This window comes from Paenibacillus sp. FW507-14B1B (assembly GCF_058781425.1).
The window spans coordinates 1-57,671 of sequence record NZ_JBYSWS010000009.1 but is presented as its reverse complement, the minus strand read 5'-3'; the positions used below and the strand labels follow the sequence as shown (position 1 = coordinate 57,671).

The window sequence follows — 57,671 nt, the reverse complement described above, 5'->3', positions numbered from 1 at the left end:
ATTGATCCTGAAGAGGGACTTTCTCGTATTATGGCGAATGGAGATCGCGAAATTAACCGCCTGGACATGGAAAGTTTAGCGTTTCACCGTATGGTGAGAGATGGGTATAAACACTTAGCAGATCAATATCCCAATAGAATTAAGGTAGTTGATGCATCAAAATCACCATCACAAGTCGAACGCGAGATGATTCGTGTGCTGGAAAGCGCGGTTTTAAAGGATTTTTGAGGATGTATGTCAAATAAATATATACTAGGCATTTCGTTATGCCATACTATGAAAACGGAGGGATTGCACCATGAAATTGATCGTTGCGATTGTACAGGATAAGGACAGCAACCGTCTTTCGGCAGGGCTCGTTAAAGCAAATTTCCGGGCAACGAAACTGGCAAGTACCGGAGGGTTTCTGAAAGCCGGCAACACCACGTTTATGATCGGGGTAGATGATGGTCAGGTGGAAAGTGTCATGAATGTTATCCGCACAAGTTGTAAAGTACGTGAACAGCTTGTTACTCCGGTTACACCAATGAGTGGTACAACGGACTCCTATTTGCCACTACCCGTTGAAGTGCAGGTGGGTGGAGCTACTGTATTTGTACTTCCTGTTGAACGGTTTGAACATTTTTAATGCATTGAAGTGCGTTAATTTGTATTAAGATGAGCCTGTTATAGATTATTTTGTTAATCTGGATGTTTTTCTTGCGGTATTTGAAGGCTTGTCGCCAAAAGAAGATCAAGTTCTGATATCATAATAAAGACATCTACCCGTTCTATATGAAAATGATTGTTTATGAAGGTAGAGCAATTTTGAAATACCGTTTATTGGGGACCGATTGCAAATGTTATTTCATAGCATGATTGTCCCCGATATTTAATTATGGAGTCAGTAAAGGCGGTAGATTTCGGTGAAGATCAATCCGGGCTTCAGGCCCATAAAAAGTGAATTGTCGGTCCCGGATAGTAACACTAAACCGATCCAGCAAAAGGCATTTTCCGACATGATGTATCAGCAAGGTGAGAAAGCTTCCAGAGAGGAGCTAGGGCGTCAGATGCGTGAAATCGCATTGCAGGGTGACCGATTAGCTCGAGCAATGACGATTCGAGAATTAAAGGCATATCGTCTAATGGTTAAGAGATTTTTGGAGGAGACCGTTCGCCGGGGTGTTTCTATGAAAGAGACACGCGGATGGGATCGTCGGGGCCGTGGTAAACGGTATAATGTAATTGATGAGATTGATTCCATGCTACTCACGTTAGCAGATGAGCTACTAGAAAGTGAGCAAGGAAAAATTGAGTTACTCGGTAAAATTGGAGAAATTCGGGGAATGCTGATCAATTTAGTTTTTTAGAAATATAGAAACGGATAAGCAGAGTTTATCAACGATCACGAATAGAACATGCCGTTTCTATTAGAAGCAGAAAGAGAGAGGACTTATGTCTTTTAACGATATATTAGGCCAGGAGGCTGCTAAACAGTTGCTTCAGAATGCGCTGCGGCGTGAAGCCGTTAGCCATGCTTATCTGTTCAGTGGTCCAAACGGCGCGGGGCAGCTGGAGACTGCGATGACCTTTGCCAAAGCATTATTCTGTACGGAAAGTCTGGATGATGCATGTGGTGAATGTCTGGAGTGCCGAAAGGTGGAACACGGAAACCATCCAGATTTAACGCTGGTTGAACCGGATGGGGCTAGCATCAAAATCGACCAGATCCGTGAATTACAGCGGATTTTCTCTTATCGTTCTGAGAAGAACAATCCAAAGGTTTATATTATAAATCATGCGGACAAAATGACAGTTCAGGCTGCAAACAGCTTATTGAAATTTCTTGAGGAGCCACAAGTTCCGGCCGTAGCTATACTGATTGCCGAGAATGGACAAGCTCTACTTCCTACGATACAATCACGCTCGCAGACGGTTCCTTTTCGGGCGCTAAATCCTGAAATGATGGAACAAGTTCTCGTAAGTGAAGGTTATCCATCAGCCCTTGTACGCTGTGCGGTTCAACTGGCCTCAGGGCTTGAGGGATGTAAGAAAATTTTGAATGAGAATTGGTTTGCAGAAATTAGAAACGTAATGTTACAATTAGGGAAGGAGTCTTTGAACCGCACTGGTGCAGCTATGATCACAGCTAGCCAGAAAGTGTTCAAGTCAGGGCTCTCCGAACATCTGGACATACTGTTCAGTTTGTTCCATTTATGGTTCAAGGATATGATACATGTCCAATACGGAAGGCAAGATCGTCTCGTTTTCATAGATCAGGCCGAGTTTATCTCCGGTCACGCGTCAGCCCGCAGCACGGCACAGTGGGTCTCCTACATGGATTTGGCCGCAGAGTGTCAGAAGAAGTTACGTTACAATGTCAACGGGCAGCTCTGTCTCGAGCAGTTATTAATGGGTTTGGGCGGAACTCAGGCGTGAGACAACCCCCAATATCCTAGGAATGGCCAAAATGTACGGGCTAACAAGGGGGTTAATTTTTGTACAGTGTAGTGGGTGTCCGTTTTAAAAAAGCGGGCAAAATTTATTACTTCGACCCACTGGATCTTCCAGTGGAGAAGGAACAATCGGTTATCGTGGAAACAGCTCGCGGTATCGAATATGGCCAAGTTGTTATAGGAAAGAAAGAGGTACAGGAATCGGATGTGGTTCTCCCGCTGAAGAAGGTGATCCGAATTGCTGGCGAATCTGATGCCCGTGTGGTAGAAGAGAATAAGCTGGCGGCCAAGGATGCATTTACAACCTGTTTAAATAAAATCCGAGATCACGCTTTAAAAATGAAGCTGGTCGATGTAGAGTTCACATTCGACCGCAACAAGATCATTTTTTACTTCACAGCGGAAGGCCGTGTTGATTTCAGGGAATTAGTTAAGGATCTTGCCGGTATATTTCGGACAAGAATTGAACTACGTCAGATCGGCGTACGTGATGAGGCCAAAATGCTCGGAGGCTTAGGACCGTGTGGACGCGTACTGTGCTGCTCGTCATGGCTCGGTGATTTTGAACCGGTATCGATTAAGATGGCGAAGGATCAGAGTCTATCACTGAATCCTACCAAAATTTCCGGTCTATGTGGAAGACTGATGTGTTGTTTGAAATTTGAGCATGACAATTATGAAAGCGTTAAGGAAGAACTTCCGTCCGTGGGTAAATTTGTTGTCACCTCACTTGGAGATGGCAAAGTGGTCGGCCTAAATGCGGACAAACGGACTGTACATGTACAGCTGTTTGAAATCGGTAAGGTCAAGGAACTTCCTTTGGATGACGTGGTCATCAAGTAGACCAATATAACGGTTACTTTCGGGGTGTAATCTTGGAAAAGAAAAACATTTTTGTGCGCATTCAAGAGATGGAATCACAGATGGGACACATGCACAGTGAACTGGGTGAACTAAAGCTGGTCATCAAGGAATTGCTGGAAGACAACCATCGTCTCAGCCTTGAAAATGAACAGCTCCGGAAAGTTTTTAAGAGGGAAGTTCAGTCGGCAGAATCGGAAACGACATCCCCACATAAGCAGCCTCAACTTGTTAAGAATGAGGAAAGCGTGGAGGATGTTGTCGGGGAAGGATATGATAACCTCGCCCGACTGTATCATGAAGGCTTTCATATCTGCAATGTCTATTATGGACACTTGCGAACGGAAGGGGATTGCCTCTTCTGCCTGTCCTTTTTGAACAAGTAAGAAACCGTAGGAGAAAACCGCCTACGGTTTTTTTCTGAAGAGATATAGATGTATACCATCATAGTAAAGTGTAAACTTATCTGGCATTCTAATATCAGAAGCGGTTGCAGTCATGAGATCAGGACGCAGCCGTTTCTGCCATTTATAACATTAAGCGGGTAAAGGGTTGGGATGATGAAACAAGAAGTACTTTTACACAGTTCAGAGCGAATTGATGATCTTCTGACACAAGATATAGGTATTATTCAGAGTGATGAGGTATTTAGCTTTTCTATGGATGCTGTCTTGCTGGCACGCTTTGCGAGCATTCCACAGCGGGGACGTATTCTCGATATGTGTACGGGTAACGGTGTGGTTCCTTTGCTGCTTACTACACGTACTAAGGCGGTCATTGAAGGGATCGAAATTCAGCCAAGGTTAGCTGATATGGCGAGACGAAGTGTAGTGATGAATGATTTACAGGATCGGGTTATCATTCGAGAGGGAGACCTGAGGGAATTATACTTGGAAACAGGATACGGTGTATATGATGCGATAACCGTTAATCCGCCTTATATGCCCCTGAACGGCAGTGATATTAAGCTCAATCAACACCAAGCGATCGCAAGACATGAGATTCACTGCACGCTTGAAGAGGTTATTCAGTCAGGATCAAGACTACTTCGTCCGGGTGGTAAGCTAAGCATGGTCCATAAACCGCTGCGTCTTGCAGAAATCATCAGTCTCATGCAAAAATACCGTTTAGAGCCGAAGATTATTCGTTTTGTCCATCCTAGACTTCATATGGAGGCGAATATGGTACTCATTGAATGTATTAAGGATGGTAAACCAGAGGTGCGTTTGCAACCACCATTGATTGTTTATGACGATGAAGGCAACTATTGTAAAGAGATGATGGAAGTTTATTACGGAACAAGCGAGGGAAAATCATGAACCTGACCTGTCAAAATAGCTTTGCTGTTCGTAAGGAGGGGGAACCTGGATCCTTGTATCTGGTTGCAACTCCGATTGGGAATTTAGAGGATATGACTTACCGTGCTGTACGTATGCTCCAGGAGTGTGACATTATCGCTGCAGAGGATACACGACAGACGCGTAAACTACTCACTCACTTCGAAATTCAGCCTAAGCAATTGTTTAGTTACCATGAGCATAATAAGGGAGCAAGTGGGCCTGAAATTATACGCTATATAATAGAAGGAAAAAATGTAGCCATCGTGAGCGATGCGGGTCTACCGGCCATTTCTGACCCTGGATCAGACCTTGTTAGACTTGCTATTGCCGAGGGTATCTCAGTGATTCCGATTCCGGGAGCGAATGCTGCTCTTTCAGGTCTCATTGCCTCGGGCTTGTCGACCGAACGTTTTACGTTTGTAGGATTTTTACCTAGAGATAAGAAGGATATTATTGCTCAATTGTCTATTTTCCAAGCCGCACAGGGTACGTTATTGTTCTACGAATCCCCCCACAGGGTAAAGAAAACATTAGAGATCATGCAAGAAGTACTTGGTGATCGCCAAGTCACTCTTGCACGCGAATTAACCAAGAGGTATGAGGAGTTTGTAAGAGGATCAATTCCGCAATGCTTGGATTGGCTAGAAGAACATCCACCACTTGGGGAGTACGTTATTGTGGTTGAAGGAGCAAGTAAAGAAGAAGAACTACGAGAACAAAACTCTTGGTGGCAGGAACTAACCCTTGAAGAACATGTGAAGCATTATGAAGACAGTGGAATGAGCCGAAAAGATGCGATGAAAAAAACGGCATCCGATCGGGGAGTCTCCAAACGTGATATTTATAATTCTTTGTTAGATAAATAACAAAAAAATACCTTCCTTCGGCTGGGTTCAAGCCGAGGAAGGCATCAAGGAGATATGAAAAAGGTTAGAATTAACAATTTGATTAAAACTATTATATACTATGTTTCTTAATTTGTCACAGGTGATGGAATTTCAGAGATACATTCGTTACAAACAATTTTACCTTTGAAGTAAGTTACATTCTCTGCGTTACCACAGAAGATGCAAGCAGGCTCATATTTCTTGAGCATAATGCGCTCACCATCAACGTAGATTTCCAAGGCGTCTTTCTCACCAATTCCTAGTGTACGGCGGAGTTCAATTGGAATAACGACCCGTCCTAGTTCGTCTACCTTTCTTACAATACCTGTTGATTTCATCATAACTGATTGATGCCCCTCTCGCCATAATTTAAAAAAGTCATAATTCGACATTGTTCTATGTTTTATGTTATTTATAGTACCAACGATTCCCAAATCAGTCAACCTATAATTTTGAAAATAAGAAACTTATTTACGAAATTATAGTGAACAAAACCCTCTATTTTACTAGGAAAATGTCAAATGTAGTAGGTTAATTGACTTCGTTTTACTCATATTGATTTGGAAAACACCTTTTTACTTACTTCGACATCATTCGACATTATATATCAAAAAAAGTGTTAAAGCGATGAATTCGTAGTTTAGGAATAGGAGATGAAGGACCATGCATTTGCCAATTAGCGAGGAAAAAGTGTTTAAAGATCCGGTTCATAACTATATTCATGTTCAGGACGACATCATTTGGCGGTTAATTAATACACCTGAATTTCAGCGGCTTCGTCGGGTAAGGCAACTTGGGACTTCCTTCCTGACATTTCATGGAGCTGAGCATAGTCGATTTTCACACTCACTTGGTGTATATGAAATAACGAGAAGAATCATTTCTCAATTTGAACGAAGTGGTTATCCAGATTGGCCGAAGGAAGAGCGTCTATTGACATTATGTGCGGCACTGCTTCATGACATAGGCCACGGACCTTTTTCTCATTCTATAGAAGAAGCATTTCATATGAACCACGAGGATTGGACCTGTCGTATTGTTCTTGGAGATACGAATGTGAACAGCGTTTTACGGGAAGTGGACTTTGAATTTCCGAAAAGAGTAGCCTCTGTTATTAACAAGACATATGAAAAGCCTATTGTTATTAATCTCGTTACAAGTCCCCTTGATGCAGATCGGATGGATTACTTGCTACGAGATGCTTATTATACCGGCGTTAATTATGGAACTATTGATATAGACCGGATACTGCGTATGCTTCGTCCGTATCGTGATCGCGTAGTTGTGAAAGAATCAGGCATGCATGCTGTAGAGGATTATCTGATGTCCAGATATCAGATGTATTGGCAGGTATATTTTCATCCCGTTACACGGAGCTCTGAAATTATTTTGCGGCAAATATTCAAAAGAGCAAAGGAGCTATATCAAGAAGGATTTATTTTTAAATTTATGGTAGATCCACTTCCTTCTTTATTTGAAGGCGACATTACTGTCGGTCAGTATTTGCGTTTAGACGAGGCTTTGATACAGACAAGTTTTCTACAGTGGACTGAGGAGAAGGATGAGCTTCTGAGTGATTTATGCGGTCGTTTTATGAATCGTTGTCTCTATAAATATGTAGAAATCGACACGATTGATATGGAGACCATCGACGGGATCCGCCAAGCCTTTCAAGAAGCGGGATTAAACCCGAAATATGACTTTGAGATTGATTATCCAACCGATCTTCCTTATGATGAATTTCATTCAGGCTCGCCTGAGAGTGATAAACAGATTCTGCTACTAGATAAACATGACCATGTACGGGAGATTTCTGAAGTATCAGATATTGTACGTTCCATTAGTGGAATCCATCGTGGACGCTACCGCTTGTATTTTCCCGAGGAAAAGGTAAGACCTGTACTAAACACGTTGCCTAAAGATATCGCTTCTGTGTTTGAGCAAATTAAATAATCAGCATCAACAGAATAGTAAATAATAAACACCAGCAGTTCTTTGGGCTGGTCTGCGACATGAGAGGAGATTATATCATAATGTTATTCGACACACATACACATCTAGATGCCCCTGAATTCGACGAAGATCGCGAGGAGGTTATAGGTCGCGCGCTTGAAGCTGGCGTAACCCATATGATTAATATTGGTTTTAATCGAGAGACGATCCCTACCACCATGAAATTAGCGGAAACTTATGAATTTATTTATGCTGCTGTAGGTTGGCACCCTGTAGATGCAATTACGATGAAAGACGGAGATTTAGAATGGATCACCTCTCTTTGCCATCATGAGAAAGTCGTGGCTATCGGTGAAATCGGCCTGGATTATCATTGGGATACCTCACCTAAGGAGGTTCAGCACCAGGTTCTTCGTTGTCAGATTGGACTTGCTCGGGAACTGAATATGCCGATTGTAATTCATAATCGGGATGCGCATGAAGATATCGTGAAGATTTTGAAAGAAGAAAAAGCATCTGAGGTCGGAGGGGTGATGCACTCATTTTCCGGCAGTTGGGAAACAGCCAAGTTGTGTCTTGATATGGGCTTTCATCTTTCATTCGGGGGACCCATTACGTTCAAGAATGCAAGACAGCCCAAAGAGGTCCTAGCACAGGTTCCATTGGACCGATTGCTCATCGAAACCGACTCTCCATATTTAACACCACATCCGTTTCGCGGGAAGCGAAATGAGTCTGCACACGTCCGTCTTGTAGCAGAGGTGGCAGCTGACATAAAAGGGTTGTCTCTGGAAGAATTAGGTTTAATTACAACCAGAAATGCAATGGAACGATTTGGAATAATTTGAAATCGAGAGTAAAGCGGATGAAAAACAGAGCATTAGCGACCAATTAAAGTTTTTTAATCAAAAAAGGCGACTATATTACAATATTTTAACCTTTTACCTGAAAAAATGTGGTTGATTGTTGCTTTACAACCTGTATCGAAACAGGATATCATCTTTTCAGTGATAGGAAGCTGATCGAAATTGAACAGCTGAATATTTTATGAACCGTCTCGCTTAATCTCCAAGTGAATTTGGAGAACGGGGGAACCAATACATGGATAGCTGGCAGAGATGCAAAGCTGAACTGTATGTGATTTCTTTTTGGGTCTTTGGGGTGAATTTGAGGGCAGCCGCCATGAGCGGATGACTTGAGATAGGGCGTCTCTCTTACGTCCGAACCCGACAGCTAACTCCGTAAGCGCAAGTAAGAGAGGCAAACTCGTGCATACCATTTCCAGATTGTAGACATCAGGAAGCCACGAAAGAGTCTCTATAACTCTTTCTTTGGCTTTCTTTTATTTTAGAATATTGGAGAGGGTGCCGTCATACTGTTGGTAAACAGGAGGTGACGGTTGTGTGGACGGGAAGACGGGGAATAACGCAGGGTGTAGATAGATAGCAGAGCACTCTGTGAGACAATTTGCTATAGTCGCGTCAAATGCAATCATGCGTTACCTAGACGGCGGGGCTATGAAGGAGGATGACATAGTGGGCATTTTTCAACACGAAGAGACCCATGAATCACAATCATCCAGCATGTCTTACGCATTACGATGGAAGCATGAGAATTTGCGTCAACTAATGCTGGCCGCCATTGGCGCCATCGCAATTACATTGCTCGTTATGCTGGTTGCTCACAATCGGGCGGGCAAAGAGATTCAACTTGTGGTTGATGGCCGAATCACCACAGTAGAAACCCATGGAGCTTTGCTGCATGAAGTGCTGGATGAGCAAGCTATTTCCCTGACTCCTCAGGATGAGGTTTCTATGCCGTTAAATGGTGTACTCCAAGATGGAGACCGTATTATTATCAAACGCGCAATACCGGTTACGGTGAACGCAGACGGCAAACAAAATACAATATTTACTACCCAAGATACGGTTGGAAATGTACTCAAAGAAACGGGTATTTCAATCAAGGGCGAAGATACAGTGAAACCTTCTCTAGATACAAAACTTGTCGGTCAAGAGGAAATCAGAGTCGTGCGCGTCACGAAACAAACTGTTAAACAGACTGAGAATCGTGCTTTCCGAGTGATTAAGACGGCAGACCCTTCTTTGGAAAAAGGAGATAACCGTGTATTGCAGAGTGGAGCGCCAGGCATTGTGGTCCACCACATTGAGAAGGTATACGAGGATGGGAAGTTTATCTCGAAGAAGGTTATTAAGAAAGAAGTACAGCGGAAGACGAAGGATAAAATTATTGCAGTTGGAACTAAAAAGGTTGTAGTGCCTGAGAAACCAGTTGTCGAAACTGTATCTGCACAAGCAGATAAAGCAACTGTATCCAGAACGGCTTCTACACCATCCCAAGCGAAGTCAGCAACTAAATCGGTAGCCACTAAGGAAAAAGCGAATAATGTGGTGTCTAGAGCCGGTGTTGATTTCGAATATAAAAAGGTATTAAATAACGTTTCGATGACAGCATATTCTGCTGAAGAGAGTGGCATCGGTACCCGCACTGCTTCTGGTACTCGTGTAACGGAAGGGCGTACGATTGCAGTGGATCCGAATGTGATTCCGATCGGCTGGTGGGTATATATTGAGGGCGTTGGCTTCCGCCGTGCTGAAGATACAGGTGGTGCCATCAAGGGTAACAAAATCGATGTGTACTATGATTCACTTAAGGCGGCACTTAATTTTGGACGCAAGAGCGGTCGCACGGTTTATGTGATCGGTCCAGTTAAGCCGGAGCTTAACTAACGCATGATTTTCGTTTTACAATGCCATGCTAATGCTATACTATTTAATTAATATGAATGTGATGCTAAGAAGAGGATGATTTATCCTCTTCTTTTGTTTTGGGAAGGAAGAACGTACGAATGATCAAAGAAGTGATTGTCGTGGAAGGCCGGGATGATACAGTTGCCATCAAACGGGCAGTAGAGGCAGACACGATTGAAACCGGGGGATCGGCCATTAACAGCCGTATACTGAAACGAATTGCGCTAGCACAGGAGCGGCGCGGAGTTATTATCTTAACGGATCCCGATCATGCAGGTGAGCGAATTCGCAAGATCATTGATACCAAGGTTCCTGGATGCAAACACGCTTTTATCCCAGAAGCAGACGCAACACGCCGAGGAGACATTGGGGTGGAGAATGCTTCGCCGGAATCTATCCGGCATGCCCTTGAACGCGTGCATACGTCGTTTGAGGGATCAGAGAGCTTGATTGGACTTGATGACTTACTTGAAGCGGGTCTAATTGTGCATCCTCAGGCTGCTGCCAGACGGATGATCATGGGCAATCTGCTTGGTATTGGGTATTGTAATGGCAAACAGTTTCACAAGCGTCTAGCCATGTTTCAAATATCACGCGAAGAATTTGCATCAGCGCTTGCCCAGCTGGAAGAGGGAGGTACGGAAATATGACACGTATTGAGGAGATTTCAACCCCGAGAAGAACGAAGGAGATTATTTCGCGCAATGGTTTTTCTTTTAAGAAGAGTCTAGGCCAGAATTTTCTTATCGATCAAAATATATTGTACAAAATTGTAGAGGCTGCAGGCCTGGATAAAGATAAAGGAGCGCTAGAAATCGGACCAGGGATTGGTGCTCTAACAGAGAAGCTTGCACAGACTGCAGGAGCGGTTACAGCCGTAGAGATCGATCAGAGGCTTATACCAATCCTTAAGGAGGTTCTAGAACCCTATCCGAATGTACGAGTGCATCATGGAGATGTGCTTAAAGTGGATCTGCAAGAGTTGTTCCGCGAGCATTTTGACGGTGTATCTAAGGTAAGTGTTGTAGCGAATCTGCCGTATTATGTTACGACTCCGATTCTGATGAAGCTGCTCGAAGAGAAACTGCCACTGGAGAATATCGTGGTTATGATTCAAAAAGAAGTTGCTGTACGTATGGCAGCTTCGCCAGGAAGCAAAGACTATGGTAGTCTGAGCATCGCTGTTCAGTATTATAGTGAGCCGAAGCTTGTATGTACGGTTCCTCATACTGTATTTATTCCTCAGCCGAATGTAGAGTCTGCTGTGATTCGTCTGCAGGTTCGGGAGAACCCTCCAGTTGAGGTTGATGATGAGGCTCATTTCTTTGAGGTGGTACAGGCTTCATTTGCTCAGCGTCGTAAGACGATTGCTAATAACCTGAAGAGCCGCTTTTTCCCAGGAGAGGGACGTGAGCGTTTGGAACAGCTATTACAGGAGGCTGAAATTGAGCCATCTAGACGTGGTGAGACACTTAGTATCGAGGAGTACGCCCGTCTTAGCCGTGTGCTGCTCAGCGCGGGTATACGTTAATAGACAGATGAAGCAAGGTGAGGCGCAGCTATAGGCTGCGTCTTTTTTATTTGGAGCTTTCTTGGATATTTTGCAAAGGTATACGAACCAATCGATACAGATGCCCATACGATGGAGGTAGGGGTGATATTGTGATGAATTTTGGAGACTTGGTCATTCGTAGATCGTACGGCGGCGATGTCACGTTCCGAGTGGAAGGTGTGCAGCAGAACACAGCCATCATCAAAGGAACGGACTTTCGGCTGCTGGCCGACGCGCCCCTTGGGGACCTGGTACAAGTGCCGCATCCTACGATGAGCGAACGGACGAAACAGGCGCAAATTAAAGCGAATGAGTCGTTAACCCGCCTGCAAAAATACCGCCAGGAGCAAAGCGAAAGGCGTCTGGCAGATTTAAGAAGTGAATGGGGATCCGGTGAGAAGGGCTATTTTGACGTTCCCGGTAAGGTGTTGCATCTTGATGGAGATCCCCTTTACTTAAAAAAGAGCCTTAGCTTATACAATCAGCTTCGGGTTCCAGCTGAAGGTCACTATATCCACGAGTCGACCATGGCGGAAGCTCTGTACCGCATGTTGCCGCGTGTTCGTCCAGATATTGTTGTTATTACTGGGCATGATGGTGTCTTGAAAAGAAGTCAATCTCGTGACCTATATAGCCTGGACAGCTATAAAAATTCTCAGAACTTTGTGCAAGCGATCCAAGTAGCAAGGCAGTATGAACGAAATTTGGATACGCTTGTTGTTGTGGCAGGAGCATGCCAATCTCATTTTGAGGCGCTATTACAGGCAGGGGCTAATTTTGCAAGCTCACCAGGACGTGTGCTCATTCATGCACTTGATCCCGTTTATGTTGCTGCTAAAGCGGCGTATACATCCGTTCGTGAAACAGTCAACATGAATGACGTGCTACACAATACGATAAGTGGCAGTCAGGGCGTGGGCGGTATTGAGACCCGTGGGACTTATCGAATTGGGTTGCCGCGTCTAAATGACCTATCTACGCTGAAAGTGACTCCATCGGTTAGCTAAATACAGTGTTCAAGCTCACTTTCGCAGAAGTGGAAAAAAGAGTATCTAAAAAAACCCCTGTATTAGGGGTTTTTTAGGTTCAAGTTAGACATACTACAAACGAAAAGCATCAGGTATTTGTCAGCATGCTTATAAAGAGGACAAGCTGTGATAAATTGAGCAATATGTACATATTTGTTGTCGGTTTTGCGCATAATAACGGATCTACGCTCGACATTTAAATGTTCAAAAAAAATTCGTTGACAAGATATTTTTGATGCTGATATAATTAATGGTTTTGATTTGACATTGACTTGGTAAATTGGTATAATGGACAAGGAAAGAGGTGGTCGTCGACAATGGCTAAAAATGCGCTGTTGGAAATCAAACGCAGTTTGGATGCTCATCTTGGGCAAAAAATTACGCTGCGGGCAAACGGTGGTCGCCGTAAGACCGTTGAGCGTACTGGTGTTTTGGAAGAAACGTACCCTTCTGTTTTCATTGTAAAGTTAGATCAAGATCAGCAAACCTTTAAACGAGTGTCTTATAGTTATGCAGATGTGTTAACCGAGACGGTGGAAATCATGGTGTTAGACGAAGACTGCCAATTGCGTATAACCTATATCAAGTCATAACTTTATGTAATGCAGAACAGCGTCCGTCATGCGGGTGCTGTTTTTTGTTGCCATGAAGATGAAGAATGAGGAGCCGTGCTCTATGTACATAATAAAGGGGAACCAAAGCCATCATCACTATTATTCAATAGGAGGCAAGCATACACATGAGCCGAAGAAGACGGAGTATGATGTCGGAAGAACTAAAGACCGAGCTGGCCAAAGAGCTAGGGTTCTATGATACGGTGCAGAAGGAAGGCTGGGGCGGGATCAAAGCAAGTGATGCGGGCAACATGGTTAAAAAGGCAATAGAGCTTGCAGAACGAGCAGCACGCCAATCAGATCGTTAATCTTAAGCATTATAAGGGACTTCCGCAGCTAGGAGGTCCCTTCCTTATATTTCATACGTTTTTTCATAAATTTTTTGGATTAATATGCGTATGGAAAAATGACTTCATGACGCCTGTTTGATAATATAAAGTCATTAGAAGTTTTTTCTGTAATGTGTTAAGTTGTGCTTATGGGAAAAGCTAAGGATAGGTGAACCTTCTTGAAAATATACGAAAAAGCGCCTGCAAAGATAAATTTAATGCTTGATGTACTTCATAAGAGGCCTGACGGTTTTCACGAAGTGGAAATGGTCATGACAATGATCGATTTGGCTGATCGACTAGAGATGTCAGAACAGCCAAGAGATACGATCATCATTACGAGTCAGGCGGGTTATATTCCCCTGGATGAGAAGAACCTGGCTTTTCAGGCGGCTAGGCTAATCAAGGAACGGTATGACGTTCGACAGGGTGTACATATTCATCTGGACAAAAAAATCCCGGTTGCTGCTGGCCTAGCTGGTGGAAGCAGCGATGCAGCCGCTACTCTCCGTGGGCTAAACCGGCTCTGGAATCTGAATATCCCTCTTGCAGAGCTTCTGTCACTGGGGGCTGAATTAGGTTCAGATGTTCCTTTCTGTGTTACAGGCGGATCTGCGCTTGCTACAGGTAGAGGAGAATTACTGACACCAGTACCGAGTCCTCCTCAGTGCTGGGCGGTAGTTGCTAAACCTCCGATTAATGTCTCAACAGCTGAAGTATATGGTCGCTTGCGTAGCGATAACATTCAGCATCACCCATCAGCCAGAGATATGGTTGCAGCTTTAGAGGAAGGCAATTTCCAGGAGATGTGTAGATCTCTAGGTAATGTGCTGGAGGAGGTTACTCTAAAATTGCATCCTGAGGTACAACAATTAAAAGATGCAATGATTAAGCTTGGTGCTGATGGAGTACTTATGTCCGGCAGTGGACCTACTGTGTTTGGCTTGGTAGCCAAAGAGTCCAAGGTTGCTCGGATTTATAATGGTCTTAGAGGATTTTGTAAAGAGGTTTATGCGGTTAGACTGCTCACATAAATGTGATGAGCTATGAGAGTAGTTCCGTGTAACCTTGTGGAAAGGCGTACAAAGATGTTATATTTACAGTATAATATTCGGATTTAGCGAGGAAGAAACCAAGTGAAAAAACTTAAACGAAGTGAACGATTGGTCGATATGACCCAATATTTATTATCTGAACCCCATACTTTAATCCCGCTAACTACGTTTGCAGAACGATATGGGGCGGCTAAGTCATCCATTAGTGAGGATTTAGCAATCATCAAGGAAGTATTCGAAGATGATGGGATTGGAGAATTGCAGACGCTGGCTGGAGCAGCAGGAGGTGTGAAATACATTCCGAAGCTGCGTAAAGACCATGCACTTTCTTTTGCCCAAGAGCTATGCCACAAGCTACAGCAAACGGACCGGATTCTACCTGGCGGCTATTTGTATATGTCTGACCTTCTGGGAGAGCCCTCTTTAATGAATGAAGCGGGGAAGATCTTTGCGACTGCATTTTCAGATCGAGATATTGATGTTGTGATGACAGTTGAAACTAAAGGGATTCCACTTGCATATGCTACGGCCGCGCAGCTTAATCTGCCGGTTGTTCTTGTGCGCCGTGACCATCAAGTGACGGAAGGGTCTGCAGTAAGCATTAATTACGTCTCAGGGTCACATAAGAGCATACACACCATGTCTCTTTCTCGTAGAGCGCTAAAAGAACGATCTCGAGTGCTGATCGTGGATGATTTCATGAAAGCAGGTGGTACCATCCAAGGAATGATGGATTTACTGGCTGAATTTAATGCTGATGTGGCTGGTGTTGGTGTACTTCTCGAATCAGGAGCGGTTGAGTCGGAGGAACGGTTACTGCAGAACTATATTTCTCTTGCGAGACTCTCGGATGTAGATTCCAAGAGCAAGATGATTACCGTTAGTCCCGGGAATTATTTCGAAAAATAGGTCTGACGGTATTTGTCGATAATAATAGCGTTTTCAAGCGAATGGGCACGAAGTCTGTCGAAAACATCACTTTCTAAAAAAAATTCCTGTTTTTAGGACATTTTCTAAATAAAAAAAGAAGGAATTCGGTTTGCTGTGTGGAATTATACACCAAGTCTCTGATGGAAAAAGGTGGTGAACACATATGCAAATTACGGATGTCAGACTCCGCCGTGTTAACTCTGAGGGGAGAATGAAAGCAATCGCATCCATTACCATCGATAATGAATTTGTCGTTCACGACATTCGCGTTATCGACGGCAACAATGGAATGTTTGTTGCAATGCCGAGCAAGCGCACTCCAGATGGAGAGTTTCGCGACATTGCCCATCCGATTTCTTCCGGTACTCGCGAGAAGATTCAGTCCGCTGTATTGGCTGAGTACGAGCGTGCTGCTACTGAAGAGGAAGTCATTGAAGAAGGCGCTTAAGATCGACTATTGGGGTTCAAGGAAAAGAGAGCCATACTTGTGGCTCTCTTTTCTTTTTTTCTAGAATGAGATATATTCAGTAGTGAGTTCAAGAGGAGGAGGCAGGGCCCTTGAAAAGATTGGCTATTGTGCTCGCCGCTGGGCAGGGCAAACGAATGAAATCGAAACTATATAAAGTTCTTCACCCCGTCTGCGGGAAACCGATGGTGGGTCATGTATTACAAACGGTTAATCAAGTTCACTGTGAACGCAGTGTGGTGGTTGTGGGTCATGGAGCGGAAACCGTCCGTTCATACCTAGGAGATGCGGCAGAATATGTTCTGCAGGAAGAACAGCTTGGAACGGGTCATGCCGTCAAACAAGCGAAAGAGCTTCTTGGTAATGAACATGGTTCGACGATCGTTATCTGCGGAGATACACCGCTTGTCACATCTGAGACACTTGAAGGTTTGTTGGCGCTGCATGAGAACAATAAGGCCGCTGCAACCGTGCTCACAGCTCATATGGACAACCCTAAAGGCTATGGTCGGGTAATCCGAGATGAAGAAGGCAAAGTGCTACGGATTGTGGAGCAGAAGGACTGTAGTCCTGAGGAAGATGCTGTAGGTGAAATCAATACAGGCACTTACTGTTTTGACAATGCAAAGCTGTTCGCTGCTCTCGACAAAGTAACGAACAACAATGCACAGCAGGAATATTATTTAACCGATGTTATCGGTATCATGAAGCAAGCTGGTGAGACGGTACTGGCATATCAGACCGATGATCATGCCGAGTCCATTGGGGTTAATGATCGCCTTGCTTTATCGCAAGCAGAGGGTTTCATGCGCGAACGCATAACACGTCGTCATATGCTGAATGGAGTAACCATTATTGATCCAGCTTCAACATATATCGGTGCTGATGTGACAATAGGCGCAGACACGGTTCTTCATCCAGGAACAATATTAAGAGGCAATACCGTTATTGGCGGTCAGTGCGAGATTGGACCAAACAGTGAGATTGAAGACTCGGTTATTGCAGACGGAGTGTCTATTAAATACTCTGTTCTTAGCAAATCCGAAGTCGGAGCAAGCTCAAATGTTGGACCGTTCGCTTATTTGCGTCCGGGCGCTAAACTGGGTGAGCATGTCAAGATTGGCGATTTCGTTGAAGTTAAGAATTCGACGATTGATGACGGTTCGAAGGTATCTCATTTGAGTTATGTCGGAGACGCAAAAGTCGGTAAAAACGTTAATGTTGGCTGTGGTGCAATAACAGTGAACTACGATGGATATAATAAGTCTATTACCGAAATTGAGGATGATGCTTTTATCGGCAGTAATGTGAACTTGGTTGCTCCGGTTAAAGTTGGTAAAGGCGCATTTGTCGTAGCTGGCACAACGGTCACTCATTCAGTGCCAGACAACGATTTAGCAATTGGTAGACATCGGCAAGAAAACAAACCCGGATATGCCGAGAAAATTCGGGCACGCGCTAAGGCCAAGAAGAACAGTCAGACACATTCATAGTTGCTGTCCTCTCTTAGGAGAAGCGGTGATTGGGCAGCCTAATTCAATGAACCAGCACGGAGGGTTTCTATTCTATGACTTATCTAGATTCTAAATTGAAAATTTTTACATGTAATTCCAATCCAAAGCTAGCCCATCAAATCGCCGATTATATCGGAATTCCGATGGGGGAGTCCCATACAACCAGCTTTAGCGACGGTGAGATTCAGGTGAAACTCTCCGAAAGCGTTCGTGGCTGCCATGTTTATATTGTACAGTCTACATGTGGGCCGGTTAATGATAACCTGATGGAGCTTCTGGTTATGGTCGATGCACTGAAGCGGGCTTCCGCAAAGAGCATCAACGTGGTTATTCCTTACTACGGTTACGCTCGCCAAGACCGTAAAGCTCGTTCGCGTGATCCAATCACTGCGAAGCTGGTTGCTAATCTCATTGAGAAGGCTGGTGCACATCGTGTAATCACGATGGATCTACACGCAATGCAAATTCAGGGCTTCTTCGATATCCCTGTTGACCATTTGCTTGGCGTTCCTATCATTGCCCAGTATTTCCGTTCTAAGCAAATCGAGAATCCAGTCGTTGTATCACCAGATCACGGCGGCGTGGTTCGTGCGAGAAAACTTGCTGATTTCTTGAATGCTCCACTTGCGATCATCGACAAGCGGCGTCCGGAGCCAAATGTAAGTGAAGTTATGAATATTATCGGGAATATCGAGGGCAAAACAGCTATCCTCATCGATGATATCATCGATACGGCAGGTACGATTGTTCTTGGTGCTAACGCACTTATGGAAGGCGGCGTAAAAGAAGTATACGCTTGCTGTACCCATCCTGTACTTTCGGGTCCTGCGATGGAGCGACTGGAGAATTCCCCGCTTAAGGAAGTTATCGTGACAGACACGATTCCGATTACTCATGAGAATCCGAGCAGTAAGTTGACTGTATTGTCGGTTGCTCCGCTCATGGGTGAAGCGATTATCCGTGTTCATGAAGAGTTGTCTATTAGTAAACTGTTTGAGATCGAATAATATTTGCTATATCTTAAAGGGTTACGTTTCCTCCAGAAGGAAATGTAACCCTTGTCGGCTATAGCGGACTTTAGCGTTCATCTGTATAAGAATCCATAAAGAAACCGGTTACAATTATGTAGGCGGGCAATCAGTACCCGGGACGTGAGATGAAGGTAAAAGAGTTCCGGTTATATAAGGTTCCTTCTACTTCCACAAAATGAGCGTCTACGGCCGTGATTAGGCCAACATCGAGATGACAGCCCTGTTCGTACACTTGCACCGGTATGGCGTGCTTCATGTGGTATTGAAAATGGCTATGATGCGTCAATCTCTGTTCATAATTTTTCAATGCCGGTCCACCTTCTTAATGTGAGGGTAATGTATTGTTCATATTGTACTCAGAAAGCTCGAAAGAAGAAAGTATAAATACAGAAAGGAATCAAGACGAAATGAAATGGATTGTTGGATTGGGCAACCCGGGTCCAGCTTATGAAAAGACGCGCCACAATGTCGGGTTTATGGCACTGGACCTTCTGGCTGAGCGTCATGGGATGAAATTTACGAATACCAAATCAAAATCAGTCATTGCCGAAGGCTTCATTGGAGGCAAGAAAACAGCGCTGATTAAACCGATGACATTTATGAATTTATCAGGAGAAGCTGTACGAGCTTTTATGGACTATTATAAAGTGGATCTTGAAGATATGATCGTTGTATATGATGATCTGGATACAGCCGTAGGTAAAATTCGTCTGAGATATCAAGGGAGCGCTGGCGGACATAATGGGATCAAATCCATTATCCAGCATACAGGAACACAGACGTTCAATCGGGTAAGAATGGGGATTTCCCGTCCGGAACCGGGACATGCTATCGTTGATTATGTGTTAGGAACTTTCCCGAAACGCGAACAAGAATTGTTGAAAGATATGATAGATACAACATGCGACGCTCTTGAATTTAGTCTCGATCATACATTTGAGCAAACGATGGCAAAGTTTAACGGAGCTTAGCGCTTCATCATTCATCACTCGGTCTGAAAGACTGATAAACCGGGCATACTGAAGGTATAAACGACCTTCAGGAGGCATATGATGGCGATAAACTATATTTGCAGACACTGTCGTACTTTTCAAGGCCGGATTGAATCCACACATGTTTCAGAAACTCAACTCGGATTCGATTCCTTGACCGCCGAGGAACGCAGGGATATAATAGCGTATGATTTTAATGGGGAGATTACCGTCCGGGTAACTTGTGATCATTGCAGAGAGGCGCTGGAAGCGCATCCCGAACTAAGTCTATTAGCAAGTCCCCTTCAGTAGTAAACAGCTTCTATGTTAGTCATAGGATGTAATGTAAGATGGACAAAAAACGCGGTTAGCGAAAGGCCGCGATTTAGCCTTGGCAGTTTGCTGAGGCTTCTTTTCGATTACACATTTTCGATAAATTTATACGTTAGCATAAGAGAGGTGCCCCTTTTGTTACAAGCACTTATAGACGTCTTTTCGGAAGATTCAGACTTTAAATCTATTGCAGCCGGTACATCGGCAGGAATGAGAGAACAGCTTATTTCAGGTCTGTCTGGTTCGTCCAGACAAGTCTTAATGGCTGCAATATTCCAGAGCCAGGAGCGTCCATTGCTCGTGGTTACCCATAACATGTTCTCGGCGCAAAAAATTGCAGATGACCTGCAAGAGGTACTATCTGCTGATCAAGTACTGCTATATCCGGCCAACGAGTTAGTAGCAGCTGAATCAGCCGTATCCAGCCCGGAGACCTTAGCCCAGCGAATTGATGTACTTCATCGTTGTGCGCGTGGCTTCCGGGGTGTTGTCGTGGCTCCGCTTTCAGGTGTGCGTCGTTTGTTGCCTGCACCAGAAGTGATGGCGGATGCGCGTATTGTACTAAACGATGGCGGTACGCTTGAACTCGAGTCATTCTTGAATCGGATGGTTGAGCTCGGTTATGAGCGTGTAGAGCGAGTGGAAAGTCGCGGTGAGATGAGTGTACGGGGAGGAATTATTGATTTCTATCCGATGACAACCCCTTTTGCTTACCGCGTGGAGCTATTTGACGAAGATATTGATTCCATTCGTACCTTTGATCCATCGGATCAGCGATCCATTGATAAAGTAAAAGAAGTGGTCATCACACCGTGCAAGGAAATAATTGCAGATACAGAGCGACTCACCCGTGCAGCTGAGAACATTTCGAGAATGTTGGAAACTCAGCTCGAGAGAATGACGGATAGACAAGCGAAGCTTCGCTTGCGTGAAGAAATAAACCGTGAAGTTGAAATGCTGCGAGAGCGTGTGTATTTCCCTGAGATCTACAAATATATTTCTCTCTTGTATCCGGAAAGAACGCATTTATACGATTACATGCCAGAAGATACGATACTTATAATGGATGAACCTGCACGTCTTCTGGAAACAGGGAAGCAACTAGAGCGGGACGAGGCGGAATGGAACCTTCACCTGATGCAACACGGCAAATCTTTGCCTGATCTCCCTTTATCACTTGATAGTGATGATGTCGTATATCAGCATCGATACCAAACGCTGTTGATCTCCATGTTTTTGCGTCAGGTACCAAGAATTCAACCTCAAAATATCGTAAACTTCATTACCCGAGGCATGCAGGATTTCCATGGGCAGATGAATGTGTTAAAGGCAGAAATGGAACGCTGGCATAAAACAGGTGTCAAGGTGATGATGTTGGCGGGTGGACCTGATCGTATGGATCGCATGAGACGCGTGCTCCAGGATTATGGAATTAATGAGCCCATTATGCTTGACGGAAGCCTGAAAAATGGTTTTGAGATACCTTCAGTTCATGCGGCAGTAATTACCGAGGCAGAAATGTTCTCACAGAAGCAGCGTAAGGTTCGCAAAAACACTAAAAATATGGACAACGCCGAGCGGATCAAGAGCTACACAGAGCTTAAAGTCGGCGATTATGTTGTACATCAGAACCATGGTATTGGTAAATACATGGGGATCGGAACACTTGAAATCAACGGTATTCATAAAGACTATATGCATATCCTCTATGCTGGAAGTGATAAGCTGTCGGTACCGATTGAACAGATTGATCTGATTCAAAAATATGTGGGTTCAGAGGATAAGGAGCCTAAGATTTATAAGCTCGGAGGTAACGAATGGACACGAGTTAAGAATAAAGTCCGTTCCTCTGTACAAGATATCGCTGATGATCTGATTAAGCTCTATGCTGACCGTCAGTCTGCGCCGGGCTATGGATTCGAGAAAGATACACCAGAGCAGCAGGAATTTGAAGATTTGTTCCCTTATGATGAAACCCATGATCAGCTCAGGGCAATCGAGGAAATCAAGAAGGATATGGAGCAGAATCGTCCGATGGATAGATTGCTCTGCGGGGATGTTGGTTATGGTAAAACCGAGGTTGCGGTTCGAGCTGCTTTTAAAGCTGCGATTGAGGGCAAACAGGTCGCAGTTCTCGTACCGACAACAATACTCGCTCAACAACACTATGAAACATTCCGAGAGCGGTTCTCAAACTATCCAATCAATATCCAGGTGCTTAGCCGCTTCCGCAGCCGTAAGGAGCAGAACGAGACCATTAAGAAGGTCAAACAAGGAACGGTTGATATTCTAATCGGTACCCATCGTCTTTTGTCACAAGATCTTGTGTTTAAAGATCTGGGTCTGCTTATTGTCGATGAGGAGCAGCGTTTTGGCGTAACGCATAAGGAGAAATTAAAGCGTCTGAAGACGAATGTGGACGTCTTGACGCTTACAGCAACACCGATTCCGCGTACACTTCACATGTCTATGCTGGGTGTTCGTGATTTGTCTGTAATTGAGACACCACCAGAGAACCGTTTCCCAGTACAAACTTATGTTGTTGAGCATAGCCAGACGCTTGTCAGAGAGGCTATAGAGCGTGAGTTGGCTCGTGGTGGACAGGTATATTATCTGTACAATAGAGTGCAAGGAATCCAGGAGATGGCTGCTCAAATTTCGATGCTTGTTCCTGAAGCCAAAGTAGGCGTTGGGCATGGACAAATGTCTGAGACGGAACTTGAGAAGACAATTCTTGATTTCCTAGATGGCGAATATGATGTGCTGGTAAGTACGAGTATCATTGAGACAGGCGTGGATATTCCGAATGTTAATACGCTGATTGTACATGATGCAGACAAAATGGGATTATCTCAGCTGTACCAATTACGTGGACGAGTAGGCCGTTCTAATCGGATAGCTTACGCCTACTTTACTTACCAGCGGGATAAGGTATTGACCGAAGTAGCTGAAAAGCGCCTTCAGTCAATCAAGGAGTTTACAGAGCTTGGTTCAGGCTTCAAAATTGCTATGCGCGACTTGTCCATTCGAGGAGCAGGAAATCTGCTTGGTGCAGAACAGCATGGCTTCATTGCATCCGTCGGGTTTGATTTATATTCTCAAATGCTAGCTGAAGAAATTCAGAAACGTAAAGTGAGTATGCTCGGTGAGCCGGCGGTACCGTCAGAGCACTGGAATACTTCGATTGACCTGGGAATTGATGCTTACCTGCCATCGGATTACATTTATGACAGCATCCAGAAGATTGAAATATACAAAAAGGTCGCCGTCGTATCCTCCTTTGACGAGGCAGCAGAGCTTGAAGACGAGCTGCTTGATCGATTTGGTGAATTGCCACTAGCGGTGCAAAATCTACTGGCTGTTTCCCGTCTTAAGGTATTCGGACGTATGTATGGAATTGACTCCATTTCTCAACGTGGAGATGATGTCCTTTTGCAGTTCTATGAAGGGCAGGATAAAATTGTTAACACGGTTAGGCTTGCCGAAATTGGAAATCTGTTCGAAAGACGTGTACAATTTGATCAGGGGCCCAATATGCTGATCCGTCTCAAGGGTAAGGGTCTTTCGGATCAACAGTTGCTCGAATTGCTAGAGCAATTTCTGGAGGCTGCCAAGGAGCCATTCAACCTGAAGGGAGATTTACAAAATGCCGTCAAGAAATAAAAAGGCGTGGAAGATGTTTATCGTATCGCTAACTGCGGTAATGTCCATGTCGGTACTCGCAGCATGCGGTGACGACAGTAAAGATAATGCACAACCGAAGGATGATAGCAAAGTTGTAGTGAAATACAAAGGTGGAGAAATTACGGAGAAAGAATTCGACCTTGAACAGCGTATGATGCAGTTCATGTCTCCGGAATATGCTCAGCTCCTGCAGATGGACCAGTTTAAAGAATATTTGGCCAAGCAGGGAGTAACCTATGAGTATCTCTATTCCAAAGCGGGTGAAGAGGCAAAGAAAGCAGCTAAAACTCAAGCGGATGATCTGGTGAAACAGAACAAAACCGCGATGGGTGAAGAGCAGTTTAAGAAATCCTTGGAGGCACAGAATCTGACAGAGCAAGATCTCACGAATTATATGCTTCGAGTATTAACCGTGATGGAAGATCAGAAGAACAAAGTGACAGAAGACGATATCAAGAAGGAGTTCGAAAGTAAGAAACAGGACTTCACGACGATTAGTGTCCGTCACGTTCTGATCGGATTTACAGATGCTGAAGGCAAGGAACGCAAAGAAGAAGATGCTTTAAAACTTGCCAAAGAGGTTAAATCTAAATTGGACAAGGGCGAAGATTTTGCCAAAATTGCAAAAGAGTACTCCGAAGATCCAGGATCGAAGGATAATGGTGGTCTCTATGAGAACAAGGAAGCCCGCACTTGGGTAACGGAGTTCAAAGAAAAGGCACTCACTCTTCCTCTGAACAAGATCAGTGACCCTGTTAAGACGGACTATGGTTACCATATCATGAAGGTTGAAAGTCGTAAGGAAGTTACCTATGACAAGTTGAGTGATACGCAAAAGGAAAGTATTCATAACGAATTGGCTTCTCTCAAAGTCGATGATTTCATGAAGAACGAGCTTGACGGTTTAATTGAAAAAATGGATCTTCCTAAGAGTGAAACTCCTACAACAGATGATAAGGGCACCGAGAGCAAAGACAAGGCCCCTGCAACAGGTGAAGGAACGAAAGACAGCGAGAAGACCGAAGAAACTGGAAAATGAACGAACGGATAATCTAGGCAAGGACAGCAGTCTCAGACCCGCATTTTTCACAGTCTAACTAACATGTCACAGTCATCAGTTGAATCAAAATCGCGCAGATGGGATCAGCTTCCTGCCGACCACTTATTTCATGCAGCTTTAAACTCCGAGATTTCTCGGGATGAGCTTCGTTTATCGAGTGTGTCAAAAGGAATGCTGAACGATCCATAGTGCGAAATTTGCGCTATGGATCGTTCTGCTCGGCAAGCCTTGCTGGTTCAAATAGAAATTCTTTTTGTAACCAATATCGGGCTAAGCATGTATAAGGATATGGGAAAGGATGAATACTATGGTCAGACATTACACTTATATACCTGGGGACATCCTCTTCCCGTACCCGCACAGTAGTTGAAAAATCTTCTTAAGAAAGTGGGGCAACATGTGAAATGAAAGCTACTGGAATCGTTCGCCGTATAGATGACCTCGGGCGCGTGGTTATCCCAAAGGAAATTAGACGCACACTGCGAATCCGTGAAGGAGATCCGCTTGAGATTTTTGTAGATCGGGATGGGGAGGTTATTTTGAAGAAATACTCTCCAATCGGTGAATTGGGTGACTTCGCGAAGGAATATGCTGAATCACTTTATGAAGGTACAGGTCATATGACCATTATCTCTGACCGTGATACGTTTATTGCTGTAGCTGGGGGTTCCAAGAAGGAATATCTGGACAAGCAGATCGGTAATTTGCTCGAAAATTGCATGGAAAACCGCAAAACTGTGTTGGAAACAAATACAGGAACATATGAGATCAGCAAAGATAACCCAGAGGAATTCTCAAGCTTTGTAGCGGCTCCAATCGTTACAGGGGGAGACCCGATCGGCTGCGTTCTGCTCTTGAACAAAGATGAATCGGTAAACATGGGTGAAATGGAAACGAAGATGGCTGAAACAGCTGCAGCTTTCCTTGGAAAGCAAATGGAGCAGTAATAGCAATAAGCTCTTTCCTGAATAAAGGCAATTTACTCCCTCTGATCCTCGGACCATGCTGGTCCGATAGCAGGTGGGAGTTTTTTGTCTTTCTGGAGCTATATGGTTTTAAGTTTTGAGTCTCCGATCCAGTTCCGGTTATAATGGGGTATCAAAGGTCCTTTTAAACGGACGAACCATAAGGGAATGGCGCTGACTAATGAAACATAATGAATCAGGATCTAGGCTTCTTCAGGGGGCTTTTATTCTTAGCGCGGCGGCAATCGGCTCCAAGCTGATCGGAACGTTGCAAAAAATACCACTGCAAAATATGGGCGGTGACGCCGTATTTGGCATTTATAATACGGTTTATCCGCTATATATGATGATCATTACAGTAGCAGCAGCTGGCTTCCCAGCAGCTTTGTCGAAATATGTGGCTGAGTATGAGGCTGGAGGACGTTTCGAAGATAGTCGGAGGATGCTTCGTGTATCGACTGTTACCCTTCTCCTATTCGGCCTTGCTCTGGGTGTAACGTTGTATCTAGGTGCGCCGATATTAGGGATATGGATCGGTGACGATCATGTTGTACCAGCATTAAGGAGCGGGGCACTGGCGCTGGCATTCGTTCCATGGATGGCACTTTTGCGAGGATATTTTCAGGGATTACACAACATGGTGCCTACAGCCGTATCACAAATTGTAGAGCAGTCCATACGGGTGGCTGTTATGATTGTCCTTCTCCTCTACATGATTGGTGCAGGCGCTGGCGTAGATCAAATTGCTGCTGGGGCATTATTTGGGTCTGCAGCAGGTGGATTAGCGGGTCTCCTTGTTATGGCTTACTACTGGCGTAAAGAAGTCTCCTCACGTCGAATTGTAGGATTCACAGCAGAAGGGGTTCATAAAGCAGGTGTAGAGTCACTTCATGGGCAATCTCAAAGCGTACTGTTGGAGCGGGAAGGGTATGTACGTATTCTTCGTCGAATGTTGGTTTACGCGTTGCCTATTTGTATGAGTGCTCTCGCAGTGCCTTTAATTGGCTTAGTGGACACTTTTACTGTACCTAGGCTTCTTAAAGACACGGGCCTATCGGGGCAATCTGTAATGGCCCAGTTCGGTATTTATAACCGCGGACTTCCACTTGTTCAGCTTGTGACAATGATGGCGACCTCTTTATCGGTGTTGTTTATCCCAGCATTGGCTGAAGCGAAATTTAAGAACCAGAAGGAACTTGTGGTGAAGCAGTGCCGACTCGCACTACGCTGGTTTTGGTTACTTGGTCTTGCAGCATCCGTAGGGCTCGCCGCACTCGCAATTCCCATCAACATTATGTTGTATCAGGATGCGGAAGGTAGTGGTGTGATGCGCTGGATTGCTTTTACGGCTGTTGGTGGTACCGTAAGCATTATCTCCGCTGCTCTGCTGCAAGGGATCGGTATCGTGCGAGCCCCGGCAATTCATTTACTGGCAGGTGCGGCAGTTAAGCTTGGTCTTAATCTGCTACTTGTACCTAGTATGGGCATTACGGGTGCCGCAATTGCTGGTGTGGTAGCACATTTCATCGCGGCAACGTTGAATGTAATCCTGCTTGCTCGCTCAACCGGCTTCCGACTGGACGTCGTTAATTCGCTTGCCAAGCCTGTATTTATCATCGCAGCGCTGGCGTTAGCAGCTTGGGGCATAAGTAATGCTACAGGTGACCTACTTGCGATGGTGGGCATTGCTGAGGGGCGCTTGAGCGCTGCTGCCTCCAGTCTGACTGGTGTAGTAGCGGGAGCTATTGTCTTTCTTGCCGGTGCTGTGTTTACGAAGCTTCTTACTGAAGAGGAGCTTCGCATGCTGCCGAAGGTCGGAAGTCCTCTAGTAGCGATGTTTAAAGCGATGCGTATGCTGAGCTGACAACGTGCAGGCGTGAGATGTCTTTCCGTCTGTGGTATAGTAGTGTACGAAAAACACCGCCCATAAGGATCGGGCGAAGAGCGGAGGAAGCTTTATGAGTGCAGCCATTACGGTTGTTGGCCTCGGTTCGGGCAACCCGGACAGGCTAACATTAGGCATTATGAAAACACTACAGGGTGCTGCCAAGGTATACGTACGCACCTTGTCTCATCCCGTGATAACGGCACTGGAAGAGCTCGGTGTCGTTATGGAATCGTTTGATCATGTATATGAGAGTCATGACACGTTTCCTGAGGTATATAATTTTATTGCTTCCGCATTAATCGAGGCAGCAAAGTCCGAAGATAGCAGTAGTGAGATTGTCTACGCCGTTCCAGGTCACCCTATGGTGGCAGAGGCGACCGTAAAGCTGCTCCGGGAGCGATGCCCGGAGCAGCACATAACGCTGACTGTACTCGGAGGAGAAAGCTTCCTTGACGAAGCCTTCGTCCGCCTCGGATTTGATCCGATTGAAGGCTTTCAGCTGCTGGATGCCGCCGAGCTTCGAAGCAGTCTTATCCAGCCGCAGCTTCATACGCTCATCGGTCAGGTTTATGACATGTTCACTGCATCAGAAGTTAAGCTTGCACTGATGGAGATCTATCCGGATGAATATGAGGTGATTGTCGGACATGCACTCGGCGTAGAAGGCGAAGAGTCTATTGTCCGTGTACCGCTTTTTGAACTGGACCGAATTGAAGGTTATGGCAACCTATCACTGGTTTATGTACCCCGTAGCGATGATGACGGGCTGCGTCAACGGACCTTTGCCCGCCTTCATGAAATCGTTGGTATTCTTAGAAGTCCAGAAGGATGCCCTTGGGATCGGGAGCAGACCCATGAATCCATTCGTAAAAATTTGATTGAGGAAACATACGAAGTTTTGGAGACGATTGATGAGGATGATCCGGAGCATATGCAGGAGGAGCTTGGTGATCTGCTGCTTCAAATCTTGCTTCATTCTCAGATGGAAGAAGAACTTGGTACGTTTACGGTCTATGATGTCATTCAGGGCCTGAATGATAAGTTGATATTCCGCCATCCACACGTCTTCGGTGAGAACTCTGCGAAGAATGCAGAGGATGCTTTACAGAACTGGGAGCAGATGAAAGCAGAAGAGAAGCGGCGGAAGGGACTTGATCCGGAGAAATCATCTGCACTCGATGGCATTCCCCGTGATCTACCCGCCCTGATGAAGGCTTATAAGCTGCAGAAAAAAGCATCCAAGGTCGGTTTCGACTGGGATGATATTAACGGTGTGTTCCAGAAGATTGAAGAAGAACTCGCTGAGCTGCGCGAAGCAGTAGCTGAGGGGCAATCTCCGGAAGATCAGGCACTTGAACTCGGGGATTTACTATTTGCCGTAAGTAATGTAGCCCGATTCATAAAGGCCGATCCGGAGGAAGCATTGACGAGAACGAACCGGAAGTTTGTCTCGAGATTCCGGTATATCGAGGAGCAGCTGGAAGCACAGGGCAAGTCAGTGCAGGACAGTTCCCTGCAAGAGATGGAATCTCTGTGGCAGTCCGCTAAGCGGATTATGTCATCTAATGGTGACGGCACACCGTGAAAAAAGACGGTTTTTCGCGCAAAAAATAAAAAAATAGGGTAATGCGGCAGGAATTGAGCAAACGGTCCAGAATAACCAAGTAAGGTATTTGTGGCTTATATGGCTGATTTACTACCTGCAGTACCGCAATCTTTTACTTTTCTGATAATTGGGAGGATTTAAAATTATGAACAAAACAGACTTGATCAACAACATTTCCAGCAAAAGCGGATTGACTAAAAAAGACGTAGAAAACGTTTTGAACGGTTTTCTTGGTGAAATTACAGATGCCCTTGCTAGCGGCGACAAAGTACAATTGATTGGCTTCGGTACATTTGAAACTCGTAAACGCGCTGGTCGTACAGGCCGTAACCCACAAACAGGTAACACAATCGAAATTCCTGAGTCTAATGTTCCTGCATTTAAGGCAGGTAACAAACTTAAAGAAGCTGTAAAGTAATGCGTGTCGATAAATTCCTTAAAGTATCGAGGTTAATCAAGCGGCGTACCGTAGCGAAAGATGTATCAGACCAAGGACGAGTGCTGATCAACGGCCGTGAGGCTAAACCGAGCGGCAACGTTAAGGTAGGCGATGAGATTACGGTCCAGTTTGGCCAAAAGCTGGTCACTGTCCGTGTCGAGCGTCTTGCTGAGACCACCCGTAAAGATGAGGCTACTAGCCTTTACACCTTGGTTAAGGAAGAACCGATCGTCAAAGATAACGGATTGGACTGGTAAGAGCAGTCTATCCAGGAGCACCCTCTCACATTTGTGAGAGGGTGTTTTTTTGTATGACGGTTACAGTTCTAAAGACAGGCTCTACCCCATAAGCTAATTCTAAAAGGAGGGGTACATGCCATGATCGACCAAGGGAAAGGCAAACATCATGACCTTAGGATGCAGAATCGCAAACAGCTCGACATCAGCGGCGTCCAAAATGTGGAGAGCTTTGATAGTGAAGAATTTCTACTGCAGACTGAACTCGGGCATCTGACCATCCGGGGCCAGAATTTACATATCAAAAATTTGAGTCTGGAAGAGGGGCTTCTGTCCATTGAAGGATTAGTGCACTCCCTCATCTACTTAAATCCCGGATCCCAGGCTAAAAATAAGAGCCTCCTCGGCAAGTTGTTTAAATGAACCCGCAAATCCAATGGATCACGCTGCTCTGGATGTTATTCTCCGGGGCGGCTATGGGACTGGCCTATGACAGCTACCGGGTGCTGGCAGGTCAGCTTCGCTTTCCTAGATGGTCGCAGCATGCGCTGGATATGGCGTACTGGATCGCAGCGGCTTTATTTGTATTCCGAATGCTATATGTGACAAACTATGGCCAACTGCGCTTTTACGTTTTTTTAGGACTCTTTCTAGGGGTTTGGATCTATTTTTTATTATGGAGTGTTATAACTAAGCGTTTTGTGGTAATGTTAATTCAGGCGGCAAAACGCTTGCTGTCGGTTGTAATGACGATGTTTCGCGTATTGGTCTGGAATCCGATCAGGGGTATCCTGAACCTATTGAAAGGGCTGATTAAGCTTCTCTGGAGATTGGTCATGTTCCTTTTACGTGTGGTACTGCGATGCTTGTTGCCTTTTTGGAGTCTTCTGAAATGGATGCTGAGGCCGATCACATCGCGTGTAAAGATGCCTGTTTGGGTCAAGGATGTGGCGGACAAGGTTATAAAGGCGTGGAAACGCTGGTTTTAGGAGGAATGAGTCATGGGAAGATTTGCTGAACAAACGAAGCAGGCTCCCCAAAAGACAACAAAGAACAAAGGCGCACTTCGGCGCAGAAGAATGTATATGGCCGTCATGGCGCTATTTGTGATCTGGGCAGGCTCAACGCTTTGGTCTCAAAATGTTCACATCCAAGACCGGAGTGAGATACTGGCACAAAAACGCCTTGAACAGCAAGCTGTGCAAGATTCATGGAACAAGTTGAATCTTGAAGTTGAGCGACTGCAAGATCCCGAATATATCGGGCAAATTGCAAGAAAGAAATTCGGACTTTACCCACCGAGTGAGGTTCCAATTATTCAACCACAGAATCAGGATGAATAATACTGGTAAAGCCATGACATACGTCTGTTGACCTCTTTTAGGTCATTGGGTATAATCAAATCACCGCAGTGAGATTCAAGAAATCGGACTGTATATTTTTAAGGGAGGATCATTTTATTCTATGGCAATTGAAGTGGGCACCAAGTTAGAAGGCAAGGTGACAGGCATAACGCATTTTGGAGCATTTGTGGATCTGTCAGGAGGTGTCACGGGTCTCGTTCACATCTCAGAGATCGCCGACAACTACGTTAAGGATGTCAACGATCACTTGAAGATCAACGATGTCGTTACCGTGAAGGTGATTAATGTCGACAAAGACGGCAAGATCGGTCTTTCGATCAAGCAGGCTGTTGACAAACCAGCTTCCGAAAGTCGTCCACCACGCGCACCAAGACCGGAGCGTAGCGGCGGCGGAGGCGGCGGAGGAGAACGATTCGGCGGTGGCGGTGGAGGATATAACCGTGAACGCGGCGGACGTCCATTTAAGCCTGCGGCCAACAAGCCTTCATTTGAGGATAAAATGTCACGTTTCCTGAAAGATAGTGAAGAACGTATTTCTTCACTTAAGAAGAATACAGAGGGCAAACGCGGTGGACGCGGAGCCAAACGGGTGTAATTCGATAAAATATAAATTTACCGCAGAGGGAAATAACCTTCTGCGGTTTTTTTGTCGCGTGATGCAAGGGTACGACACGTTCCTACGTGATTTACGTGTCAAAAACGTGAAATCCAAAAATGAAGGTGCCCCAATTCGGGAAACAGTGTACCCAAAATTTAGTCAATTGAATCACCCAAATGGTAAATGCATCAAGGGATTAGCCTGCCTTCTACGAGTTTTCGCGGAGGCAGGCTTTTTTGTCGGAAATTTCTTTGGAGCTTGTCCGGTGTTCTGACAAACTTTCTCGGTACGTCGGTTTTATAATGAGACCAAACAAATTCGTGAAAGAATGGGGTGCCAGGGTGATGGAAAAAAGAAACGTGGTAATGTTTCCGGGGGCAGATACGGCAAAAGGAGGAGCGGGAGTCTTTCGTGCCCGCTTAGCAGAACGTATTGGGCAATTGTCCTTCTTGCAGCGACCCCTTGAGCTACTGGCCGCTAAGAAGTGGATGATACTGCTGACCTTTATGGGTTTTCTGTTAGGAAGAGCGATGATTCTGGACGAGTTATCTCCGTTTGCAGCAGCTTATTTTGCGGTCATCGCATTTATGCGTAGAGATTACTTACTTCCAGTAGGGATCGCAGTTATTGCAGGAAGTATTTTTGCATCAAGTTCATCTGCATTGATGATCCCAGCGGAGCTTATCCTCTTCTACTTCATGCTTCGAGGGATGGAGTCTTATGAACGAGCAGAGTTGTCATATGCACCAATGATGGTGTTTGTGTCTACCTTCGTTGTAAACTTGTTCGCGCTGCTGATCGGTCCTTCCATGACCTGGTACGATGTGATGATGATGTCACTCGATGCAGTGCTCGGGTTCGTGCTGACGCTAGTGTTTATTCAGGCCATTCCGGTGTTTACACTACGCAAAAAAAATTATGTGCTCAAGAACGAGGAAATCCTATGCCTTATCATACTACTGGCCTCTGTTATGACAGGTGCTGTGGGCTGGGTCATTCAAGGAATGTCCGTGGAGCATGTGTTGTCACGCTACTTAATTCTATTGTTCGCTTTGGTTGGTGGAGCTCCTCTCGGTGCTTCGGTAGGTGTGGTTACTGGCCTCATATTAAGCTTAGCTGATATTTCAGCATTTGCTCAGATGAGTCTCCTTGCTTTTGCGGGTATGCTCGCTGGCATGCTCCGTGAAGGCAAGAAGGGAGGTGTTTCTCTAGGCATGCTGCTAGGGGCCACCATACTGTCAATTTATTTCAATAAACCTAGTGAGGTTATGCTCTCAACTTGGGAAACGTGCATTGCGATCGGACTGTTTCTGATTACACCTAAAAGTGTAACAAGGGCGATTGGCAAGTATGTACCTGGAACGCAGGACCATACGAAGTCTCAACATGAGTATGCGAAGCGGGTTAGGGACTTGACGGCCGATCGAGTGACCCAATTTTCTCAAGTATTTCGGCAGCTCTCTCAGAGCTTTGGACAGACGACAGGGACGATGCAGCCACCAGGTAGGCAGACGGAGGAAATGAATCATTTTATGGATGCGGTTGCAGAAGGGGCCTGCTCCTCTTGCTTTAAGCGAAATCACTGCTGGGATGCTAAGTTTTATCAGACGTATAAATATATGACCGATATGATGACCACGATTGAAGAGAATCCAGGTGTCGAGACAAAGGATCTTCCACCGTCTTGGGATAAGATATGTGGGAAGAAGGAAGAAGTGCTCGGTGTGCTAAAACAGCAATATCACTTGTACCAACATGATATGCAGTGGAAACGTCAAATATTCGATAGTCGTCATCTTGTTGCAGAACAATTATCCGGCGTATCGCAGGTTATGGAGGACCTTGCACGAGAGATCAAACGAGAAAGTCAGACGATGCATATCCAAGAGGAGCAGATAAGGGAGGCATTACAGCATTTAGGTCTATCCATTCAAGGCATAGATATTATTAGTCTGGATTCCGGCCATGTGGAAATTGAGATTATCCACGCTTACACAAGGGGGTATGATGAGTGCCGAAAGATCATTGCTCCGCTTCTATCAGATATTATCGGGGAACATATCGCTGTTGTAGAAGAGACGATGACTCATCCCCGGGATGGGCTGGCTACTGTTCGATTCGGTTCGGCGAAGACGTTTGAGATCACGACAGGTGTGGCCGCCGCAGCCAAAGGAGGAGATTTGTTATCAGGGGACAGCTTTAGTACCGTTGAACTTGGAAATGGAACCTTCGCGGTGGCATTAAGCGATGGAATGGGTAATGGAGAAAGGGCGAGGATGGAGAGTAGCTCAGCACTTAATATTTTGGAACAGCTATTGCAGTCAGGTATGGATGAGAAGCTTGCGATTAAATCAGTAAATTCGATTCTCATGCTTCGATCACCTGATGAGATTTATGCAACCGTTGATATGGCATTGATTGATCAATACTCTGCCCAGACTATTTTTATGAAAATTGGATCAACACCGAGCTTTATAAAAAGGGGGAATGAAGTCATCCCGGTCACGGCTAGCAATCTGCCAATAGGTATTATCCAGGATATTGAGGTAGATCTAGTATCCGTGCAACTTCAGGCAGGGGATGTGCTCATTATGATGACAGACGGGATTTATGATGCACCAGGATACGCAGTGAACAAAGAACTTTGGATGAAACGAATAATTCAGGAGGTAGACAGTTCAGATCCACAGGAAATTGCAGATTGCTTATTAGAAAAGGTTATTCGATATCAGCAGAATCAGATTCATGATGATATGACCGTCGTGGTAGGTCGTGTAGATCATTTTCATCCCGAGTGGGCGAATGTTCATGTGCCGGGATTTGCGCGAATGGAGCGTCCTCGTACTGTAAGTTGAATAAACGAATTACCCGGGAAATGCCTGCCTATTCTTTTAACTATCGTTTGAACTCTATAAAAACTGGGAATGATAGAGAGAACGATAGTTTAATGAAGTGACGGGGAGGATGCAAATATGAAACAGATTTTGCTCATCACGGATGGTTGTTCAAATGTAGGGCCTAGTCCGATTATGGCAGCAGCACATGCGCTACAAGAGGGAATTACAGTCAATGTTGTGGGTGTACTTGATTATGGAACAATAGGTGAGCTTGGTGCTTTTGAAATTCAAGAGATCGCCAAAGCTGGCGGTGGGATTCACCGTATTGTGGGCACGCCTATGCTCGCTAGAACGATGCAGATGATGACTCGTAAAACAGTTGTTCAAACTATACAGCAAGCGGTTAATAAAGAGATACAGCAAATACTAGGGGGAGGAGCAATTGAAGACCTTCCGCCTGAGAAACGATCACAGGTGGTTGAAGTGGTAGATGAACTTGCGGAGACTTCACCTTTGCAAGTAGCGCTATTAATTGATGCTAGTGCTAGTATGAAGCCTAAGCTTGGGGCGGTAGAGGAAGCAATTCGGGACCTGATGCTCAGTTTGAAAGCTCGATCGGGGTCTAGTAGGATTTCGGTATTTCATTTTCCTGGACGCGGGATTGGAGAAGATATCGTAAAGGATGTTGATTGGACTTCAGATCTGGATGGGGTGAGATCCTTATTTCAAAAGCTTCAGATGAAGGGCGCAACACCGACAGGACCAGCCTTACTTAAGGTGATTGATTATTATCGTTATGGTACACTAGATGGTAATCAATCATGGCTGGGTGATTCCGGCCAAGAGGAAGGGATGCTCGGTGACTACGTTGTCTAATTCCGGTTATCCGCCTGGAACCGTTATTACAGGGAAATGGCGGAAGAGTCGATACATCGTACAGCGGATGTTAGGCAAGGGGGCTAACGGCAGAGTCTATCTGGTACAACGGCCTGGACGTACGGAGCGTTATGCTTTAAAGATGGGATATGATACCCTTGATCTTCAATCGGAGATCAATGTATTAAACACGCTCAAAGAGCAGATGTCAGTTCCATACTTGGTAGAAGCTGATGACCATCAGGACAGCGCTGGGGAAGTTCCCTTCTATGTCATGAGATATGTTGAAGGAAGTCAGCTTCAGCGTTTCATTCGTTCACGGGGAAGAGAGTGGCTCGGTCTTGTGGGGCTTAAACTGCTCGAGCGACTCTCGGTGCTGCACCATTCTGGTTATATTTTTGGTGATCTAAAGCCTGAGAATGTAATCGTATCAACTTATGGGCAAGTGGAATTGATCGATTATGGCGGAGTTAGTGCTGTCGGCCGAAGTGTGAAGCAATTTACTGAGTGGTATGATCGTGGGTATTGGAATGCCGGGAGCCGGACCGGTGACGAAGGTTATGATCTGTTCTCGTTTGCCGTGATGTGTATTCAGCTATTGGATGAAGAGGCGCTTAAGACGGCCGCATCACAATTACCACAGGTCCGTCATGTCTCGGATCTTCAGGATGCACTACGAAAGAGCTCGCAGCTTAGGCCATATGCCGGCTGGTTGAGTAAAGCCCTTGCTGGCGAATTCGCAGATTCACGGGAAGCGGTGAACTATTGGAGAAGTCGTGTATATTCCCCATCCCGTTGGGACGGTGGGAACACGAAGACACCGCGGTGGCTTAGAAATTCTTTTGTTATGTCGCTTATTATTCTAGGTTGTGCGATATACTTATTGCTCCGTACATAATTCGTCATGCCGAATATTGCATATTATGGCCTGTTTATCGACAGAAAAAGGGGACATCAAAATTGGAACAGGATTGTTTGAGATCAATCGTTGAACGTGTTGAGGATGTGGCGCGCGAGAAGCAGCTATGGACTGCCCGTGATGTCATTATTGTTGCTGTCTCCGGAGGCCCGGATTCTGTAGCTTTATTACACGTTCTACATGAGATTTCAACTCGGAGTACACCTCTCAAACTGATATGTGCACATGTACATCATGGGTTTCGTCAGGAGTCCGACGATGAAGCTGTCATGGTTCAAAACCTAGGCGAAAGTTTAGGAATACCAGTAGAGACAGCTTATATCGATGTGCCTGCGTATATGGAGCAGAGTGGGAAAGGTGTGCAAGAGGCTGCTCGGGATAAAAGATATGAATTTCTCTTTGAGGTTGCTGAGAAGTATAGTGCAAGGTCCATTGCACTGGCTCACCATGCGGATGATCAAGCAGAAACGGTACTGATGCGATTATTGCGTGGAACGGGGCCATCTGGCCTTGCTGGTATGAAAATAAAAAGAGTTCAAAAAAATGTGGAACTGATCCGTCCGTTTCTTCGTATTAACAAGACGGACTTGATTGAGTTATGCGATCAACGCGGTTATTCCTATGCAGTGGATCATAGCAACTTGACGACAAAATATCGCCGTAATGCTGTTCGCTTAGAGGTACTTCCGTTTCTCGAACAGTATAATGGACAGATTTCATCTTCACTCAACCAGCTTGCAGAAGTTACGGGTGAGGAAGATGACTTCATGGAGCTCACTGCCGAGAATGCTTACCGCTCCCTTGTACGGGAGATCGATGGAAGGCTCGCATTCGACGCGCCTTCCTTTTTGGGCTTACATGTCGCTTTACAACGGCGTTTGATTAAACTAATATTAAATTATCTGTCGGCAGACCAGGAAAATACCGATTTCGTTAAGATCGAAACGGTCCGCCAAGGGGTTATACAGGAACGCCGAACCAATTGGCGTCTGGATTTAGGAGGCGGTTTGACCTGCATCCGTGAATACGGAGAGGTGAGTTTTTATCCTAAGCCGCTTGCAGGACAGGGGAACTACATATATCAATTGAATTCCCCCGATGGGCGGAATCTGGTTCTGCCGGAAATCGGAAAGATTTTAAAGCTTGTGCGTATGAATGGAGAGGAAATGAGGGATAGCATAAAGATGTCTTCTGGCGAGGCGTCATTTGATGCAGATCAACTTGTCTTCCCGTTAACCATACGTAGCAGGCGGCCCGGAGACAAGATAAAGATCATGGGATTAAACGGCAGCAAAAAGGTAAAAGATATTCTCATTGATGAGAAGATACCACCGTCTGTCCGTTCAGTTATCCCTATGGTTTGTGATGGTTCAGGTAGCATCGTGTGGATCCCGGGTGTAAGACGTTCTGTTCACGCCGCTGTTGGGCGGCATACAACATGTATTCTCCGCATGGAACTCGTGGATGCGGAGAAAGTGTAAAATCGGAATGGCCGTTTTTACACTTTCATAGTATAAACACGTAGGAGGTTCTCTCAGTTGCAAAATGACATTCAAGAAGTGCTTATCAGCGAAGAAGAAATACACGCTAAGGTTAAAGAATTAGGGGAAAAACTTAGCGCAGAATATGCGGGACGCGATCCTTTGGTGATTTGTGTTCTTAAAGGCGCGTTTATTTTCATGGCAGATCTGGTTAAGAACATTACGGTACCGATGGAATTAGATTTCATGGCAGTGTCGAGTTATGGTGCTTCAACAAAATCATCTGGTGTAGTAAAAATTATTAAAGATTTGGATGTATCTGTTGAAGGTAGAGACGTACTCATTGTTGAAGATATTATCGACAGTGGTCTGACACTAAGCTATTTAATCGAGCTGCTTGAGAATCGTAATGCCAAGTCGGTTGCTGTGGTGACTCTGTTTGATAAACCGGCACGCCGAACGGTAGATCTAGAGGCAGACTACACCGGGTTTGTTCTTCCCGATGAGTTTGTTGTAGGATATGGTCTCGATTATGCCGAGCATTACCGGAATCTCCCTTACATCGGGGTTTTGAAACCGGAGATTTACAGTAACTAATTGCCACGCTGGATCACAGATCACTGCTCTATCTTGTATATTTGAGATGGTTAGACAGGCTGTGGTAAAATATCTTATGTGTCTTTGAGAGGAGGTAGGGGATGAATCGGTTCATCCGGAATTCTGGTTTTTATTTGATTCTATTTTTAGTCGTGGTGGGCATCGTACAGTTCGTTACCAACGGCAACGAAGTAGCCGATACCCCTAGGTATGATCAGCTGCGGCAGGAAATTAAGGCCAACAACATTGAAGAAATAACGGCTCAATTTGACGGTTATGCATATCTTGTAACCGGTAAATATAAGAAAGTTGACGAAGATAAGTCAGCAAACTTCTCAACCTATATCCCAGCCACTGATGAAGCGATGAATGAACTTGTTCAAGCGAGCGAACAGAATAAGATTCAGTTCAACGTTAAGAAAATGGAAGGCCAGAGTATTTGGCTGACATTGTTATCATCTTTCATTCCGCTCGTAATCATGTTTGTTCTGTTCTTCTTCCTGTTTAACCAGGCTCAAGGCGGCGGCGGCAAAGTGATGAACTTTGGTAAGAGTAAAGCCCGTCTATATAATGAAGAGAAGAAGAAGATTACGTTCGAGGATGTTGCAGGAGCTGACGAGGAGAAGCAAGAGCTCGTTGAAGTTGTTGATTTCCTTAAAGATCCGCGTAAATTTAACACAGTAGGCGCTCGTATTCCTAAGGGTGTGCTTCTTGTGGGCCCTCCAGGTACAGGTAAAACCCTCCTAGCTCGTGCAGTTGCGGGTGAAGCAGGCGTGCCATTCTTCAGTATCTCCGGTTCTGACTTCGTTGAAATGTTCGTCGGTGTCGGTGCATCTCGTGTTCGTGACTTGTTCGAGAACGCGAAGAAGAATGCTCCATGTATTATCTTTATCGATGAGATTGATGCGGTTGGTCGTCAACGTGGTGCAGGACTTGGCGGCGGACATGACGAACGTGAGCAGACGCTTAACCAATTGCTCGTAGAAATGGACGGCTTTGGAGCTAACGAAGGTATCATCATCGTAGCTGCGACAAACCGCCCAGATATTCTTGACCCTGCCCTGCTTCGTCCAGGTCGTTTTGACCGTCAGATTACGGTTGACCGTCCGGATGTGAAGGGGCGTGAGGCAGTATTGAAAGTTCACGCACGTAACAAGCCGCTTACGAAAGACGTTAAGCTCGATATCGTGGCGAAACGGACGACCGGCTTTACCGGTGCTGATCTGGAGAACCTTCTAAACGAAGCGGCATTGCTTGCAGCACGTCGTAATCGTAAAGACATCTCCATGCGTGAGGTGGATGAAGCTATCGACCGCGTTATTGTTGGTACTGAGAAGCGCAGCCGCGTGATCAGTGATCGCGAGAAGCGTATCGTAGCTTATCACGAAGCAGGTCATACCATTGTTGGTTATTTCCTAGAGCATGCTGATATGGTTCATAAAGTAACGATCATTCCGCGTGGACGCGCTGGTGGATACGTAATTATGATGCCTAAAGAAGATCGTATGCTTGTAACGAAGCAAGAACTTCTCGACCGCGTTACCGGTTTGCTTGGTGGCCGTGTAGCGGAGGAACTGTTCATTGGTGAAATCGGAACCGGTGCTTACAGTGACTTCCAACAGGCGACAGGTATTATCCGCAGCATGATTGTGGAATACGGTATGAGTGAGAAACTCGGACCTATGCAGTTCGGTACATCACAAGGTCAAGTATTCTTGGGACGTGATATCGGACATGAGCAGAACTACAGTGATCAGATCGCTTATGAAATCGATCAGGAAATGCAACGCTTCATCAATGATTGTTATGAGAAGTGTAAGCAGGTGCTCACTGAGCACGCTAAGGAAGTTCACCTGATTGCAAATACACTCCTTGAGGAAGAGACACTGGAACTTGAGCAAATCAAGCAATTGATTGAGACAGGTGCTCTCAGTGACAAAGATTCAGGAGACGGCGGTCAAGGATCATCCGAGAATGGAGAGCCAATCATCGATAACATTGGTGACGTTCGTGTTCGGATCCAAGGCAAAGATGAGGCTGAACAGCCTAAATCAAGCGAAGATATCCCGAACAATCCATTAGACGGTAATGATTCAGAACGTAAAGGTCCGGACGACACTACACCTCCAGATGGATCGGACAACGGTAACAACAGATTGACATAATAAATGCGATAAAAACATCGCATTCCGAATAAAAACAAAGAACCGGAGAACGATCATTCGTTTTCCGGTTCTTTTTGTGCTTCTTATCACATTGACAGTCATTCGAACCTTGTGTACATTAGGTGATAAACGAAAGGTGCTTCCTTTCACAAAGGGGATACCAGCATCTTGAGTATGTTCAACAGCGGTCATGTAATGGGCCGCAATACATAAGGGGAGAGGGTCGCTCGTGGAAGCTTTGGCATTGGAGCGTAAAGCGGAACAAAACCGTGAACTGCGCGAACGCTTGATGCAGTTGAAGAAGGAACGTAATGCTATTATCTTGGCGCACTACTATCAAAGGGATGAAATTCAGGAAGTAGCTGATTTCCGGGGGGATTCGTTCTTGCTTGCCCAGAAGGCTGCTCAGACGGATGCTGATGTTATCGTATTTTGTGGTGTACACTTCATGGGGGAAAGTGCGAAAATTTTAGCCCCAAATAAGACGGTGATCATACCTGATGAACGCGCAGGATGCCCTATGGCAGATATGGTTAACGTGGATGGACTTCGTAAATTGAAAGCGCAGCACCCAAATGCTAAGGTGGTCACATATATTAACTCTTCAGCTGAGATCAAGGCAGAGACAGATATTTGCTGTACGTCTTCTAACGCAGTAAAGGTGATTCAATCTGTCGATTCTGATGAGATTATCTGGGTCCCAGATAAGAACCTCGGCCACTACGTTCAGCAGCATACGGACAAAAAGCTAATCATCTGGGAAGGTTATTGCAATACGCATGATATGCTGACCGTTAAGGATGTCGTTGAGATGAAAGCTAAATATCCGAATGCTGAATTTGTTGTTCATCCAGAATGTCGTCCAGAAGTCGTTGAAATGGGTGATTTTGTAGGTAGTACAACGGCTATTCTTGAATATTGCAGAGACTCCTCATGCAAGGAATTCATTGTTGGAACGGAAGATGGTACAGGATATCAGCTTCGTCTAGATAGTCCCGATAAATCGTTCCACTTTGCAACAAAGTTTCTTGTATGTCCGAATATGAAAGTAAATAATCTTAAGAAGCTGGTTAAATGTCTTGAGACAATGAAGCCTCAAATTTATGTACCGCCCGTTGTTGCGGAAAAAGCTAGAACCTCATTAGAGCGCATGTTACAAGTAAAGTAGCATGCGCTACTCTTCGCTAAAAGACAGGTGAATCACGTGATACCGCAGTATTTGATTGATTTTGATCTGCAGGATTTACCGGTGATTGAAACGGATGTGATCGTGATCGGTTCAGGTATTGCCGGATTATATACGGCGATTGAAGCGAGTACGGACTGTAGCGTACTGCTCATCACCAAGAAATCACTGTTAGAGAGCAATACGCGATATGCCCAAGGTGGCATTGCGGCTGTAACGGCAGAAGATGACTCTCCTGCGTATCATCGACATGATACGCTTTTGGCAGGTGCTGGCCTATGCTCCTCTGAAGCTGTTGATGTGCTGGTTCATGAAGGTCCGGCCGGTGTGCAGGAGTTAATCCGATTAGGAACCTCCTTTGATGTTGAAGATGGTGAAATTGCTTTGACCAAGGAGGGGGCACATAGCCATAGGCGGATTTTACATGCGAATGGAGATGCAACTGGATATGAAATCGTCCGTGCACTCTCCCTTCAGGTTGAACAGCTTCACAATGTAACGGTGTGGGACGATCATTTTGTTATAGATTTAATTACACAAGACAATGAATGTCTAGGCGCTTTGGTGCAAATGCCAGATGGCAGTCGTGTATTTGTGCGGGGACAGGCGACCGTGTTATGCTCCGGTGGTGCAGGTCAATTGTACCGCTATACAACGAACCCTGAAGTTGCTACATCAGATGGGATTGCAATGGCTTACCGAGCAGGTGCCGAGATTAGAGATATGGAGTTTGTACAGTTTCATCCGACAGCACTCAGCTATCCTGGAGCGCCTAGATTTTTAATATCTGAGGCAGTTCGGGGTGAAGGTGCTTATTTGCGGAATATTAAAGGTGAGCGCTTCATGGAGAAATACCACGAGCTATTGGAACTGGCTCCAAGAGACATCGTAGCCAGAGCTATTGTAAGTGAAATGGAAGAGACACGCTCCACCTTTGTATATCTCGATATTACACATGAGTCACCTGAGATGGTGAAGCATCGTTTCCCAACGATTTATGAGACATGTATGCGTTACGGGCTCGATCTAACAACAGATTGGATTCCCGTATCGCCTGCAGCGCATTATATGATGGGAGGCGTAAAAACAGGTCTTTACGGTGAGAGTAGTATTTCAAGATTATTTGCTTGCGGTGAGGTTTCATCTACGGGTGTGCATGGTGCAAATCGATTAGCGAGCAATTCTTTATCCGAGGCACTTGTTTACGGGCGGAGAATTGTAGAGCAGATCAGGCAATTACCGGTGAATACCTCGGAACCTGTATCCGTATCCTTCAGCTGGGATCGTAAAGATTCGTGCTCACAAGCGATTGTGGAACGCCGGTTGAAGCTGCAAAAAGTGATGGTTCGCTATGTAGGTCTACGCCGAACTCAAGAAACACTGCTTCGGGCGGTAGATGATCTAAACCGACAACTACCACTATTCCACTCGGAACTGACGAAACGGGAGGAGTATGAATTCGCGAATATGCTCACAAGCTCCCTTTTGATTATTCAAGGCGCACTTCGTCGTGAAGAAAGCCGTGGAGCCCATTACCGTGAGGATTTTCCGCTGACGGATAATGAAGGATGGCGTAAGCACATTATTCATGTCCGGGATCAAGGAATGACGGAGGAGTACAGCGATGATGTTTAATGGATATAATGAGAGTCTGGCTGAGAATATCAAGACTTGGCTTCATGAGGACGTCGGATCAGGTGATATTACAACAATGACGACGATTCCACAGGGGCATGAGTCTAAAGCCATTATCCATGCTAAAGAAGGTGGAGTTGTAGCTGGAATGCCGGCTGCTGAACTCGTCTTTCAGATCGTGGATAAGTGTCTTACTTTCAAAGCCCATGTTCAAGATGGTCAGCGGGTAGAAAAGGGAGATATATTAGCGGAGGTTGAAGGCAGCACGCATCGTATTTTGACCGGAGAACGGCTTGCGCTTAATCTTCTACAACGCTTATCTGGCATTGCCACGAAGACGAATGCCTTTGTAAGTGCATTAGAGGGTCTGCCGACTCGCCTTGTAGATACGCGCAAAACAACTCCGGGGCATCGTATGTTGGAGAAGTATGCAGTTCGCGTAGGTGGAGGAGCCAATCACCGTTTTGGCTTGTATGATGCGGTCATGATAAAGGATAATCATATTAAGGGTGCGGGCGGCATCACTGAAGCTGTAAGCAGAGCGAGGAATAATATCCCACACACGATGAAGATTGAAGTCGAAACCGAGTCACTGGTACAGGTCGAGGAAGCCTTATCCGCTGGGGCTGATATTATTATGCTTGATAATATGGATCCTGTTATGATGGCTGAAGCGGTGCAGCGAATAAAGATAGTATCGCCGCATGTTATAACTGAAGCGTCCGGCAATGTTACACTAGAGACGGTTCGCGAAATCGCACAGTCAGGCGTCGACGTCATTTCAGTCGGGAGGTTGACGTATTCTTTTGACAGCTTAGATATCAGCTTAGATTTAAACGCCAAGAAAGGAGGCGGAGCATCATGATTCTTGTTGTAGATGTAGGAAATACAAATATCGTACTGGGTATTTATCAAGACGAGGAACTTCTTCATCATTTTCGGATTAGTACCTCCCGTCAATCTACGGTGGATGAGTACGGTGTATTAATTCATAATCTGTTTCAAATGTCCAATATATTGGTAAGCGAAATAGAAGGGGTTATCGTTTCCTCTGTTGTGCCCCCATTAGTGGGAGTAGTGGAAGAAATGTGCCGTAAGTATATTAAGAAAACTCCGCTTATTGTAGGCCCGGGAATCAAAACAGGTCTGAATCTTCGTTACGAAAATCCGAGAGAGGTCGGAGCTGACCGAATTGTCAACGCGGTAGCGGCGGTCGACAAATATGGTGGCCCCCTCATCGTGGTTGATTTCGGTACGGCAACAACGTTTGATTGTATCGACAGTCATGGTAACTATCTTGGAGGAGCTATTGTTCCGGGTATTGGTATTGCAACCGAAGCGCTTGTTCAGCGCGCCTCTAAGCTCCCACGCGTTGAGTTAGAGAAGCCGAAGAAAGTCATCGGACGTAATACAGTGCATGCCATGCAGGCAGGGATTATTTTTGGCTATGCAGGTCAGGTTGACGGTCTTGTTAGACGTATCAAAGCAGAAATGGAATCAGATCATGTAAAGGTAATTGCAACCGGTGGATTAGCTGAATTAATTGCGAGTGAAACGAACTCCATTGATGAGATTGATTCCATGCTTACTCTGGAAGGGCTGCGTATTATCTACAACCGCAACTAATGTTCTAGTCGTCATTTTCATGAACTGATCAAACCAATCAATATAATGCAGAGTTATATATAACGAGGGCTCTGTTACTTAAGGTTAAGATTTTAACAACAAGAAGTGCGAGGAGGCTGTAAGATGGACAAACATAAAGACCGTATACTCCGAGGAACGGCAATGGGAGGCAAAATCAGAGCTTTTGCGGTTCGTACCACGGACCTGGTTGAGGAGCTACGGCGTAGACATGACACATTTCCCGTCGTAACAGCCGCTTTAGGGCGTACAGTATCAGCTGCTGCTATGATGGGTGCCATGCTAAAAGGTGAAGAGCGTATCAGTATTCAGGTCCGTGGGGATGGCCCGATTGGCTTGATTGCAGCTGAGGCGAATGCATACGGAGAAGTTCGAGGTTATGTGAATAATCCACATGTTGAAATGACAAACATTCGTCCAGGCAAAATGAATGTTGCTGCGGCAGTAGGTACCACTGGGCATATTCATGTCATTAAGGATCTAGGTCTAAAGGAGCCTTACCGTGGTAGTATTCCGATCATATCCGGTGAATTGGCTGAAGATTTCACATATTATTTTGCAGTATCGGAGCAGACGAATTCCGCAGTCAGCTTGGGAGTTCTTGTTGCACCTGATTATACCGTGGCTAACGCAGGTGGATTTATCATTCAACTGATGCCTGGGGTAACGGAAGATGAAATTACGATGCTGGAAAAAGCCCTAAGCGATATTCCACCAGTAACATCGTTGCTGGAAGAAGGGCTTGAGTTGGAAGATATTTTACGCCGAATTCTGCCGGATGTAACGATCTTGGAAGAAACGGAAGTTCGTTTCTCTTGTGATTGCTCTCATGAACGTGTAGAACGCGCATTAATTAGCATGGGGCAGGATGAGCTTGAGAAGATGATTCAAGAGGATCGTAAAGCGGAGGTTACCTGTCACTTTTGTAATGAGGTATACACCTATGATGAAGAACAGCTGAAAACCGTGTTAGAGCGGGCCAAATCTTAACGTATTGGGATGAGCAGCCGAAATGACGAGACAAGAGAAGGGACTATGGGTAACCGTCGTTGTCTTGATTGCAGGTGTGTTATTTATGGGGAGCTGGATGCTGTTCTCCGGGGTTTTATTTCAGGATGGGGATACGGAATCTGAACAAACCCCTCCTGTAGTCGCCTCTATACAAGATAGGGTGATTACAGAAGAAGAATGGACTAGTGAGCTGAAGAAAAGGTACGGCAGCGAAGTGCTTATGACAATGATGAACCGTCAGGTAGTCGAATTGGAGGCTGAAGCTGCAAATATTAAGGTTACTCCTCAAGAGGTTGATCAGGAGTTGGAGCGAATCGGGCAGGGATATGGCTCGAAGGAACAATTTCTTCAAGAAATGGAGCAGCAGCTAGGTCTGTCAGAAGAACTGCTGAAGGCAGAAACAAGTTACCGACTTACCTTGGAAAAAATAGCGACAGCTGATATCAAAGTTGATGATGCGGATATTGATCAATACCTTCATCAGCATCCGGACCAGTTCCGTCCTAAAAAGCAATTGAAATTATCCATCATTAAGGTGGAGAAGGAACCGGAAGCGGAAGCAGTGCTGGATCGGCTGGAGAACGGTGAAGATTTTGCCACCCTTGCCGAAGAAGTCTCTATTGATGAATATACCCGTGATAATGGTGGGCGGATGGGATTCGTCGAAGAAGATGATCCTTTTCAGCCAGAGGCGTTAATGAAGACTGCTCTATCCTTAAGTAAGGGTGATATTGCGGGGCCTATACAATTGGAAGATGGGTATGGAATAGTATATGTTCGCGATATTCTCATTCCTAAAGAACCAGACGAGAACCTAATCCGGGAAACGGTGCGTAAGCAGCTTGCCTTGGAGCAATCTGTTTCGCTTTCAGAGCTTGAGAGTCAGCTTCGAGAAAAATATAGTGCTCGTATCGTGGCTGGAATTCCCTCAGAGCATCCTAATAATTAATAAAACAGGCTTTTGCAGCGGAGTGATTCCCTTGTTGCAAAGGCCTGTTTTTCGTAAACATAGTTACGAGCCATTCTATAACCTGAAATGAAAGCTTTTCTTCGTATTGACAAGGAGAAATAAGGTTGATAATATGAAGTTACAAAAACCTACCGAATTACTCGGATATTAAGAGAGCGTGAGCCGGACGAGATTCATTGCCCGTAGTACCGTTTTCTCAATCATACAACTTAGATAACCGGATATATAGACGAACCGTTAAACGAATCAAGGGAGGGCTTCATTATGGCTAAAGTAGTAAACAGTGTGACAGATTTAATCGGTGGAACACCATTAGTCCGTTTGAATCGAATCGTACCAGAGGACAGTGCAGAAATCTACCTGAAGCTGGAGTACCAGAACCCGGGTTCAAGCGTTAAGGACCGGATTGCTATTAGCATTGTTGAAGAAGCGGAGAAAGATGGCCGTTTGAAGCCAGGCGATACGATTATTGAAGCGACAAGCGGCAACACGGGAATCGGTTTAGCTATGGTAGCTGCGGCGAAAGGTTACAAAGCGATTATTGTGATGCCTGAAACGATGAGTTTAGAGCGGCGCAACCTGCTTCGTGCTTATGGAGCAGAATTGGTCCTTACACCTGGGGCAGAAGGTATGAATGGAGCGGTTAAGAAGGCAGAAGAAATTTTGCGAGAAAATTCCGGATTCTTCATGGCCGAACAGTTTAAGAACTTAGCTAATGTGAAGATCCACCGGGAAACAACCGGTCCTGAAATCGTAGAAGCTATAAATTCCATTGGTGGTTCGCTGGATGCATTCGTTGCTGGGATCGGCACTGGCGGAACAATTACTGGAGCTGGCGAAGTCTTGAAGGAGTCTTTCTCGGACATTAAGATCTATGCTGTTGAACCTGCAGCATCCCCAATCCTTGCGGGCGGTAAACCGGGTCCACATAAAATCCAAGGAATCGGCGCTAACTTCGTTCCTGATATTCTGAATCAAGACGTTTATGATGAGATCATTCATGTTGAGAATGACGATGCTTTCGATACGGCGCGTCGTGTAGCGAAAGAGGAAGGCATTCTTGCAGGGATTTCTTCCGGTGCAGCAGTTCATGCAGCGCTGAAGGTGGCGAAGGAGCTTGGTAAAGGTAAGCGTGTCGTGGCTATCATTCCTAGTAATGGAGAGCGCTACTTGAGCACACCGCTGTACAATTTTGAGTCCTAATATCTTCCATTAAATTTAGGTTTATGACCTTCAATGTATTTATGCATTGGAGGTCTTTTCTGTTGAGATGAATATTCTTCGTAAAAGGCGATACAAATCACCTCAAAATAAATACAGTGATAGGGTGGTTTCGGGGTTTTCAAGTGGGGCAGGATACAGTATACTGACAGGCAACAGAACAGGCTTATGCGGATTAGGAGGACAAGCATGGATAGAAAGATAGAGCTAGCTCAATGGCTTGAGTGGGTGGAAGAGGGCTGGTCCGTGCTGCCTTATGTAGTTCAATATCAGGGGTGGAAGAAAGGATTGCCATCAACTTGGAAAAAAGCATGGAAGCATGCTTCACCGTACGCTTTCGTGCTGGAAAGTGGAAAGACCGGAAGGTACACTTATTTGGGGTTAAATCCCGTATCGATACTACAGGGAACAGGGCAGCAAGGTGAGATCACGGATTTGCGAGAAGGACAGACAACGCATGTCGAAGGAAAGCCACTTGAGCTTTTGGAGCGTTGGATGAGTGGACTTCGTTCACCACGAGTGTCTGGATGGCCTGACTTCCGTGGAGGTTGCGCTGGCTTTTTAGGATATGATGTGATCAAGTCACTTGAGGATCTACCCGTAATTGCACACAATGACGCGGGGTTTCCAGATTATTTATGGATGCGGATGGAAGAAGTGTGGATCTATGATCATGAGCAGCAGGTAGTGTATTGTGCTGTGCATGTGCCGTGGAAGCAGAACGAGGACAATGTTGATAATAAGACCGTAATTAAGAAGTTATATGAGGAAGCCATTGTAAGGGCAGAGAATATGTTGAAGCAGTGGAATGAGCTACTCGGTGCTTCTGCCTCTGAACAAGAGCAGTTAGAAGAGAAAACTCAGTTGCTAGCTCGGCAACAAAGAGCAGCGTCACTTTCAGGCCCGTATGTAGAAGGCTGGGACAAGCTCACAAGTGATTTTTCGCAGGAGGATTTTCAACGGGCGGTACTTTCAATTCAGGAGTATATTCGTCAAGGGGATGTATTTCAGGTGAATCTTTCGCTTCGAAGACATCTTAAGTTAAATGCAGATCCTGCGGACGTCTATGAGTGGTTAAGATTATTGAATCCATCACCCTACATGGGTTACATTACATCACCTGGATTTACCCTTGCCAGTGGTTCGCCAGAGTTGTTAATTAAGTTGGACGGAGATACGGTTTCAGCCAGACCCATTGCAGGTACACGCAGGCGGGGATCAGGACCTGAAGAAGATGCAGCGATGGAGGCCGAGTTGACCGGCAATGAAAAAGAACGGGCAGAGCATATCATGCTCGTTGATCTTGAGCGCAATGATATCGGGCGTATTGCTGCCTATGGTACGGTACATGTCCCTGAGCTAATGACTGTTGAGCGTTACTCTCATGTTATGCATCTTGTATCTCAGGTTGAAGGTCAGATCGCGAAGGATAAGGGAGTGTATGATGTCATTGCAGCCACCTTCCCAGGTGGAACTATCACGGGTGCACCCAAAATTCGAACAATGGAAATTATTGAAGAGTTAGAGCCAGTTACGAGAGGACCTTACACGGGCTCCATGGGCTGGATTGATTATAATGGTGATATGGAACTGAATATAATTATTCGTACTTTGGCTGTTCAAGAGGGCACGGGGTATATTCAGGCTGGAGCAGGTATTGTTATCGATTCAGATCCATATCGAGAGTACCGAGAATGCCATAATAAAGCGAAAGCATTGATTGCAGCAGTAATGTGCAGTGAAGAGGAAGCCGTAATAACCGCGGCAAAATAGGGGGAGTATACCATGATTCTTGTCATCGATAACTACGATTCATTTACTTACAATCTCGTACAATATTTAGGGGAGCTCGGCGAAGAAGTAAAAGTGTTTCGCAATGATGAGATTGATATTGCCGGAATAAAAACTTTGGCGCCCGATCATATTTTAATCTCACCAGGCCCTTGTACGCCGAATGAGGCGGGGGTTAGTCTTGAAGTAATTGAACATTTCAAAGGAAGTATCCCTATCTTCGGTGTTTGTCTAGGTCATCAGGCGATCGGACAAGCATTTGGAGGAAAGGTCATTCGGGCTGAGCGACTCATGCATGGAAAGACCTCCCCGATACATCATCTTGGTACATCCGTATTTGAAGGGTTACCCATTCCTTTTACGGCAACACGTTACCATAGCTTGCTCGTGGAAAAAGAAAGTCTGCCGGATTGCCTTGAAGTCACGGCTTGGACAGAAGAAGGCGAAATTATGGGACTTCGGCATAAGGAGTACGCAGTTGAGGGTGTACAGTTCCACCCTGAATCAATCATTACCGATCATGGTCACCAGATGCTTCGCAACTTCTTAAAACGTAAGGCGGGAGCCAAAGCATGAGATTTATGGGAGTTGATGGCCGTGTTGTAGACACGGCCGAGGCCGTGGTATCCGTTATGGATCACGGTCTTTTATATGGGATGGGCTTGTTTGAGACGTTCCGTACCTATCAAGGAGAACCCTTTTTATTGGAGCGGCATTTAAAAAGACTTGCGGAAAGCTGTGAACTGCTAGGTATCGTATATGATCCAGATCCTAAATACGTGCGAGAATGGATCGTAGAGCTTTTGTCAGCTAATCAGCTTGAGGATGCTTATATTCGCTATACCGTAACAGCAGGAGTGGAAGCACTAGGCCTTCCTTCCGGTAATTATGTAAATAAGACGGAGCTTCTGTATGTAAAGGCACTACCGGTAATACCAGCTTCTCTATATACAGAAGGCAAGGCATTGCAGCTCCTGGGTACACCACGCAATACACCGGAGACACCAGTACGCATGAAGTCGCTTCATTATATGAACAATATTATGGCGAAGCGTGAACTTCAGCGTTATCCTGATGCCATTCGGTTAGGAGCTGAAGGGCTCATGCTAACTGAGAAGGGTGAGTTGGCTGAAGGTATTGTGAGCAATCTTTTTTTTATCAAGGATGGAAAGCTGCATACACCGGATGTAGGAACAGGTATTTTGCCTGGTATAACCCGTGCTATAGTGTTAGAACTAGCCCAAACCCTTGGTATTAATACAGAAGAGGGCCGGTTTACATGGGATGACTTGATTCTTGCGGATGAGATATTTACGACAGGTTCTGTGCAGGAGCTTATGCCAGTGACTAGCCTTTTAAGACAAGGAGAAGAGCCGGTGATCGTGGGCAAAGGGCTTGCAGGACCTATCACAACATGTTTAATAAAAGCTTACCGGCAGAAAGCAGGAGTGTAGATGAAGACAACCATATATGAGCAGACCTATCTGTGCGGAGACACAAAGCTTGAGTTAGGTCAGTCTACATTAATCATGGGTATTTTGAATGTGACCCCTGACTCTTTTTCCGATGGAGGTCGTTACAATGAAACAGACCTTGCTGTGAAGCATGCTCTTCAATTGGTTGCAGAGGGTGCAGATATTATAGACATCGGCGGGGAGTCAACAAGACCTGGTCACGATAAGATTAGTGTCGATGAAGAGCTGGCACGGGTGATACCCGTGATCGAAGCTATACACCGGGAAGCGCCACATATTCCGCTCTCTATAGATACATACAAAGCTGAGGTAGCACGTCAGGCGATCGAAGCGGGTGCCCATATTATTAATGATGTTTGGGGATTCAAGGAAGACCCCAATATGGCAGGAGTAGCTGCTGCATTGGATTGTCCTGTGATCCTCATGCATAATCGTAAGAACCAAAACTACACCAATTTAATTGAAGATATGAAGTCTGACCTGATGGAAAGTGTGAATATAGCACTGGGTGCTGGAGTGAAACGCAGCCGTATTATTTTGGACCCGGGAATTGGTTTTGCAAAAGGTTATGAGGAGAATATGAAAGTGATGATGTCACTAGATGAACTCGTCAGCCTCGGTTATCCAGTTCTGTTGGCCACCTCACGCAAGAAATTCATCCGTACGGCACTGGATTTGCCAGTAGATGATGTAATTGAAGGTACGTCAGCCACGGTTGCATATGGAATTGCACAAGGTTGTCAGATTGTTCGAGTTCATGATGTGCAGGAAATCAAGCGAACAACACGTATGTGTGATGCGATGTTGTATGCTTCACCGGGATTGAAGCGGGTATAATAGAACAAGAAATCCATGGAAGGGTGGATATAAGAATGGACAAGATGATTTTACGCGGAATGGAGTACTATGGTTACCACGGCGTTTTTGAAGAAGAAAGAAAGCTGGGACAGCGGTTTTATGTTGATCTTGAGTTAGAGATGGATTTGAGTCGAGCAGGAAAAAGCGATGATTTGAGCCAAACGGTAAATTATGCAGAGATCCATGAGTTACTTCAAGGAATTATGCGGACCGAGTCTTTTAAGCTCATCGAAGCTTTAGCGGAGCATATTGCATCCAAGGTGCTTGACACTTATACTAGTATCGATGCTTTAACGGTTAAGTTGACTAAACCACATCCACCGTTTGACATTCATTTTGAAGGTGTTACTGTAGAGCTGCACCGGACTAGAAAGTGAGAATAACCATGAACCCACATGATACCTCTGAGACATCAGAGGCTTATATTGCTTTAGGGGCTAATTTAGGAGACCGGGAAGCGACGCTTTTTGAAGCCCTGGAACTGCTTGATTTACAGCCTGGTGTTACCGTGCTTCGTTGCTCGAACTTATACGAAACGGAACCTGTTGGTTATGTTGATCAGCCGATGTTCTTAAATATGGCAGCTGCCGTGTCGACTACGCTAGAGCCTCATTCTTTGTTAGCAGTCATGCAGCAGATCGAGGCGCGGTTAGGTCGGGTACGCTACATCCTCAATGGGCCCCGCACAGTCGATCTCGATCTTTTGTGGATGGAAGGACAACTATTAGATACACCGGATTTAATTCTTCCTCATCCACGTATGCTGGAAAGGGCGTTTGTATTAATGCCGCTGGCGGATATTGTTCCAGAGCATGAGCCCTCCGGGTTGTACACCACGGTTAGGACAGCAATTGAAAAACTGCGTGGAAAGGAAGGAATACAACTTTGGAGAACATGCAGCTGGCGAACCGCATCCGCGCTTTCCGAAAGTTAAAGGGGCTTACCCAACAGGAGCTTGCAGCACGTACAGGCATTTCTCTGGCTGTACTCGGGGCAATTGAGCGTGGAAATCGACGTACAGAGGAACAAATTTTAGTTAAAATTGCGGAGGCCTTGGACATAACTATACAAGAGTTAAAGGAACGCGGTTGAGTTGAAATAGATAAATGGTGCATAAAGGAGTGAAATAAGGTCATGTTGAAAATTGGAGACGTCGAGATGAAGAATCAGGTCGTCCTTGCTCCAATGGCAGGTGTCTGTAACCCGGCTTTTCGCCTAATTGCCAAAGAGTTCGGTACCGGTCTTGTCTGTGCGGAGATGGTAAGCGGCAAGGCTATCTTACATGGCAACAAGCGGACGCAAGAAATGTTGTTTGTTGACGAACGTGAGAAGCCTTTGAGCTTGCAGATTTTTGGAGGAGATCGGGATTCTCTTGTGGAAGCAGCAAAAGTGGTCGACCAGCAGACCAATGCAGACATTATCGACATCAATATGGGTTGCCCTGCACCGAAGGTAACTAAAATTGATGCAGGAGCACGCTGGCTACTTGACTCCAATAAAATTTATGAAATGGTGTCAGCTGTTGTCGATGTCGTTAACAAACCGGTTACGGTTAAAATGCGCACAGGATGGGACAGCGATCATATCTTTGCAGTTGAAAATGCATTAGCTGTTGAACGAGCTGGAGGTCAAGCCGTTAGTGTTCACGGCCGTACGCGTGAGCAGCTGTATACGGGTCATGCAGACTGGGACATTATAAGACAGGTTAAGGAAGCTGTATCGATTCCTGTCATTGGCAATGGAGATGTAGTGACTCCAGAAGATGCTCGGCGTATGCTAACTGAGACAGGCTGCGATGGTGTGATGATCGGACGTGGAGCGCTCGGGAACCCTTGGATGTTATATCGTACTGTCGAATATTTGAAGACAGGAGAGCTTCTTCCTGATCCTTCACCTCAAGAGAAGATCCGGATTGCGATCTTGCATATGGACAGACTGATTGCCATTCGACAAGAAGACGTTGCGGTCCGTGAAATGAGAAAGCATCTGTCTTGGTATTTGAAGGGTCTTAAAGGTTCTGCGCGGATTAAAGATGAAATCATGGAAGGAACCAAGCGTGACGAGATGGTGAGGCTTTTAACGAACTTTGTCGATCAGCTAGAGACAACGACGTCAGAAGATACGACGGAAAGTACTTACCCACAGGCAGCTTCCGCGATGTAAAGAATGGAATGTCCTATTGGTAACTTGAGGCGAACGATAGCGTTTTCATTCGTACGAGAGCGTTCATTGACTTTTTGAAATGGTTACCATATAATTTTTCAGTATAAATTCGCCTTGATATACAGTAAGCATCAGGGGAGTTCTGTTCCCCGAAGATTCGCATATAGTATGGTGGTATGGTGATTTAAATTATCTACATGACAGGAGAATCGGTTAAGATGAGCGATAAAGAAGTCATTCTCACACAGGACGGTCTGAAGAAACTGGAGGACGAACTCGAGAATCTAAAGTCCGTTAAAAGGCGTGAAGTCGCGGAGCGTATCAAAGTTGCCATCGGTTATGGTGATATTAGCGAAAACTCCGAATACGAAGATGCCAAGAACGAACAAGCCTTTATCGAAGGCCGTATCATTACGCTGGAAAAGATGCTCCGCAACGCACGTATCATTAATAATGACGATATTAATACCGATGTTGTAGGTGTCGGTAATACGGTCATTGTTGAGGATATGGAATTTGGTGACACAATGGAATATACCATTGTCGGAACTGCGGAATCTGATCCGCTCAACAATAAGATTTCCAACGAGAGCCCTGTCGGCAAAGCAATTATTGGCAAGGCAAAAGGATCAGTGGTCGACGTTAATGTACCGGCCGGCGTCATTCAATATAAAATCGTAGAAATTAAGAAGTAAGTTGGAATGAGCGTGGAAGCTTCCTTCGGGGGGCTTTTTTCGCTATTTGTATAGAGGCTAGTGAATGAATTGAAACATTTGAATTGTTTTGTTGCTTGTACGGTCCGGATACCGGCCGAGAGAATGAAGGAGATGAATCGACAATGACGGAAGAAATCAACAACCAGGAACAAGAGCAGGAACTAAGTGAACTGTTACAGATTCGCCGCAATAAATTGGACGAGCTGCGCAAGCTTGGTATCGATCCTTTTGGTGGGAAATATGAAAGAACAGATCATGCTGGTGATATCCTGAAGCAGTATGACGCATTAACAAAAGAAGAGCTGGAAGAGAAGCAGGTTGAAGTGAACCTTGCTGGTCGCATCATGGCGAAGCGGGGCATGGGTAAAGCATCTTTTGCTCATATTCAGGACCTTAGCGGACGGATCCAGATCTATGTGCGTCAGGACTCAATTGCTGAGGATAAGTATCAGGCTTTCAGTATTTTGGATCTAGGCGACATCATTGGTGTAAGTGGCACACTCTTCAAGACCAAAACAGGTGAAACCACGATTAAGGTTAAAAACCTGGAAGTTCTCTCGAAGTCGCTGTATCCCCTTCCTGAGAAGTTCCACGGTTTGAAAGATGTAGAACTTCGTTACCGTCAACGTTACGTCGATCTCATCATTAATCCGGAAGTACAGAAGACGTTCATCACCCGTTCGAGAATCATTCAATCGATGCGTCGCTATTTAGATTCACTGGGCTTTTTGGAAGTGGAGACTCCAACTCTTCATGCTATAGCAGGTGGTGCAGCAGCAAAACCATTTATTACGCATCACAATGCGCTTGATATGGAATTATACATGCGTATTGCGATTGAACTTCACCTTAAACGTCTAATCGTAGGCGGCTTGGAAAAGGTTTATGAAATCGGACGTGTTTACCGGAATGAGGGTGTTTCAACACGCCATAATCCAGAGTTTACGTTGATCGAGCTGTATGAAGCATATGCGGACTATAAAGATATTATGGCACTGACAGAAAATCTTATTTCCCATATCGCTCAAGAGGTTCTAGGAACTCAAGTGATTACGTACCAAGGTCAGGAAATCGATCTGACACCGCAGTGGCGCCGCGTATCTATGGTAGATGCAGTTAAAGAGGTAACAGGAGTAGACTTTGGCGTCCAAATGACAAATGAAGAAGCTCATGCTTTGGCAAAAGAACATAAAGTTCCTGTTGAGAAGCACATGACATTTGGTCATATTCTGAATGCATTCTTTGAGCAGTTTGTTGAAGAGACACTTATTCAGCCAACGTTTGTAACGGGTCATCCAGTGGAAATTTCTCCACTTGCGAAGAAGAATGATGAAGATCCGCGCTTTACGGATCGTTTCGAACTATTCATCGTGGCACGTGAGCATGCTAATGCATTCTCTGAACTTAATGATCCGATTGACCAACGTCAACGTTTTGAGGGCCAGATGAAGGAAAAAGAGCAAGGCAACGATGAGGCACATGATATGGACGAAGATTTCCTACGTGCGCTTGAGTACGGTATGCCACCTACAGGCGGACTGGGTATCGGAATTGACCGCTTGATTATGTTGCTAACGAATGCTCCATCGATTCGTGATGTACTGCTGTTCCCACACATGCGGAACCGTTAATTACAATAAGATAAGAAGGAACAGCCTCTGCTATTTAATTAGTAGGTGCTGTTCCTTTTCTTCTATATACAGTGAAAATGAAATAACAAATGAAGAAGAGATTATCTAGAGGTATACTACTACCTGTAGAAGTGGATATGAATGCAACAATTTTGAGGTCTAATGCTATATAGTAAGGAAGAGGGTTAAACGAATAGCAAGCTCATTTGAGAAATATATAAATGTATTATTTTACCTGATAATAAAAAACGATAAAGGGTTGCATTATACTCCACTCCCATGGTATATTATATTTCCGGCCGAGAGATGCGGACGGCGCACGAAACGAAAAGAGACAAGCTTACAGGAATTAAGAAAAATTAATTCAAAATAAAGCTTGCTTAATTCGAAAGAGTGTGATAAGATATAAAAGTTGCTGCGGCGAACGAGATTCGCGAGTGACACTGAAGAATTGACCTTTGAAAACTGAACAACGAGTGAGTTAAACCGATCTTACTTCGGTAAGATCAAATGAGAATTTTTAATTCTCGTCAGTTTTTCTAAATGAGCGAATCGCTCTTTTCATTAACTTTAATGGAGAGTTTG

The 57,671-nt window shown here is 45.2% G+C and carries 60 protein-coding genes and 1 riboswitch (1 of these 61 running past the window's edge); of the genes, 58 read left to right on the top strand and 2 right to left on the bottom strand.

All coding sequences use genetic code 11. The features are described from left to right. From tmk to rsmI, 8 genes are all read left to right on the top strand, one after another. On the top strand, positions 1-228 hold the final stretch of the coding sequence (gene tmk / locus AC3WJJ_RS25020; protein ID WP_492544786.1) for a dTMP kinase. Its footprint begins 414 nt before the window's first position; the window shows 228 of its 642 coding nt (coding positions 415-642); its start codon lies off the left edge, out of view; its stop codon occupies positions 226-228. A 70-nt stretch (positions 229-298) separates the two neighbouring features. Continuing rightward, the gene (gene darA, locus AC3WJJ_RS25015; RefSeq protein WP_422658995.1) at positions 299-628 is read left to right on the top strand and encodes a cyclic di-AMP receptor DarA; all 330 of its coding nucleotides are present in this window, start codon (positions 299-301) and stop codon (positions 626-628) included. A gap of 277 nt (positions 629-905) precedes the next feature. Further along, a complete protein-coding gene (locus tag AC3WJJ_RS25010; protein ID WP_492544783.1) occupies positions 906-1,349 on the top strand; it encodes a YaaR family protein in 444 nt (147 codons plus the stop codon). A gap of 85 nt (positions 1,350-1,434) precedes the next feature. Further along, complete coding sequence (gene holB, locus AC3WJJ_RS25005; protein WP_492544781.1) at positions 1,435-2,418, top strand: DNA polymerase III subunit delta'; 984 nt, start codon at positions 1,435-1,437, stop codon at positions 2,416-2,418. Between the two features lie 59 nt (positions 2,419-2,477). After that, positions 2,478-3,278 (top strand): PSP1 domain-containing protein, encoded by an 801-nt coding sequence (locus AC3WJJ_RS25000; protein ID WP_492544779.1) that lies wholly within the window; start codon positions 2,478-2,480, stop codon positions 3,276-3,278. 32 nt (positions 3,279-3,310) lie between these two features. Further along, complete coding sequence (yabA, locus tag AC3WJJ_RS24995; RefSeq protein WP_422658999.1) at positions 3,311-3,682, top strand: DNA replication initiation control protein YabA; 372 nt, start codon at positions 3,311-3,313, stop codon at positions 3,680-3,682. 171 nt (positions 3,683-3,853) lie between these two features. Beyond that, on the top strand, positions 3,854-4,615 hold the full coding sequence (locus AC3WJJ_RS24990; protein WP_492544777.1) for a tRNA1(Val) (adenine(37)-N6)-methyltransferase: 762 nt from the start codon (positions 3,854-3,856) through the stop codon (positions 4,613-4,615). Next, positions 4,612-5,502, top strand: a complete 891-nt coding sequence (gene rsmI / locus AC3WJJ_RS24985) for a 16S rRNA (cytidine(1402)-2'-O)-methyltransferase (RefSeq protein ID WP_492544775.1) — start codon at positions 4,612-4,614, stop codon at positions 5,500-5,502. The genes AC3WJJ_RS24990 and rsmI overlap by 4 nt, the downstream gene beginning before the upstream one ends. A gap of 107 nt (positions 5,503-5,609) precedes the next feature. On the opposite strand, the gene AC3WJJ_RS24980 is transcribed toward rsmI, so the two are convergent. Next, a complete protein-coding gene (locus tag AC3WJJ_RS24980; protein ID WP_054956706.1) occupies positions 5,610-5,864 on the bottom strand; it encodes an AbrB/MazE/SpoVT family DNA-binding domain-containing protein in 255 nt (84 codons plus the stop codon). Between the two features lie 322 nt (positions 5,865-6,186). On the opposite strand from AC3WJJ_RS24980, the gene AC3WJJ_RS24975 reads away from it, so the two are divergent. The 13 genes from AC3WJJ_RS24975 (at position 6,187) to AC3WJJ_RS24915 (ending at position 18,742) form a co-directional block, all read left to right on the top strand. Further along, positions 6,187-7,476: an HD domain-containing protein gene (locus AC3WJJ_RS24975; RefSeq protein WP_492544772.1), complete on the top strand. Its 1,290-nt coding sequence runs from the start codon at positions 6,187-6,189 to the stop codon at positions 7,474-7,476. A gap of 80 nt (positions 7,477-7,556) precedes the next feature. After that, positions 7,557-8,324: a TatD family hydrolase gene (locus AC3WJJ_RS24970; RefSeq protein WP_492544770.1), complete on the top strand. Its 768-nt coding sequence runs from the start codon at positions 7,557-7,559 to the stop codon at positions 8,322-8,324. A gap of 200 nt (positions 8,325-8,524) precedes the next feature. Beyond that, positions 8,525-8,739, top strand: a riboswitch (cyclic di-AMP (ydaO/yuaA leader). Positions 8,740-9,011: 272 nt separating this feature from the next. After that, on the top strand, positions 9,012-10,226 hold the full coding sequence (locus AC3WJJ_RS24965; protein WP_492544768.1) for a resuscitation-promoting factor: 1,215 nt from the start codon (positions 9,012-9,014) through the stop codon (positions 10,224-10,226). Positions 10,227-10,345: 119 nt separating this feature from the next. After that, positions 10,346-10,897, top strand: a complete 552-nt coding sequence (rnmV, locus tag AC3WJJ_RS24960) for a ribonuclease M5 (RefSeq protein ID WP_492544766.1) — start codon at positions 10,346-10,348, stop codon at positions 10,895-10,897. Then, entirely contained in the window at positions 10,894-11,778 is an 885-nt protein-coding gene (gene rsmA, locus AC3WJJ_RS24955; RefSeq protein WP_492544764.1) for a 16S rRNA (adenine(1518)-N(6)/adenine(1519)-N(6))-dimethyltransferase RsmA, read from the top strand. The genes rnmV and rsmA overlap by 4 nt, the downstream gene beginning before the upstream one ends. A 134-nt stretch (positions 11,779-11,912) precedes the next feature. Then, entirely contained in the window at positions 11,913-12,806 is an 894-nt protein-coding gene (gene yabG / locus AC3WJJ_RS24950; protein ID WP_492544762.1) for a sporulation peptidase YabG, read from the top strand. Positions 12,807-13,144: 338 nt separating this feature from the next. Next, positions 13,145-13,420, top strand: coding sequence for a biofilm formation stimulator Veg (gene veg, locus AC3WJJ_RS24945; RefSeq protein ID WP_422659008.1), 276 nt, complete (start codon positions 13,145-13,147; stop codon positions 13,418-13,420). A gap of 146 nt (positions 13,421-13,566) precedes the next feature. Continuing rightward, a complete protein-coding gene (locus tag AC3WJJ_RS24940) occupies positions 13,567-13,749 on the top strand; it encodes a small, acid-soluble spore protein, alpha/beta type (protein WP_422659009.1) in 183 nt (60 codons plus the stop codon). A 200-nt stretch (positions 13,750-13,949) separates the two neighbouring features. After that, positions 13,950-14,804, top strand: a complete 855-nt coding sequence (ispE, locus tag AC3WJJ_RS24935) for a 4-(cytidine 5'-diphospho)-2-C-methyl-D-erythritol kinase (RefSeq protein ID WP_492544759.1) — start codon at positions 13,950-13,952, stop codon at positions 14,802-14,804. 102 nt (positions 14,805-14,906) lie between these two features. Beyond that, positions 14,907-15,734: a pur operon repressor gene (purR, locus tag AC3WJJ_RS24930; protein WP_422659011.1), complete on the top strand. Its 828-nt coding sequence runs from the start codon at positions 14,907-14,909 to the stop codon at positions 15,732-15,734. A 184-nt stretch (positions 15,735-15,918) separates the two neighbouring features. After that, the gene (gene spoVG / locus AC3WJJ_RS24925) at positions 15,919-16,203 is read left to right on the top strand and encodes a septation regulator SpoVG (RefSeq protein WP_006207419.1); all 285 of its coding nucleotides are present in this window, start codon (positions 15,919-15,921) and stop codon (positions 16,201-16,203) included. 110 nt (positions 16,204-16,313) lie between these two features. Next, positions 16,314-17,714 (top strand): bifunctional UDP-N-acetylglucosamine diphosphorylase/glucosamine-1-phosphate N-acetyltransferase GlmU, encoded by a 1,401-nt coding sequence (glmU, locus tag AC3WJJ_RS24920; protein ID WP_492544757.1) that lies wholly within the window; start codon positions 16,314-16,316, stop codon positions 17,712-17,714. A gap of 74 nt (positions 17,715-17,788) precedes the next feature. Beyond that, complete coding sequence (locus AC3WJJ_RS24915; RefSeq protein WP_422659013.1) at positions 17,789-18,742, top strand: ribose-phosphate diphosphokinase; 954 nt, start codon at positions 17,789-17,791, stop codon at positions 18,740-18,742. Between the two features lie 130 nt (positions 18,743-18,872). On the opposite strand, the gene AC3WJJ_RS24910 is transcribed toward AC3WJJ_RS24915, so the two are convergent. Next, complete coding sequence (locus tag AC3WJJ_RS24910; protein ID WP_492544754.1) at positions 18,873-19,073, bottom strand: hypothetical protein; 201 nt, start codon at positions 19,071-19,073, stop codon at positions 18,873-18,875. 100 nt (positions 19,074-19,173) lie between these two features. Between AC3WJJ_RS24910 and pth the strand changes: the two genes are divergently transcribed. From pth to lysS, 37 genes are all read left to right on the top strand, one after another. Beyond that, on the top strand, positions 19,174-19,737 hold the full coding sequence (pth, locus tag AC3WJJ_RS24905) for an aminoacyl-tRNA hydrolase (RefSeq protein ID WP_492544752.1): 564 nt from the start codon (positions 19,174-19,176) through the stop codon (positions 19,735-19,737). 81 nt (positions 19,738-19,818) lie between these two features. Beyond that, complete coding sequence (fin, locus tag AC3WJJ_RS24900) at positions 19,819-20,049, top strand: anti-sigma-F factor Fin (protein WP_422659016.1); 231 nt, start codon at positions 19,819-19,821, stop codon at positions 20,047-20,049. 156 nt (positions 20,050-20,205) lie between these two features. Beyond that, on the top strand, positions 20,206-23,733 hold the full coding sequence (gene mfd / locus AC3WJJ_RS24895) for a transcription-repair coupling factor (RefSeq protein WP_492544750.1): 3,528 nt from the start codon (positions 20,206-20,208) through the stop codon (positions 23,731-23,733). Further along, the gene (locus AC3WJJ_RS24890; protein WP_492544748.1) at positions 23,717-24,793 is read left to right on the top strand and encodes a peptidylprolyl isomerase; all 1,077 of its coding nucleotides are present in this window, start codon (positions 23,717-23,719) and stop codon (positions 24,791-24,793) included. Before mfd ends, AC3WJJ_RS24890 begins: the two co-directional genes overlap by 17 nt. Before the next feature lie 63 nt (positions 24,794-24,856). After that, positions 24,857-25,003, top strand: coding sequence for a hypothetical protein (locus AC3WJJ_RS24885; protein ID WP_492544746.1), 147 nt, complete (start codon positions 24,857-24,859; stop codon positions 25,001-25,003). A 215-nt stretch (positions 25,004-25,218) separates the two neighbouring features. After that, positions 25,219-25,761: a stage V sporulation protein T gene (gene spoVT, locus AC3WJJ_RS24880; RefSeq protein ID WP_422659019.1), complete on the top strand. Its 543-nt coding sequence runs from the start codon at positions 25,219-25,221 to the stop codon at positions 25,759-25,761. A gap of 199 nt (positions 25,762-25,960) precedes the next feature. Then, complete coding sequence (locus AC3WJJ_RS24875; RefSeq protein WP_492544743.1) at positions 25,961-27,643, top strand: putative polysaccharide biosynthesis protein; 1,683 nt, start codon at positions 25,961-25,963, stop codon at positions 27,641-27,643. Positions 27,644-27,737: 94 nt separating this feature from the next. Continuing rightward, complete coding sequence (yabN, locus tag AC3WJJ_RS24870) at positions 27,738-29,252, top strand: bifunctional methyltransferase/pyrophosphohydrolase YabN (protein WP_492544741.1); 1,515 nt, start codon at positions 27,738-27,740, stop codon at positions 29,250-29,252. A gap of 166 nt (positions 29,253-29,418) precedes the next feature. After that, complete coding sequence (locus tag AC3WJJ_RS24865) at positions 29,419-29,691, top strand: HU family DNA-binding protein (RefSeq protein ID WP_054956725.1); 273 nt, start codon at positions 29,419-29,421, stop codon at positions 29,689-29,691. After that, positions 29,691-29,969, top strand: a complete 279-nt coding sequence (locus tag AC3WJJ_RS24860; protein WP_422659022.1) for an RNA-binding S4 domain-containing protein — start codon at positions 29,691-29,693, stop codon at positions 29,967-29,969. The genes AC3WJJ_RS24865 and AC3WJJ_RS24860 overlap by 1 nt, the downstream gene beginning before the upstream one ends. 120 nt (positions 29,970-30,089) lie before the next feature. Further along, positions 30,090-30,371: a sporulation protein YabP gene (gene yabP, locus AC3WJJ_RS24855; RefSeq protein ID WP_422659023.1), complete on the top strand. Its 282-nt coding sequence runs from the start codon at positions 30,090-30,092 to the stop codon at positions 30,369-30,371. Further along, positions 30,368-30,937 carry a spore cortex biosynthesis protein YabQ gene (yabQ, locus tag AC3WJJ_RS24850; RefSeq protein WP_492544738.1) on the top strand — a complete coding sequence of 190 codons (570 nt, stop codon included), beginning with the start codon at positions 30,368-30,370 and terminating at the stop codon, positions 30,935-30,937. The genes yabP and yabQ overlap by 4 nt, the downstream gene beginning before the upstream one ends. A gap of 12 nt (positions 30,938-30,949) precedes the next feature. After that, positions 30,950-31,291 (top strand): FtsB family cell division protein, encoded by a 342-nt coding sequence (locus AC3WJJ_RS24845; RefSeq protein ID WP_422659025.1) that lies wholly within the window; start codon positions 30,950-30,952, stop codon positions 31,289-31,291. A gap of 121 nt (positions 31,292-31,412) precedes the next feature. Then, a complete protein-coding gene (locus tag AC3WJJ_RS24840) occupies positions 31,413-31,907 on the top strand; it encodes a S1 domain-containing RNA-binding protein (protein ID WP_492544735.1) in 495 nt (164 codons plus the stop codon). A 347-nt stretch (positions 31,908-32,254) separates the two neighbouring features. After that, positions 32,255-34,765, top strand: a complete 2,511-nt coding sequence (spoIIE, locus tag AC3WJJ_RS24835; RefSeq protein ID WP_492544733.1) for a stage II sporulation protein E — start codon at positions 32,255-32,257, stop codon at positions 34,763-34,765. 117 nt (positions 34,766-34,882) lie between these two features. Further along, entirely contained in the window at positions 34,883-35,623 is a 741-nt protein-coding gene (locus tag AC3WJJ_RS24830; RefSeq protein WP_492544731.1) for a vWA domain-containing protein, read from the top strand. Then, the gene (locus AC3WJJ_RS24825; protein WP_492544729.1) at positions 35,607-36,521 is read left to right on the top strand and encodes a serine/threonine protein kinase; all 915 of its coding nucleotides are present in this window, start codon (positions 35,607-35,609) and stop codon (positions 36,519-36,521) included. The genes AC3WJJ_RS24830 and AC3WJJ_RS24825 overlap by 17 nt, the downstream gene beginning before the upstream one ends. 62 nt (positions 36,522-36,583) lie before the next feature. After that, positions 36,584-38,023, top strand: a complete 1,440-nt coding sequence (gene tilS, locus AC3WJJ_RS24820; protein ID WP_492544727.1) for a tRNA lysidine(34) synthetase TilS — start codon at positions 36,584-36,586, stop codon at positions 38,021-38,023. A gap of 57 nt (positions 38,024-38,080) precedes the next feature. After that, positions 38,081-38,620 carry a hypoxanthine phosphoribosyltransferase gene (gene hpt, locus AC3WJJ_RS24815; protein ID WP_492544725.1) on the top strand — a complete coding sequence of 180 codons (540 nt, stop codon included), beginning with the start codon at positions 38,081-38,083 and terminating at the stop codon, positions 38,618-38,620. Positions 38,621-38,721: 101 nt separating this feature from the next. Beyond that, entirely contained in the window at positions 38,722-40,785 is a 2,064-nt protein-coding gene (gene ftsH / locus AC3WJJ_RS24810; protein WP_492544723.1) for an ATP-dependent zinc metalloprotease FtsH, read from the top strand. Positions 40,786-41,014: 229 nt separating this feature from the next. Next, complete coding sequence (nadA, locus tag AC3WJJ_RS24805) at positions 41,015-41,953, top strand: quinolinate synthase NadA (protein WP_422659033.1); 939 nt, start codon at positions 41,015-41,017, stop codon at positions 41,951-41,953. A 36-nt stretch (positions 41,954-41,989) separates the two neighbouring features. Then, on the top strand, positions 41,990-43,606 hold the full coding sequence (nadB, locus tag AC3WJJ_RS24800) for an L-aspartate oxidase (protein ID WP_492544797.1): 1,617 nt from the start codon (positions 41,990-41,992) through the stop codon (positions 43,604-43,606). Beyond that, positions 43,596-44,471, top strand: coding sequence for a carboxylating nicotinate-nucleotide diphosphorylase (gene nadC / locus AC3WJJ_RS24795; RefSeq protein WP_492544721.1), 876 nt, complete (start codon positions 43,596-43,598; stop codon positions 44,469-44,471). The genes nadB and nadC overlap by 11 nt, the downstream gene beginning before the upstream one ends. Then, positions 44,468-45,232 carry a type III pantothenate kinase gene (locus AC3WJJ_RS24790; RefSeq protein WP_492544719.1) on the top strand — a complete coding sequence of 255 codons (765 nt, stop codon included), beginning with the start codon at positions 44,468-44,470 and terminating at the stop codon, positions 45,230-45,232. The genes nadC and AC3WJJ_RS24790 overlap by 4 nt, the downstream gene beginning before the upstream one ends. A 123-nt stretch (positions 45,233-45,355) precedes the next feature. Continuing rightward, a complete protein-coding gene (gene hslO / locus AC3WJJ_RS24785; RefSeq protein WP_492544717.1) occupies positions 45,356-46,240 on the top strand; it encodes an Hsp33 family molecular chaperone HslO in 885 nt (294 codons plus the stop codon). A 22-nt stretch (positions 46,241-46,262) separates the two neighbouring features. Then, a complete protein-coding gene (locus tag AC3WJJ_RS24780; protein WP_492544715.1) occupies positions 46,263-47,210 on the top strand; it encodes a peptidyl-prolyl cis-trans isomerase in 948 nt (315 codons plus the stop codon). A 285-nt stretch (positions 47,211-47,495) separates the two neighbouring features. Next, a complete protein-coding gene (gene cysK, locus AC3WJJ_RS24775; protein WP_422659038.1) occupies positions 47,496-48,434 on the top strand; it encodes a cysteine synthase A in 939 nt (312 codons plus the stop codon). 207 nt (positions 48,435-48,641) lie between these two features. Beyond that, complete coding sequence (locus AC3WJJ_RS24770) at positions 48,642-50,225, top strand: anthranilate synthase component I family protein (protein ID WP_492544713.1); 1,584 nt, start codon at positions 48,642-48,644, stop codon at positions 50,223-50,225. Positions 50,226-50,237: 12 nt separating this feature from the next. Beyond that, positions 50,238-50,819, top strand: a complete 582-nt coding sequence (gene pabA / locus AC3WJJ_RS24765; RefSeq protein ID WP_492544711.1) for an aminodeoxychorismate/anthranilate synthase component II — start codon at positions 50,238-50,240, stop codon at positions 50,817-50,819. Further along, the gene (locus AC3WJJ_RS24760; protein ID WP_492544709.1) at positions 50,816-51,697 is read left to right on the top strand and encodes an aminotransferase class IV; all 882 of its coding nucleotides are present in this window, start codon (positions 50,816-50,818) and stop codon (positions 51,695-51,697) included. Before pabA ends, AC3WJJ_RS24760 begins: the two co-directional genes overlap by 4 nt. Beyond that, complete coding sequence (folP, locus tag AC3WJJ_RS24755; RefSeq protein ID WP_492544707.1) at positions 51,698-52,555, top strand: dihydropteroate synthase; 858 nt, start codon at positions 51,698-51,700, stop codon at positions 52,553-52,555. Between the two features lie 35 nt (positions 52,556-52,590). Then, positions 52,591-52,953, top strand: a complete 363-nt coding sequence (gene folB, locus AC3WJJ_RS24750; RefSeq protein ID WP_422659043.1) for a dihydroneopterin aldolase — start codon at positions 52,591-52,593, stop codon at positions 52,951-52,953. Positions 52,954-52,961: 8 nt separating this feature from the next. Beyond that, positions 52,962-53,510, top strand: coding sequence for a 2-amino-4-hydroxy-6-hydroxymethyldihydropteridine diphosphokinase (folK, locus tag AC3WJJ_RS24745; protein WP_492544705.1), 549 nt, complete (start codon positions 52,962-52,964; stop codon positions 53,508-53,510). Then, positions 53,462-53,668 (top strand): helix-turn-helix domain-containing protein, encoded by a 207-nt coding sequence (locus AC3WJJ_RS24740; protein WP_492544704.1) that lies wholly within the window; start codon positions 53,462-53,464, stop codon positions 53,666-53,668. Before folK ends, AC3WJJ_RS24740 begins: the two co-directional genes overlap by 49 nt. 42 nt (positions 53,669-53,710) lie before the next feature. After that, positions 53,711-54,739 (top strand): tRNA dihydrouridine synthase DusB, encoded by a 1,029-nt coding sequence (dusB, locus tag AC3WJJ_RS24735; protein WP_492544703.1) that lies wholly within the window; start codon positions 53,711-53,713, stop codon positions 54,737-54,739. 218 nt (positions 54,740-54,957) lie between these two features. Beyond that, positions 54,958-55,434: a transcription elongation factor GreA gene (gene greA, locus AC3WJJ_RS24730; protein ID WP_492544702.1), complete on the top strand. Its 477-nt coding sequence runs from the start codon at positions 54,958-54,960 to the stop codon at positions 55,432-55,434. Positions 55,435-55,577: 143 nt separating this feature from the next. Next, on the top strand, positions 55,578-57,086 hold the full coding sequence (gene lysS, locus AC3WJJ_RS24725) for a lysine--tRNA ligase (RefSeq protein ID WP_422659048.1): 1,509 nt from the start codon (positions 55,578-55,580) through the stop codon (positions 57,084-57,086). Positions 57,087-57,671: the final 585 nt, after the last annotated feature.

Coding starts and splice junctions, on each gene's coding strand:
- darA (WP_422658995.1), top strand. CDS start 299: ATGAAATTGATCGTTGCGATTGTACAGGATAAGGACAGCAACCGTCTT.
- holB (WP_492544781.1), top strand. CDS start 1,435: ATGTCTTTTAACGATATATTAGGCCAGGAGGCTGCTAAACAGTTGCTT.
- AC3WJJ_RS24990 (WP_492544777.1), top strand. CDS start 3,854: ATGATGAAACAAGAAGTACTTTTACACAGTTCAGAGCGAATTGATGAT.
- rsmI (WP_492544775.1), top strand. CDS start 4,612: ATGAACCTGACCTGTCAAAATAGCTTTGCTGTTCGTAAGGAGGGGGAA.
- AC3WJJ_RS24980 (WP_054956706.1), bottom strand. CDS start 5,864: ATGATGAAATCAACAGGTATTGTAAGAAAGGTAGACGAACTAGGACGG.
- AC3WJJ_RS24975 (WP_492544772.1), top strand. CDS start 6,187: ATGCATTTGCCAATTAGCGAGGAAAAAGTGTTTAAAGATCCGGTTCAT.
- AC3WJJ_RS24970 (WP_492544770.1), top strand. CDS start 7,557: ATGTTATTCGACACACATACACATCTAGATGCCCCTGAATTCGACGAA.
- rnmV (WP_492544766.1), top strand. CDS start 10,346: ATGATCAAAGAAGTGATTGTCGTGGAAGGCCGGGATGATACAGTTGCC.
- rsmA (WP_492544764.1), top strand. CDS start 10,894: ATGACACGTATTGAGGAGATTTCAACCCCGAGAAGAACGAAGGAGATT.
- yabG (WP_492544762.1), top strand. CDS start 11,913: ATGAATTTTGGAGACTTGGTCATTCGTAGATCGTACGGCGGCGATGTC.
- veg (WP_422659008.1), top strand. CDS start 13,145: ATGGCTAAAAATGCGCTGTTGGAAATCAAACGCAGTTTGGATGCTCAT.
- AC3WJJ_RS24940 (WP_422659009.1), top strand. CDS start 13,567: ATGAGCCGAAGAAGACGGAGTATGATGTCGGAAGAACTAAAGACCGAG.
- spoVG (WP_006207419.1), top strand. CDS start 15,919: ATGCAAATTACGGATGTCAGACTCCGCCGTGTTAACTCTGAGGGGAGA.
- AC3WJJ_RS24915 (WP_422659013.1), top strand. CDS start 17,789: ATGACTTATCTAGATTCTAAATTGAAAATTTTTACATGTAATTCCAAT.
- pth (WP_492544752.1), top strand. CDS start 19,174: ATGAAATGGATTGTTGGATTGGGCAACCCGGGTCCAGCTTATGAAAAG.
- fin (WP_422659016.1), top strand. CDS start 19,819: ATGGCGATAAACTATATTTGCAGACACTGTCGTACTTTTCAAGGCCGG.
- AC3WJJ_RS24890 (WP_492544748.1), top strand. CDS start 23,717: ATGCCGTCAAGAAATAAAAAGGCGTGGAAGATGTTTATCGTATCGCTA.
- AC3WJJ_RS24885 (WP_492544746.1), top strand. CDS start 24,857: ATGTCACAGTCATCAGTTGAATCAAAATCGCGCAGATGGGATCAGCTT.
- spoVT (WP_422659019.1), top strand. CDS start 25,219: ATGAAAGCTACTGGAATCGTTCGCCGTATAGATGACCTCGGGCGCGTG.
- AC3WJJ_RS24875 (WP_492544743.1), top strand. CDS start 25,961: ATGAAACATAATGAATCAGGATCTAGGCTTCTTCAGGGGGCTTTTATT.
- yabN (WP_492544741.1), top strand. CDS start 27,738: ATGAGTGCAGCCATTACGGTTGTTGGCCTCGGTTCGGGCAACCCGGAC.
- AC3WJJ_RS24865 (WP_054956725.1), top strand. CDS start 29,419: ATGAACAAAACAGACTTGATCAACAACATTTCCAGCAAAAGCGGATTG.
- AC3WJJ_RS24860 (WP_422659022.1), top strand. CDS start 29,691: ATGCGTGTCGATAAATTCCTTAAAGTATCGAGGTTAATCAAGCGGCGT.
- yabP (WP_422659023.1), top strand. CDS start 30,090: ATGATCGACCAAGGGAAAGGCAAACATCATGACCTTAGGATGCAGAAT.
- yabQ (WP_492544738.1), top strand. CDS start 30,368: ATGAACCCGCAAATCCAATGGATCACGCTGCTCTGGATGTTATTCTCC.
- AC3WJJ_RS24845 (WP_422659025.1), top strand. CDS start 30,950: ATGGGAAGATTTGCTGAACAAACGAAGCAGGCTCCCCAAAAGACAACA.
- AC3WJJ_RS24840 (WP_492544735.1), top strand. CDS start 31,413: ATGGCAATTGAAGTGGGCACCAAGTTAGAAGGCAAGGTGACAGGCATA.
- spoIIE (WP_492544733.1), top strand. CDS start 32,255: ATGGAAAAAAGAAACGTGGTAATGTTTCCGGGGGCAGATACGGCAAAA.
- AC3WJJ_RS24830 (WP_492544731.1), top strand. CDS start 34,883: ATGAAACAGATTTTGCTCATCACGGATGGTTGTTCAAATGTAGGGCCT.
- ftsH (WP_492544723.1), top strand. CDS start 38,722: ATGAATCGGTTCATCCGGAATTCTGGTTTTTATTTGATTCTATTTTTA.
- nadC (WP_492544721.1), top strand. CDS start 43,596: ATGATGTTTAATGGATATAATGAGAGTCTGGCTGAGAATATCAAGACT.
- AC3WJJ_RS24790 (WP_492544719.1), top strand. CDS start 44,468: ATGATTCTTGTTGTAGATGTAGGAAATACAAATATCGTACTGGGTATT.
- hslO (WP_492544717.1), top strand. CDS start 45,356: ATGGACAAACATAAAGACCGTATACTCCGAGGAACGGCAATGGGAGGC.
- AC3WJJ_RS24780 (WP_492544715.1), top strand. CDS start 46,263: ATGACGAGACAAGAGAAGGGACTATGGGTAACCGTCGTTGTCTTGATT.
- cysK (WP_422659038.1), top strand. CDS start 47,496: ATGGCTAAAGTAGTAAACAGTGTGACAGATTTAATCGGTGGAACACCA.
- AC3WJJ_RS24770 (WP_492544713.1), top strand. CDS start 48,642: ATGGATAGAAAGATAGAGCTAGCTCAATGGCTTGAGTGGGTGGAAGAG.
- pabA (WP_492544711.1), top strand. CDS start 50,238: ATGATTCTTGTCATCGATAACTACGATTCATTTACTTACAATCTCGTA.
- AC3WJJ_RS24760 (WP_492544709.1), top strand. CDS start 50,816: ATGAGATTTATGGGAGTTGATGGCCGTGTTGTAGACACGGCCGAGGCC.
- folP (WP_492544707.1), top strand. CDS start 51,698: ATGAAGACAACCATATATGAGCAGACCTATCTGTGCGGAGACACAAAG.
- folB (WP_422659043.1), top strand. CDS start 52,591: ATGGACAAGATGATTTTACGCGGAATGGAGTACTATGGTTACCACGGC.
- folK (WP_492544705.1), top strand. CDS start 52,962: ATGAACCCACATGATACCTCTGAGACATCAGAGGCTTATATTGCTTTA.
- dusB (WP_492544703.1), top strand. CDS start 53,711: ATGTTGAAAATTGGAGACGTCGAGATGAAGAATCAGGTCGTCCTTGCT.
- greA (WP_492544702.1), top strand. CDS start 54,958: ATGAGCGATAAAGAAGTCATTCTCACACAGGACGGTCTGAAGAAACTG.
- lysS (WP_422659048.1), top strand. CDS start 55,578: ATGACGGAAGAAATCAACAACCAGGAACAAGAGCAGGAACTAAGTGAA.